Origin of the sequence: Vibrio sp. 2017_1457_13, assembly GCF_030851525.1 — a bacterium.
Classification (GTDB): domain Bacteria; phylum Pseudomonadota; class Gammaproteobacteria; order Enterobacterales; family Vibrionaceae; genus Vibrio; species Vibrio metschnikovii.
Window position 1 is genome coordinate 173,015 of sequence record NZ_VHTA01000002.1, and the last position, 57,671, is coordinate 230,685.

Annotated in this window: 49 protein-coding genes (2 of these 49 running past the window's edge); 30 read left to right on the top strand and 19 right to left on the bottom strand. The window is 44.2% G+C overall.

Features of this window, described 5'->3' with window-relative positions; genetic code table 11:
* Positions 1 to 1,481: the 3' portion of a glycerol-3-phosphate dehydrogenase gene (gene glpD, locus FKN88_RS03300; RefSeq protein ID WP_306687220.1), read on the top strand. Its footprint begins 64 nt before the window's first position; only the last 1,481 of its 1,545 coding nucleotides appear in the window; its start codon lies off the left edge, out of view; the stop codon is at positions 1,479 to 1,481.
* A 70-nt stretch (positions 1,482 to 1,551) separates the two neighbouring features.
* Here the strand turns inward: glpD and FKN88_RS03305 are convergent, their stop codons facing one another.
* The 3 genes from FKN88_RS03305 to FKN88_RS03315 all read right to left on the bottom strand — a co-directional run bounded on the left by FKN88_RS03305 (position 1,552) and on the right by FKN88_RS03315 (position 3,482).
* On the bottom strand, positions 1,552 to 2,598 hold the full coding sequence (locus FKN88_RS03305) for an AbrB family transcriptional regulator (RefSeq protein ID WP_306687221.1): 1,047 nt from the start codon (positions 2,596 to 2,598) through the stop codon (positions 1,552 to 1,554).
* A 32-nt stretch (positions 2,599 to 2,630) separates the two neighbouring features.
* Complete coding sequence (locus FKN88_RS03310; protein ID WP_154171138.1) at positions 2,631 to 2,984, bottom strand: GlpM family protein; 354 nt, start codon at positions 2,982 to 2,984, stop codon at positions 2,631 to 2,633.
* Positions 2,985 to 3,074: 90 nt separating this feature from the next.
* The gene (locus FKN88_RS03315) at positions 3,075 to 3,482 is read right to left on the bottom strand and encodes a VOC family protein (protein ID WP_004396588.1); all 408 of its coding nucleotides are present in this window, start codon (positions 3,480 to 3,482) and stop codon (positions 3,075 to 3,077) included.
* Positions 3,483 to 3,587: 105 nt separating this feature from the next.
* Here FKN88_RS03315 and FKN88_RS03320 point away from each other — a divergent pair, with 105 nt between their 5' ends.
* The 4 genes from FKN88_RS03320 (at position 3,588) to FKN88_RS03335 (ending at position 6,462) form a co-directional block, all read left to right on the top strand.
* Positions 3,588 to 4,280 carry a tRNA (adenine(22)-N(1))-methyltransferase TrmK gene (locus FKN88_RS03320; protein ID WP_154171139.1) on the top strand — a complete coding sequence of 231 codons (693 nt, stop codon included), beginning with the start codon at positions 3,588 to 3,590 and terminating at the stop codon, positions 4,278 to 4,280.
* A 192-nt stretch (positions 4,281 to 4,472) separates the two neighbouring features.
* Positions 4,473 to 4,946 carry a peroxiredoxin gene (locus FKN88_RS03325; RefSeq protein ID WP_154171140.1) on the top strand — a complete coding sequence of 158 codons (474 nt, stop codon included), beginning with the start codon at positions 4,473 to 4,475 and terminating at the stop codon, positions 4,944 to 4,946.
* Positions 4,947 to 5,126: 180 nt separating this feature from the next.
* A complete protein-coding gene (locus FKN88_RS03330) occupies positions 5,127 to 5,882 on the top strand; it encodes a hypothetical protein (protein ID WP_217522904.1) in 756 nt (251 codons plus the stop codon).
* A complete protein-coding gene (locus FKN88_RS03335; protein ID WP_040905069.1) occupies positions 5,803 to 6,462 on the top strand; it encodes a hypothetical protein in 660 nt (219 codons plus the stop codon). Before FKN88_RS03330 ends, FKN88_RS03335 begins: the two co-directional genes overlap by 80 nt.
* A gap of 3 nt (positions 6,463 to 6,465) precedes the next feature.
* Here the strand turns inward: FKN88_RS03335 and viaA are convergent, their stop codons facing one another.
* Entirely contained in the window at positions 6,466 to 7,908 is a 1,443-nt protein-coding gene (viaA, locus tag FKN88_RS03340) for an ATPase RavA stimulator ViaA (protein ID WP_161426001.1), read from the bottom strand.
* A 13-nt stretch (positions 7,909 to 7,921) separates the two neighbouring features.
* Positions 7,922 to 9,571: an ATPase RavA domain-containing protein gene (locus tag FKN88_RS03345; protein WP_154171142.1), complete on the bottom strand. Its 1,650-nt coding sequence runs from the start codon at positions 9,569 to 9,571 to the stop codon at positions 7,922 to 7,924.
* A 336-nt stretch (positions 9,572 to 9,907) separates the two neighbouring features.
* Between FKN88_RS03345 and FKN88_RS03350 the strand changes: the two genes are divergently transcribed.
* A complete protein-coding gene (locus tag FKN88_RS03350) occupies positions 9,908 to 10,423 on the top strand; it encodes an NUDIX hydrolase (protein WP_154171143.1) in 516 nt (171 codons plus the stop codon).
* A gap of 119 nt (positions 10,424 to 10,542) precedes the next feature.
* Positions 10,543 to 11,322: a TetR/AcrR family transcriptional regulator gene (locus tag FKN88_RS03355; protein ID WP_154171144.1), complete on the top strand. Its 780-nt coding sequence runs from the start codon at positions 10,543 to 10,545 to the stop codon at positions 11,320 to 11,322.
* Between the two features lie 59 nt (positions 11,323 to 11,381).
* Here the strand turns inward: FKN88_RS03355 and FKN88_RS03360 are convergent, their stop codons facing one another.
* Both FKN88_RS03360 and FKN88_RS03365 read right to left on the bottom strand, forming a co-directional pair.
* Positions 11,382 to 12,644 (bottom strand): DEAD/DEAH box helicase, encoded by a 1,263-nt coding sequence (locus FKN88_RS03360; protein ID WP_154171145.1) that lies wholly within the window; start codon positions 12,642 to 12,644, stop codon positions 11,382 to 11,384.
* A gap of 164 nt (positions 12,645 to 12,808) precedes the next feature.
* Entirely contained in the window at positions 12,809 to 12,940 is a 132-nt protein-coding gene (locus tag FKN88_RS03365; protein ID WP_261384366.1) for a hypothetical protein, read from the bottom strand.
* A gap of 310 nt (positions 12,941 to 13,250) precedes the next feature.
* On the opposite strand from FKN88_RS03365, the gene FKN88_RS03370 reads away from it, so the two are divergent.
* Together FKN88_RS03370 and FKN88_RS03375 are read left to right on the top strand one after the other, a co-directional pair.
* Positions 13,251 to 14,456 carry an aromatic amino acid transport family protein gene (locus FKN88_RS03370; protein WP_154171146.1) on the top strand — a complete coding sequence of 402 codons (1,206 nt, stop codon included), beginning with the start codon at positions 13,251 to 13,253 and terminating at the stop codon, positions 14,454 to 14,456.
* 231 nt (positions 14,457 to 14,687) lie between these two features.
* Positions 14,688 to 16,112: a methyl-accepting chemotaxis protein gene (locus FKN88_RS03375; RefSeq protein ID WP_154171147.1), complete on the top strand. Its 1,425-nt coding sequence runs from the start codon at positions 14,688 to 14,690 to the stop codon at positions 16,110 to 16,112.
* Between the two features lie 153 nt (positions 16,113 to 16,265).
* Here FKN88_RS03375 and galE read toward each other — a convergent pair whose 3' ends face one another.
* Positions 16,266 to 17,291 carry a UDP-glucose 4-epimerase GalE gene (gene galE, locus FKN88_RS03380; RefSeq protein ID WP_154171148.1) on the bottom strand — a complete coding sequence of 342 codons (1,026 nt, stop codon included), beginning with the start codon at positions 17,289 to 17,291 and terminating at the stop codon, positions 16,266 to 16,268.
* Between the two features lie 251 nt (positions 17,292 to 17,542).
* On the opposite strand from galE, the gene FKN88_RS03385 reads away from it, so the two are divergent.
* Positions 17,543 to 18,283: a 5-oxoprolinase subunit PxpA gene (locus FKN88_RS03385; RefSeq protein WP_154171149.1), complete on the top strand. Its 741-nt coding sequence runs from the start codon at positions 17,543 to 17,545 to the stop codon at positions 18,281 to 18,283.
* Here FKN88_RS03385 and FKN88_RS03390 read toward each other — a convergent pair.
* The 3 genes from FKN88_RS03390 to FKN88_RS03400 form a co-directional block, all read right to left on the bottom strand.
* Positions 18,280 to 19,749: an FAD-dependent oxidoreductase gene (locus FKN88_RS03390; protein WP_306687223.1), complete on the bottom strand. Its 1,470-nt coding sequence runs from the start codon at positions 19,747 to 19,749 to the stop codon at positions 18,280 to 18,282. The two genes, FKN88_RS03385 and FKN88_RS03390, sit on opposite strands and share 4 nt — an antisense overlap.
* A gap of 396 nt (positions 19,750 to 20,145) precedes the next feature.
* Positions 20,146 to 22,587, bottom strand: a complete 2,442-nt coding sequence (locus tag FKN88_RS03395) for an ABC transporter permease (protein ID WP_306687224.1) — start codon at positions 22,585 to 22,587, stop codon at positions 20,146 to 20,148.
* The gene (locus FKN88_RS03400; protein ID WP_004396609.1) at positions 22,584 to 23,279 is read right to left on the bottom strand and encodes an ABC transporter ATP-binding protein; all 696 of its coding nucleotides are present in this window, start codon (positions 23,277 to 23,279) and stop codon (positions 22,584 to 22,586) included. The genes FKN88_RS03395 and FKN88_RS03400 overlap by 4 nt, the downstream gene beginning before the upstream one ends.
* Between FKN88_RS03400 and tesA the strand changes: the two genes are divergently transcribed.
* The 3 genes from tesA (at position 23,278) to FKN88_RS03415 (ending at position 27,108) form a co-directional block, all read left to right on the top strand.
* Positions 23,278 to 23,895, top strand: coding sequence for a multifunctional acyl-CoA thioesterase I/protease I/lysophospholipase L1 (tesA, locus tag FKN88_RS03405; protein ID WP_154171151.1), 618 nt, complete (start codon positions 23,278 to 23,280; stop codon positions 23,893 to 23,895). The genes FKN88_RS03400 and tesA overlap by 2 nt on opposite strands.
* A gap of 154 nt (positions 23,896 to 24,049) precedes the next feature.
* Entirely contained in the window at positions 24,050 to 25,246 is a 1,197-nt protein-coding gene (fabV, locus tag FKN88_RS03410; protein WP_154171152.1) for an enoyl-ACP reductase FabV, read from the top strand.
* Between the two features lie 206 nt (positions 25,247 to 25,452).
* Positions 25,453 to 27,108 carry an ABC-ATPase domain-containing protein gene (locus tag FKN88_RS03415; RefSeq protein WP_306687225.1) on the top strand — a complete coding sequence of 552 codons (1,656 nt, stop codon included), beginning with the start codon at positions 25,453 to 25,455 and terminating at the stop codon, positions 27,106 to 27,108.
* Between the two features lie 108 nt (positions 27,109 to 27,216).
* Here FKN88_RS03415 and FKN88_RS03420 read toward each other — a convergent pair whose 3' ends face one another.
* Complete coding sequence (locus FKN88_RS03420; protein ID WP_158145436.1) at positions 27,217 to 27,840, bottom strand: DNA-J related domain-containing protein; 624 nt, start codon at positions 27,838 to 27,840, stop codon at positions 27,217 to 27,219.
* A gap of 519 nt (positions 27,841 to 28,359) precedes the next feature.
* Between FKN88_RS03420 and FKN88_RS03425 the strand changes: the two genes are divergently transcribed.
* A complete protein-coding gene (locus tag FKN88_RS03425) occupies positions 28,360 to 28,587 on the top strand; it encodes a hypothetical protein (RefSeq protein WP_306687226.1) in 228 nt (75 codons plus the stop codon).
* Between the two features lie 25 nt (positions 28,588 to 28,612).
* Here FKN88_RS03425 and FKN88_RS03430 read toward each other — a convergent pair whose 3' ends face one another.
* Positions 28,613 to 29,314, bottom strand: a complete 702-nt coding sequence (locus FKN88_RS03430; protein WP_154171154.1) for an HAD-IA family hydrolase — start codon at positions 29,312 to 29,314, stop codon at positions 28,613 to 28,615.
* A 300-nt stretch (positions 29,315 to 29,614) separates the two neighbouring features.
* Positions 29,615 to 30,148: a hypothetical protein gene (locus FKN88_RS03435; protein ID WP_238925703.1), complete on the bottom strand. Its 534-nt coding sequence runs from the start codon at positions 30,146 to 30,148 to the stop codon at positions 29,615 to 29,617.
* 171 nt (positions 30,149 to 30,319) lie between these two features.
* Between FKN88_RS03435 and FKN88_RS03440 the strand changes: the two genes are divergently transcribed.
* The 8 genes from FKN88_RS03440 (at position 30,320) to FKN88_RS03475 (ending at position 41,884) form a co-directional block, all read left to right on the top strand.
* The gene (locus FKN88_RS03440) at positions 30,320 to 30,793 is read left to right on the top strand and encodes a CreA family protein (RefSeq protein ID WP_154171155.1); all 474 of its coding nucleotides are present in this window, start codon (positions 30,320 to 30,322) and stop codon (positions 30,791 to 30,793) included.
* Positions 30,794 to 31,392: 599 nt separating this feature from the next.
* A complete protein-coding gene (locus tag FKN88_RS03445) occupies positions 31,393 to 32,034 on the top strand; it encodes a hypothetical protein (protein ID WP_154171156.1) in 642 nt (213 codons plus the stop codon).
* Between the two features lie 365 nt (positions 32,035 to 32,399).
* The gene (gene hsdR / locus FKN88_RS03450; RefSeq protein ID WP_154171157.1) at positions 32,400 to 34,844 is read left to right on the top strand and encodes an EcoAI/FtnUII family type I restriction enzme subunit R; all 2,445 of its coding nucleotides are present in this window, start codon (positions 32,400 to 32,402) and stop codon (positions 34,842 to 34,844) included.
* A gap of 125 nt (positions 34,845 to 34,969) precedes the next feature.
* The gene (locus FKN88_RS03455) at positions 34,970 to 36,187 is read left to right on the top strand and encodes a nucleotidyltransferase domain-containing protein (RefSeq protein ID WP_306687229.1); all 1,218 of its coding nucleotides are present in this window, start codon (positions 34,970 to 34,972) and stop codon (positions 36,185 to 36,187) included.
* A gap of 3 nt (positions 36,188 to 36,190) precedes the next feature.
* Positions 36,191 to 37,516, top strand: a complete 1,326-nt coding sequence (locus tag FKN88_RS03460) for an MATE family Na+-driven efflux transporter (protein ID WP_154171159.1) — start codon at positions 36,191 to 36,193, stop codon at positions 37,514 to 37,516.
* A gap of 140 nt (positions 37,517 to 37,656) precedes the next feature.
* Positions 37,657 to 39,135, top strand: a complete 1,479-nt coding sequence (locus tag FKN88_RS03465; RefSeq protein ID WP_154171160.1) for an N-6 DNA methylase — start codon at positions 37,657 to 37,659, stop codon at positions 39,133 to 39,135.
* Entirely contained in the window at positions 39,135 to 40,886 is a 1,752-nt protein-coding gene (locus FKN88_RS03470; RefSeq protein WP_154171161.1) for a restriction endonuclease subunit S, read from the top strand. Before FKN88_RS03465 ends, FKN88_RS03470 begins: the two co-directional genes overlap by 1 nt.
* Positions 40,887 to 40,888: 2 nt before the next feature.
* Positions 40,889 to 41,884 carry a hypothetical protein gene (locus tag FKN88_RS03475; RefSeq protein ID WP_154171162.1) on the top strand — a complete coding sequence of 332 codons (996 nt, stop codon included), beginning with the start codon at positions 40,889 to 40,891 and terminating at the stop codon, positions 41,882 to 41,884.
* A gap of 172 nt (positions 41,885 to 42,056) precedes the next feature.
* Here the strand turns inward: FKN88_RS03475 and FKN88_RS03480 are convergent, their stop codons facing one another.
* Positions 42,057 to 42,389 carry a hypothetical protein gene (locus FKN88_RS03480; RefSeq protein WP_154171163.1) on the bottom strand — a complete coding sequence of 111 codons (333 nt, stop codon included), beginning with the start codon at positions 42,387 to 42,389 and terminating at the stop codon, positions 42,057 to 42,059.
* Between FKN88_RS03480 and FKN88_RS03485 the strand changes: the two genes are divergently transcribed.
* Together FKN88_RS03485 and FKN88_RS03490 are read left to right on the top strand one after the other, a co-directional pair.
* Positions 42,388 to 43,692, top strand: coding sequence for an inosine/guanosine kinase (locus tag FKN88_RS03485; protein WP_158137271.1), 1,305 nt, complete (start codon positions 42,388 to 42,390; stop codon positions 43,690 to 43,692). The two genes, FKN88_RS03480 and FKN88_RS03485, sit on opposite strands and share 2 nt — an antisense overlap.
* A 266-nt stretch (positions 43,693 to 43,958) precedes the next feature.
* The gene (locus FKN88_RS03490) at positions 43,959 to 45,656 is read left to right on the top strand and encodes a GGDEF domain-containing phosphodiesterase (protein WP_306687231.1); all 1,698 of its coding nucleotides are present in this window, start codon (positions 43,959 to 43,961) and stop codon (positions 45,654 to 45,656) included.
* 5 nt (positions 45,657 to 45,661) lie between these two features.
* On the opposite strand, the gene FKN88_RS03495 is transcribed toward FKN88_RS03490, so the two are convergent.
* From FKN88_RS03495 to FKN88_RS03505, 3 genes are all read right to left on the bottom strand, one after another.
* Complete coding sequence (locus tag FKN88_RS03495; RefSeq protein ID WP_306687232.1) at positions 45,662 to 46,768, bottom strand: trypsin-like serine protease; 1,107 nt, start codon at positions 46,766 to 46,768, stop codon at positions 45,662 to 45,664.
* A 344-nt stretch (positions 46,769 to 47,112) separates the two neighbouring features.
* Entirely contained in the window at positions 47,113 to 48,246 is a 1,134-nt protein-coding gene (gene gcvT / locus FKN88_RS03500) for a glycine cleavage system aminomethyltransferase GcvT (RefSeq protein WP_306687233.1), read from the bottom strand.
* A 239-nt stretch (positions 48,247 to 48,485) separates the two neighbouring features.
* Positions 48,486 to 49,109: a helix-turn-helix domain-containing protein gene (locus FKN88_RS03505; protein ID WP_004396627.1), complete on the bottom strand. Its 624-nt coding sequence runs from the start codon at positions 49,107 to 49,109 to the stop codon at positions 48,486 to 48,488.
* 324 nt (positions 49,110 to 49,433) lie between these two features.
* Between FKN88_RS03505 and gcvH the strand changes: the two genes are divergently transcribed.
* The 6 genes from gcvH (at position 49,434) to msrB (ending at position 57,280) form a co-directional block, all read left to right on the top strand.
* Positions 49,434 to 49,814: a glycine cleavage system protein GcvH gene (gene gcvH, locus FKN88_RS03510; protein ID WP_154171168.1), complete on the top strand. Its 381-nt coding sequence runs from the start codon at positions 49,434 to 49,436 to the stop codon at positions 49,812 to 49,814.
* A gap of 189 nt (positions 49,815 to 50,003) precedes the next feature.
* Positions 50,004 to 52,868 (top strand): aminomethyl-transferring glycine dehydrogenase, encoded by a 2,865-nt coding sequence (gcvP, locus tag FKN88_RS03515; RefSeq protein ID WP_154171169.1) that lies wholly within the window; start codon positions 50,004 to 50,006, stop codon positions 52,866 to 52,868.
* A 178-nt stretch (positions 52,869 to 53,046) separates the two neighbouring features.
* Complete coding sequence (locus tag FKN88_RS03520; RefSeq protein ID WP_004396630.1) at positions 53,047 to 53,283, top strand: RNA-binding protein; 237 nt, start codon at positions 53,047 to 53,049, stop codon at positions 53,281 to 53,283.
* Between the two features lie 312 nt (positions 53,284 to 53,595).
* Positions 53,596 to 53,808, top strand: coding sequence for a cold-shock protein (locus tag FKN88_RS03525; RefSeq protein ID WP_004396631.1), 213 nt, complete (start codon positions 53,596 to 53,598; stop codon positions 53,806 to 53,808).
* Between the two features lie 391 nt (positions 53,809 to 54,199).
* On the top strand, positions 54,200 to 55,939 hold the full coding sequence (locus FKN88_RS03530; protein ID WP_154171170.1) for a formate--tetrahydrofolate ligase: 1,740 nt from the start codon (positions 54,200 to 54,202) through the stop codon (positions 55,937 to 55,939).
* A 216-nt stretch (positions 55,940 to 56,155) separates the two neighbouring features.
* A complete protein-coding gene (gene msrB / locus FKN88_RS03535) occupies positions 56,156 to 57,280 on the top strand; it encodes a peptide-methionine (R)-S-oxide reductase MsrB (RefSeq protein WP_154171171.1) in 1,125 nt (374 codons plus the stop codon).
* Positions 57,281 to 57,448: 168 nt separating this feature from the next.
* On the opposite strand, the gene folE is transcribed toward msrB, so the two are convergent.
* Positions 57,449 to 57,671 carry the final stretch of a GTP cyclohydrolase I FolE gene (gene folE, locus FKN88_RS03540; RefSeq protein WP_004396634.1) on the bottom strand. Its footprint extends 431 nt past the window's final position, so only the last 223 of its 654 coding nucleotides appear in the window; the start codon falls outside the window, past its right edge; its stop codon occupies positions 57,449 to 57,451.

Sequence of the window (57,671 nt, forward strand, 5' to 3'; positions counted from 1 at the left end):
GTGGCGGCATTAATGGTGCCGGTATCGCCGCCGACGCCGCTGGGCGTGGTTTAAAAGTCGGGCTCTATGAAGCACAAGATTTTGCCAGCGCTACCTCGTCAGCCAGCTCAAAGCTAATCCACGGTGGCCTACGTTATCTCGAACATTATGAGTTTCGTTTAGTGAGTGAAGCATTAGCCGAACGCGAAGTCTTACTTAAAAAAGCACCGCACATTGTCACACCGATGCGTTTTCGTCTTCCTCATCGCCCGTTTCTTCGCCCGGCATGGATGATTCGTGCGGGTCTATTCCTGTATGACAATTTAGGCAAACGCACTTCACTGCCGGGGAGTAAAAAAGTCGCCTTGCAGGCAGGCAGCGTAATGAAACCTGAAATGTCGGTCGGTTTTGAATATTCTGATTGTTGGGTAGACGACGCTCGATTGGTGATACTGAATGCGATGCAAGCTAAAGAGCTCGGCTCGGAAGTGATCAATTATTGCCGAGTAGAAAAAGCCACTCGTGAACATGATATCTGGTCTGTTACGCTCTTTGATGAGCGAACGCAAACCCGTTTTGTGCGTAAAAGCCATGCCTTAGTCAATGCTACCGGACCTTGGGTTAAGCAATTTTTAGATAACAATATCCAAATCGATTCGCCCTATGGCATTCGTCTTATCAAAGGCTCACACATCATTGTGCCAAAAATTCACGATGAGCCGCAGTCTTATATCTTGCAAAATGAAGATAAGCGTATCGTATTTGTTATCCCTTATTTGGGTAAGTATTCAATGATCGGCACCACAGACGTTGAGTATAAAGGCGATCCAAGACAAGTCACGATTTCAGCAGAAGAGCGTCAGTACCTGATTGATATCGTCAATAAGCATTTTGCGAAAGAGATTGCTGTCAGTGATATCGTCTCTGAGTTTAGCGGTGTGCGGCCTTTATGTGATGATGAATCAGACTCACCACAAGCGATTACTCGTGATTACACCTTATCTCTCGACCAACACGGTGATGAAGCCCCGCTACTGTCGATTTTTGGTGGTAAGCTGACCACCTATCGTAAATTGGCCGAATCAGCAATGAAGCAGCTTGCGCCCTTCTTCCCACAGATGAAACCAAGTTGGACAGCACAATCTGCTTTACCGGGGGGGGAAGCCTTTGCACGCGATAAGCTACTGGCCAAACTGCAACAACAGCTGCCATTTGTCAATCAAGCAATGTTAGAGCGCTGGGTCACTAACTATGGTACGCGCTGTAATACCATGCTTGATGGCGTGCAAAACCAAGCGGATTTAGGTATTCAATTTAGTGATGACTTGTATCAAATCGAAGTCGATTATTTGATTGAACATGAGTATGCACAGCAAGCGGATGATATCTTCTGGCGTCGTACTAAATTAGGTATCGATCACGATGTGACCTGTGTTGAACAAGTAACACAATATTTAACCGCTAAGGCAGAGGCAGACACTAGCCAACGGGCCGTTGGTTAAGCCCCTTCAATACAGACAACCATGATTGAACCACCGCCTTACGCGGTGGTTTTTTATGCGATGAATTTATTTACTGTTCCGAAGGACGCAACTGCTCTAACTGCTTCTTAAACAGTGCTGGCATGGTGTATAAAAGCAGTAAGCGAATGGCATGATTGACCATCACAAAAGCGGGTTCTAAACCGAGTAGTAACGCCACCGCGGTCATCGCTTCAACACTACCGGGCACCCAAGATAACAGTAACACTAACCAACTCATATCCAGTAGATGGGCAGCAATCCAAGATACGCCTACAGCAACCATTAAGCCAATCAGGGTGACTATCACCCCAGCTTTAGAATAAGAAGCCGCTTCACGCAATGTCGTTTCTGCCAAACGCACGCCAATTAACACTCCCAATAACGCGGTAGCAAATAGCACCAAATTGATCGGTACCGCAAAAGAAAATGTAGGGACGAAACTATTAAAGGCAGCAGCGATCAGTAATGAGGCCAACATATAGGGGGCGGGAATGCCCAGCTTTATCGAGAGTTTGCCACAAAGCATACTTAGGCCAACAATAGCCCCTAACATTAACCATTGTTCACTGCCCATCAACGGATGACTAACCGCGATACGGGTACCATTAAGGGAAATGACCCCCGCTAATAGGATTAAAATAATTAACCGAACTGAATGAGCATAAACCACTTTACTCGATGGCTTACTCCCCGACTCACTGATCACCAGTATCGCCGCCATCGCACCGGGAATGGCGCCCAATAATGCTTCAAACGGGTGCCAACCTTCCCGTTTATGTAGCCACCAAAAACCGCCGCCCGTCTGTAACAGTAGGCAGACCATTAATCCAGCCACTACCGAGACATTCAGGGTTTGCCCTAACTCAATCAGCGAAATCGTCGCCCCAACACTGATCCCCAATATCACCTGCACAAACATCAACAGACTTTTTGGTAAATTCAATGTTATCTGCGCTTGCTTACGCAATAGCACCACCACGATAGCCGCGATAAATAACTCGCTTAACGGCAAGGAAAAAAAGCTTCCCACTAACATGGAGCACAAAGCAATTAGGGTAATCACCACTAGGTTAAAGCTTATTATTCGAGTGCACATACTGACTCCCACTTCACAGATAACACCGCCTATCACACGGCCATACTTGGATGAAAACGGCTCCAGCTCACAATCAACACCCCAGCGAAAGCTAGCCAAATCAAAGTCGATAAACTCAATGTCCAAAGCAAAGAGAAGTGATAGCTAAAATAATAAATCGCTAATAGATAGGCGGCATAAGGGATCAAGGAATAGAGGCCGAATAAAGCGGTTAAACGCAGGTCAGCCATGGTGCGCTCAGCGCCAATAATATAATGCGCAATCAAAGCGAAAGTCGGAAACAGTGGTACTAAACCAGCAATGAAAAAACTTTTACTCTTCGAGAGAAGAGCAATAATCAACACCGCTACTGCGCCCAGTAAGCATTTCAAAAACAGAGCCAGCATGGCATTCCTCTCTCATTTCAACGCGTTGCTTACTATAACCAGTTGTTACAAGATGTAAAGATTAAGTTCTCAACCCGTGAAAATCGACAGTTACACTTGAAAAGCTTTTAATTCAATCACGTTGCCTTCTGGATCTTCAATATAAATCGAACGCCCAAAACCTTGTGCGCCATAACGAGTGTCAAAATCAGAATGCGGAATCTCGTGCTGATCAAGAAACGCTAATAAAGCCGCCTCTTCGAGTGGAGAGACTTGCAGGCAAATATGCTCAACATTTCGGCCATCTTGTTGTGGCGCTTTACCGCCTAATTTACCCAGCTCACTGTCAACAGTAACGATATCAATTAAAGCTGAACCAGCTCGTAGCTGAATCAATCCCACTTCATCGGGTAAAGTGCGTTCTATAGGACAACCAAGCACGGTGCCATAAAAATAGAGCATCTTATCTAACTGAGTGGTGCGTAATACCACATGATCCAAACCATGGATGGTTAACATTATCTTCTCCTTATTACTATGTGTATTGGTTTTGCATCTAGAATTATGGTTCGCGAGTTAAGTTGAGTATAATCCGCCTCCTTATTTGACTAACCGTTATTTTCCATGAAGCTAAGCCAACGCCTACAACACATTGAGCAACTGATTACCCAGCCTTATGATCATATTTGGGATTGCTGTTGTGATCATGGTTGGTTGGGACAAGCGCTATTAACGCGCCAAGCGGCGAGCTGCATTCATTTTGTTGATATTGTCCCCGAGCTGATTGACGTGTTACGCCAGCGCCTTTCTCGCCACTACCCTAATCAAACTCAGTGGAGCGCCGACTGCATCGATGTAGCAAGGTTGCCGCTTGATAAGCATCATGGTCGTCATTTAGTGATCATCGCGGGTGTCGGTGGTGATTTAACCGCGGAGTTGGTGAGCAAAATCATCACGGCTCATCCAAACCAATCGATCGATTTTATACTTTGTCCGGTTTATCATACCTATCGCTTAAGACAACAGTTACGTCAGTTGTCCTGCCAGCTCTATCATGAAAGCCTTGTCGAAGACAACCGCCGCTATTATGAAGTGCTGTATATCGCAGCCCCATCTTCTACTGATAATAACGCACCAACGATCAGTCTGGTGGGCGACTCACTCTGGCAAGTCAAGACCCTCGCCGAATATCAGCAGGCGCAAAGATATTTAACCACATTACTTGGCCATTATCAGCGTGTTGAAAAAAGTCACCCTGAAAAAGCCGCGCCAATTGTCCGTGCTTATCACTCCGTTTCAATCAGGTTAGCAGAATGAAATATCAGCCCTAAACTCGGGGCATCGATAGCATGCGGTAACAAGCATAATAACGCCATTAACTCATTATGATTTCCCTACAGTTTGTCGGTGGTTGGTCATCGTATTTAGAGTTACACTGGATGAGTAATCTCTTCCCTCAGGCGATTTGATTTTCAAACCGCAGGGACAACTCACGATTAAGGAACCAAGATGATCAAGCAAGGACAATCTTTACCTGCGGCAACACTCAGCCAACTGACCGCAGATGGTATGGTTAATCATAATGTTCAAGAATTGTTTGCGGGCAAAAAAGTGGTCTTATTTGCCGTCCCAGGCGCATTTACCCCTACCTGTTCAGAAGCCCATTTACCTGGTTACGTGGTTCATGCCGATACTTTCAAAGCGAAAGGTGTTGACCTGATTGCCTGTGTTGCGGTTAATGATGCATTTGTAATGAAAGCATGGGGCGAAGCGCAAAATGCCTCTGAACTGTTAATGCTTGCCGATGGTGATGCCAGTTTTACCAAAGCTCTGGGCCTTGAAATGGATACTGCTGGCTTTGGTGGCATTCGCTCACAACGCTATGCGATGATCATTGAAGATGGTGTGGTCACCACCCTCAATGTTGAAGAAGCGAAAACATTCGAAGCCAGTAAAGCAGAAACCTTACTTGCGCTACTGTAATCAACGCCTAAGCCACCATTGATAATACTTATGGCCCCAAAACATAATGGGGCCAATTCATTTCTTTGGCTTATCGCTATTGTGCAAATGAATTTAATTACTCTCAAGCCTACAACTCCTTATACGGCTGACATACAATAACGCTTCCTTTTAATATTACATAAAGTCGGAGCGAGATAAGTGAGCGCAAAATATACCCATCTAGCCTGGCAACTCAACTGTGCAAGCGCAGCGGAAAAACTGGTGTTATTAATGCTTGCCGATAGCACCGATGATATGGGCTATGTGACAGTTAACCTAGAACATATGGGGCCACTCTGCTGCTTATCTACCTTTGGTTTAGCCGAATGTTTACGTTCTTTGTGTGAGCAGCAACGGCTTGAAAAAATCAAAGTAGACTATCGTCATGGTCATGAACTGCATATTTTCCAGATGCGAATTAGTGATCAAGAGCACCACCCTATGACGATGAAATCACCTGCACCTGCACCTGCACCTGCACCTGCACCTGCACCTGCACCACAGGAAAACTTTCCTAATCTGCCAAAGCAAGCGTTACAATATCGCAATAACTCATCTAATTTACTGCAAGGGAACGCGATTGCGACTCATGATTTGGATGAGAGTGAAATCCCTATGTGGGCAGAGCGGGCTTTTAAATTCTCTGGCATTAATAATGATCATCTATTAGTGTGGAAAAAATTTGTTCTCTGGCACAAGTCTAAAGCCAGCGAGCTATTAACCGTCGCCCGATTAGAAAACAAACTCCAGTATTGGTTGACCAACGAGAAACTCAATGAAAGACAGCAAGCGAAAACCTCTGAACATTCAGGAAATCGAGAGCAAACTACGGGAAATGGGTATAAACCAAAGCTTAGCCCATCTGAGCGCTTCCGACAGCAGCTTATCCAAAAAGGAAAAAAGCCCACCTTCTGAGCCCATCGTGGCCGATAGTGTTCATCCTGAGGAGCCTTCCGACTGGTGCTTACATGTTTTTGGCTCGTTCTTGAGTGTTTATGAAACTCAATGGGAATATCAGTATGGCAGTTTGCCTACAGGGAAATTTGTTGATTTCGCTGAATCGATTGACCCTAATAGTCTCAACCGAGTACTTAAACATTGTCATGAACGTATTCAGTTGGGCAATAGCTGGCCACCACAAATGGGCGAGCTTTGGGTGCTGCGTGATGCCCTTACTGCCGAAGAGCTACTCGACAGCCGGATCCGCGTACTCTCTCGCGAACCGGAGAATAATATTGAAAAATGGTTAGTTCAAAACAAGCTGTATGACTTAAAACGAGTGGCGGAAGCCAAGTTAGATCAACTGTTTAAGAAATATTATTTGGAAGCGAAAAGGCTTGAAGAAAAGGGGAAATTAGTCACTGAATTGCCTAATAATTTACTGCCGTCACATTCAGTGAAAAACGTTAATGATCTCAAACGGGAAGAGTATGAGCAACAGCACGGGAAAACGCTCAACCCACGTATTCAGCAGATCCTTAACAGCAAACGTTGAAGACTACCATTTCTTCACCAGTCTACCCAATAAATTAGGATGGTAATGCCAACAGTGATCAAACATGGTCATCAGTTCGGGATTACCATGACGAGACAAGGTTAACGCATGGAAGCGGTTGCGGTTTCGTTTTAAATCCTCGACCTGCTGCAAAATCGATTCGTTCTGCTTGGGAGCAATAAAGTCTGAAATCACCATCAGATCGGCATTTTTGTATCGCTCACCTTGCATCAAGCTGATCGCTTTTTCTAACGCTGGCTGCAAATCGGTGCCACCATGAAAGGTATAACTTAAAAAATCACTCGCTTCACGCAGACCATCTTGTCGCGTGAGTTCATAGACAATCGCTTGCGTTGAAAACAGCATCACAAAACAATCACGATCTTCGGCTAACGCAATTTGCATCAAAGCGTAAGCCATCGCTTTGGCACACTGCTCAGGAAAACCTTTCATTGAGCCTGATGCATCAATGGCAATAATAAACGGCCCCTTTTCTAATTCTAACTGTGCATGCTCGGTAGATTGAGCACGAACCTTACGCAGCGTGCGTGACTTACCTTGCATACGATAGTTCATTAAGCGCTTATCTATTAGATGCTTATAGAAGATCACTTCGAGTTCTGGATGACTCAAGAAAAGAATTTCATTCGGCAGTAACTTATTGAGATCATCACTAGGGTGAATGCCCACAATATCATCGGTCGCTTGATCAGATTTCTCTTCCACCACCTCGGGATGTTCATTTAAGGTTGGATTGAGCGAAGGATCATCAATTTGACTGGCCATTCGTCCAAGTTGCTCAGCGATTTCTTGTAGCCCTTTGTGTTTTTTGAGGAAGTCAGCGTGACGCTTCATGACGCTCAGATCGGTTCGACTTAATTTAGCGGCCGCCATATCCCATAAACGTCCGACGTGATTTTCATCCCCAGCTTGAGCGACATTATCCATATTACGCAACGTTTCCATCCGCTGATACAACTCGGCATAAGCCTGTTCTTTACTCGCTTCAAGCTCAATAATCTGCGCTTGTTTAATTTCTTCGCTTAAAGCTTTATACCATTGGTCACAGAAAAAATGGGCAAACATCGGATTTTTCAGTGCGTTGTTATCTTCCATTAATTGACGAGCTTTCAGATAAAAAGGCGACACCCCTTCTAATTGCTTGACCAGTTCCGGTAGTTTACTAAAAAAGGTTTCTTCATCCCAATGAATCACTTGTTGGTAAAGTGCCATTTCAGTTTGAAAATGCTCACTCTCTGTGACTTGGGTAATCTGTTGTTTAACTTGACTATGCCACTTCGCTAAATGATTTTTTACCGAGGCACGAATACCATCATTTTCAACCATCATCATTTGTGAGCGTGCTAATAAATCATTGACGGCGGTTTCAATAATGCCAGATTCCGCGATGGCTAAAACAATATTCAAGCTGTCTGCACCGAGCATAATCCGACCTCAATTAACTAAAAAAATCGCTTAACTGTCTAAAGCGCTGAACGGTTTTCTCAAACTCACTGTGCGTCTCTTCTAATTGCTGCTGTAGCTCATGCAGTATCGACTGCATCGCCACAGGCAGTTCTGGATCAATAAAGTTATGTGGTAACGCACTATGAAAATCTGAACGCACTTGACGTAAATGATGCTCCGTCTGCTTGAGTTGTACCAACGCCTGTTCCGCTTGTTGTAACCAAAGTTGATACTGTTGCTCGTCTAACCCTTGCTTAGTCACCAAGGCTAATAACACGGAACGGTTGGCAATATCTTTGATAACTAACTTCCCTTGTCCATCCAGTTCAATCCGTAACCGGAATACATTTGGGTTGTGATTAACGTAACCGTAAATCTCTCCCTGCCCTTGTTTAATCGCCTTTTGCAGCTCAGGTTTACTAAGATAAATCCACCGGCTATCGCCTTTTTCGGCTTCAGCAACCGATAAATTGTTTTGCAGCAATACCAGTTTAACGAGATTTTTTGTTTGCCCCACTTGATAAAGTTTAGCTTGGCTGAGATCGTATTGATGAAATTGTTTTTTTCTTAAGCCATTGGTGGTTTCTAGTGACGGCTCCATGGCTAATTCACTTTCTAACGCTTGCTGAATGGACGTCAATTCAATACGACAGCGGTCAATTTGTTGCTCAACCTGAGATTGATCAAATGCATCACGTAAAGCAAACTCACGCGTCACTCGATACACCAATTCACGAGACTCGGGACTGTTCCATAAGCAATCTTGTAATAACAGTAAATCCAGCGGGCTTATCTGATCTCGTCCATTAAAAAATGCGGACGCTTTCAGTAACTTTACTGACTTTTTCCAGCGACGATCAGAAACATAGACATCATCGGCCGGTAAACCGCTCTCTTGCGCCGCTTGCTCTAATTGCGCTTTTAGCAGATAGAGCTTTTCAAACAGCGGATCGGTTAACGTCAGCTTATCTAATTCACTTAACCATTGATGATATTCTTGATCGGTAATTGCCAGTCCATCAGGGATTTTCGCTTCTTGTGGCGTCCCTACCGTTAACATCGATTTAAAATTCTGTTTGTTTTGAATACGATTGACAAAAACACGCACCAACATACGGTCGTATAAAGCATCAAGACCGCTCTCTTCATCAGGTAACTCATTGGAAGCCGAAATCAACAAACGCATTGGGACTCGTTCAATGTCACTGCCATTTTTAAACGTCTTCTCATTAACGACTGTCAGTAATGTATTTAGAATTGCCGGTCCCGCTTTCCATATTTCATCCAAAAAAACCACTTGTGCCGTCGGCAGGTAGCCATCCGTTAGGCGTAGATAGCGACCATTATCTTTTAATTCTTGAATGCTTAATGGACCAAACACCTCTTCAGGGGTAGAAAATCGAGTCATCAAGTATTCAAAATAGCTACTACTATCAAAAGCTTGGATAAGACGTTTGGCAATTAAACTTTTTGCAATCCCGGGAGGACCAAGCAGGAAAACACTTTCACCCGTCAGGGCAGCGAGCAAACAGAGCTTAATCGTACTTTCACGCTCATACACGCCATCCGCCAATGCTTTGGCTAATTTATTAATTCTTTCTGCCAGTAACGCTTTTTGTGCATGAGAAGAAGGGTTGATCATAGAGGCGCTCCGTAACTGGCTGAGGGTACAACGGGATTTATACATTCGTTATTAATTTGTTACAAGTTGTATTTTAAACTCGCACAGCCTTATACCAGATCTCAATAGTGAGAAAAGGGTTGAGATCAAAGTTTGCAGAATTACTTCTCAACTCATTGATGCGTAAATAACAAATTCATAAAAACGTCACGTCTGGACATCAATTGAGTTGGGGTATCCGATTAAATGGGGTAAGGTTAGTCGCTTAACGATAACCGCCCTCTGTTGATACCCTATTGCTTTTATTCATCGCTGACTGCCACGGCATTTCAACAGATAAAAATAGATTATTAGTCCATGATAAAAACCATACACCACTGGAAAAACATTGCACTGGTTGAAGAAACCATTATCTATCCAAACGGACAAACCTTGGTTCATACCACCATCAAACACCCGGGTGCCGCAGTCATCTTGCCCATCACGGCAGATAAGCGAATTATCGTTATTCGTCAATTCAGACCTTCGTTAAAAAAATGGTTACTCGAATTACCCGCAGGGACCATCGAAAATAATGAAACTGCACTTGAGTGTGCACAACGTGAGCTAGAGGAAGAGACTGGCTACAGTGGCGAACAATTTTTTGAATTAGGCCAAGTCACTCCGATGGCCGGATTTTGTGACGAAATACAATATCTATTTGTCGCCAAACAACTGACGAAAACACAGCGCTTTCAGTGTGATGATGATGAACTGATAGAAGTATTAAGTCTAACGATGGAAGAGCTCGAACAATACATTATTGATGGCGATATCAGCGATGCAAAAACCATCGCTTGCTTAAGTAAAGCCAAACTCTGCGGTTATGTATGAACCTTCGCATTAATTAAGGTGAGGTTTTGTGCAGTCAATCTCTCCATGCGCCAGTTATCCGTGAAACTCTGCGGTAGATCTGGTAAAACATCACAGTAATCAATCAATGAAGAAGTGCCATGACGGAAAAACGACAAGGGCGGCGCAGTGCTGAAGATGCACTGAACACTCGCTATCATATCCTCAAAGTTGCAGCACAACTGTTTTGTGATTTCGGTTATGCACGAGTCTCTTTGCGTAACATTAGTGAAAAAGCCGGAGTGTCACACAGTTTGATTCGTCATCATTTCGGTAGTAAAGAGAAAATCTGGCACAGCATTAGTGATGGCCTGCATCTGTATGTTGAGCATTATATGCGTAAGGTGATCAAAGAGATCCCAGAATCCATGCCAGCTAACGTGAAAGTCTATCTGTTTATCATGCGTTTATTGGCTCATGGATTGATTGTCAAACAACCTATCCAGCTGATTGCTGATGCCGTGCGTCAAGACGATGCGTTAATCGACTACTTTATCGATACTTCAGGTGAAATAGAACGATTAATTGAAGGGTTTGCCGAACAGTATAATCAACAATGCCCTGAAACGCCGATCAAAATTTGGGAAGTGAAATGGCAAATGATCATGTATACCCACAGTGCGGCCAGTTTAACGCCTTTTCTCAAAGAAACATGGCGAGATGAAGAAGCGGACCTCGACCAATGCTTACTCAATCACTGGCAACTGTTTAATGGGTTAATGATTCAAAAATACCGTATTACTGACGAGTACGCTTTATCTCCTCGCTCCGTCAAAGAGCTGGTTTATGATGTGCAGTATGATTGGCGAAAACAGTGCGCGCTCTCTCAGCCATCGGAAAACCTCTCCACTGACGAAGACTCATCAGCGACAACCGATTAAGCCAATATCTAACATATAACCCCCTAAAGGCTCACGTCTTCAGGGGGTTATATGTTTAACTATCTTTTGCCACGCTTGGCATGAATTTTCAGCTTAGCCTTTAATTGACGTTTCTCCGCCGAGCGGCTCAATCGCTGAGAAGGCGTATCGTCATAGCGTTCTAATGGCGATGGTTCAAAACCTTTTAACCACTCTTGTGGTAAGCGCTGATCCAGCAACCGCTCAATCGCTTGCAACAACGGCTCTTCTTGTGGACTCATTAAAGAGACCGCCAAACCGGATTGTCCTGCCCGTCCCGTACGGCCGATACGATGAACATAGTCTTCCGCTTTATAAGGCAGATCGAAATTAACCACTTGCTCTAATTGACAGATATCAATCCCGCGCGCGGCGACATCCGTGGCAATTAACGCCCGAATCTTGCCGGCTTTAAAATCATCCAACGCCTTTTGTCGCGCGCCTTGGCTTTTATCACCATTGATCGAGGCTGCTTTAATACCATCCAACTTCAGCTCTTGAGCTAAAGCATCACTGCCCTGCTTAGTCTTAGTAAAGACCAACACTTGCTGCCAGTTACGTGAACCGATCAAATACGCCAATAACTCACTTTTACGTTTTTTATCAACCGGATAAACCATTTGTGACACTGTGTCTGCCGTCGTATTCGCTGGCGTCACTTGCACCTCTATCGGTTCATGCATCATCCGATAAGCCAATGCCTTAATTTTTTGATCGAAGGTGGCAGAGAAAAATAACGTTTGTCGTGCACGATTTAATTTACGCAAGACTCTTTGGATATCAGGCATAAAGCCCATATCCAGCATTCGATCCGCTTCATCCAACACTAAGGTTTGTACGTTACCCAAATAAAGACTTTTCACATGTGCATGATCCAAAAGCCGTCCTGGCGTGGCGATGAGTACATCAGCACCACCACGCAAATGCTGTTTTTGCACACTCATACTGGTGCCGCCATACGCAACAACAATTTTTAACTCGCTGCCTTTCGCGTAAGCAGTCAGGCTCTCAAATACCTGCTGGGCAAGCTCACGTGTTGGCACCAATACCAAAGCACGAATATCCCTGCTGCTCAAATCGATACTAGTTTTTGATGCCGCCAAGCGTTGTAATATTGGCAGACCAAAGGCCGCCGTTTTACCCGTTCCGGTTTGCGCTCCAGCAAGCACATCATGTCCCGCCAAAATGGGCGGGATGGCCTGAATTTGAATTTCTGTTGGCGTCTCAATACCTAACGCATTCAGGCTCTCAACTAAAGTAGGTGCAATACCCAAGTCTAAAAAGGTTTTGAAGGGTGAAGACATGCTACTTTCCTTTTAAAAATACAAGAAACGCCCAGCGTTCGACGCTGAGCGTAAAGAAAATCTGGGCGCGGATTGTAGCAAATAGTTATGGCTTTGGCTTTGCGAAAATGAGAATCGCCACCTATAGTGATTATTTTGTACGCAAATGGAAATCATGATGCGAACTAACAGAGTAAGGTAACGTCAGCCTCGCTAGTGTCATAAGCCGTAGTATCGTAGTGACTTAATTCACAACCAATTTCCAACGCGTCTAACAGCTCTAAAGTATCATCATTAAGGTTTATCTGGTCTGTCATCTCGACCTCCTGTGTTATTACTGGAAAGGTGAATCACTTTTCCACTCCGTGTAATTTTGTGTCGTACTCAACGAGAACAATACCAACTACAGATTTAACACAGTCAGCGATGCATCACCAGTCAGACCAAACTAAAGATTCAGTGTACAAATAAAATTACACTAATGAACTTAATTTTTTACAACACCATTGACCTTATTGATTAATTTATTCAAAATAGCCAAAAACACCTAAGCAGCGGCCTAAACATCGTTTAACTGACTCCGTCGCACCCATTTAACCACTAAATACGTACAGATAAGTTTACAATATGATTAAATCAAAACTGTTAGGTAGTAGCTTAATTATTGCAGGAACGACGATTGGCGCGGGTATGCTCGCTCTGCCTTTGGCTTCCGCTGGGCTTGGATTTTCGACGGCATTAGTGATTATGCTTGGTCTATGGGCCTTAATGGCCTTCACCGCATTATTGATGGTAGAAATCCATCAATACTCAAGTCAAGACGCCACGTTGCATACCCTCGCGAAAGAGATACTCGGCACAAAAGGCAAGTGGATAGCGACCTTCGCTATGCTGTTCTTATTTTACTCGTTATGTGCTGCTTATATCGCTGGAGGTGGTGGGCAGTTTACTCAACGGATCAGTGAATTTACTGGATTCACTATATCTGCGCCAACAGGCACTTTGCTGTTTACCGTTATTGTCGCTGCGGTAGTCACCATCGGTACAGCGACGGTCGATAAAGTCAACCGCTTATTATTTGCCGGTAAAATCATTGCCATGATCATGGTGCTGACGTTTCTTGCCCCTAATGTTACTGAGTCCTACTTATTGAGTATGCCACTTGGACAGGGGCTGATCATTGCTTCTATCCCCGTGATTTTCACCTCGTTTGGTTTTCATGGCAGTATCCCCGCTATCGTCAACTATCTTGATGGACATACCCCATCACTGCGTAAAGCCATCGTCTTTGGTTCGGCTATTCCACTGATCATTTATATCCTGTGGCAATTAGCCACACTCGGTGTCGTTAGCCAAGCTGAGCTGGTTCAAAATAGTGGTTTGTCTGCCTTAATTGGCACATTGGCACGCAGTGCACATCAATCGGGCCTAGGGAGTATGATCGGTATTTTCGCGGATTTAGCGTTATTGACTTCTTTCCTCGGTGTTAGCTTAGGTTTGTTTGAGTTTATGGGTGATACGTTACGTAAAAAAGGGGCAGGTGTGAATCGGTTCGTCGCTTCTGTCGCCACCTTTACCCCACCGCTTTTGTTTGCTTTATTCTACCCACAAGGCTTTATTATGGCCTTAGGTTATGCGGCAATTGCTTTGGCGGTGTTGGCGATATTTTTACCGATTGCGATGGTCGTGCGCGTTAGAAGTCAAAGCTCCTCACCTGAGTATTACCAAGTGATTGGTGGTAAGCCAGCCTTGATGATTACAGGGGTCATTGGCTTATTAATTGTTGCCGCCCAATTAATGATCACCATTGGCGCACTTCCCGCACTCGGCTAATCACTGCCATTCAAGCGCCCTGCTTGGAATTCTTTATGACCTTTATCAAAGCCCGAATAAGAATCCTTATTCGGGCTTTGATATAAATGCTGAATATATCGATCTACCTCTCAATTCTTATATGTTGGTACATATATATTTCATAAATATATGGGATATTACACACTTTAATCGCTCAGATAGCCGTAAAATCGCTCAACCCCTACGCCATTGTGCTGCACCGGAGAAGATATGAAACAAGTTCCATTCAGGATGATTGATCGTGTATTCATCAAAATATCCATCAACGATAAGATGTGGGCCGTGTTTGCGCTCTTTTTTATCACACTAAGTGCCCTAGCTGGCGCTCGCTATATCAACACTATTACCAACTTTGAGACTCAAGCGAAACAAGCGGTAGAATATAAGCTGCAAGGGATCATCAGTCAAAATGCCATTACCCTGATCCCGGGATTAGAATCTCGCGCTGCTTTGCAAGATACGCAGTATCAACAAGGTCGAGTCATGGCGACGGCTCAAAGCAACAATGGGCAGGTCTATCGTTTAACGGAAGACTTCTCTCGTCAAGAGCAGCAAATGCGCTCTGCCGCTTTCAAGGTGCTTTTATTCAGTTACTTGTGGGTTCTTCCGTTCGGGCTTCTTTGCTATTGGATTGCGACTTTCTTAGGTGGAGCATTGTGGGATCTCTACACTACGACGCAAAAAATTGCGAAAGGCGATCTGACTTCCCGCTTAGGCTTTCATCCTGGACGTGATGAGTTTGGCACCATTGGCTGCGCACTAGATAAAGCCATGGATACCTTGACTGAATTAGTGGTCACAGTAAAAGACAACTCAGCGACACTCACCGATACCTCAAAAGTGTTTGCCGGTGAAATGAAAGAGAGTGAAAAACAAATTCATAATCAATACGCGTCGTTAGATTCTGTTGCCACCGCAATGGAACAAATGACCGCCTCCGCACAGGAAGTGTCGAGCATTTCTCGTCAAGCCACTCAACAAGCAGAACAAGATGCGAAACAAGTTGAGATTGGTCATCGTCGAGTCACTCAAGCGATCAACGAAATTGAACAATTATCACGCTTTATCGGTCAAACATCCTCATCGGTAACAACCTTAAATGAAAATGCGATCAAGATTAATGAAGTGATCACCACCATCAACGCTATCTCTGAACAAACTAATCTTCTGGCACTCAACGCAGCGATTGAAGCCGCACGAGCTGGTGAACAAGGTCGAGGATTTGCTGTGGTTGCTGACGAAGTTCGCACTCTCGCTAGCCGTACACAATCAGCCACTATTGATATTCAATCGATGATTGAAAAACTGCAAAGTGAAAGCCGTACGATAGCAAAAATGACCGAACAAACGGTAGGACAAGCGCAAAGTAGCAGCAGCTTAGTAATGGAAATTGGCCAAGATATTGAAAAAATCGCTCATTCGGCACGGATGATCAATGATATGAGTGTACAAATTTCAACGTCTGCAGAAGAGCAAAGTTCAGTCGCTAATGATATTGCATCAGAATTGAGCGATATCCGTAGTCAGTCCAATACCATTCGTCGCGTCGCAGAAAAATCCTCATCCGGGATTAATGAAATCAGTCAAGCGACGCAAAACCTCAGTCAAATATTAAGTCGCTACCAAACGAATTAATTCGCCGCTTTCTCCTCTCATTTGAGATGAAAAGTGATTTATTAAAAAGCCAGTCAACTAATGTGACTGGCTTTTTTATTGATAACCATTTGTTGATGACCAATAACGACTGACCATAGCCCAAAATAAGTGATGGCTAATAACGTCGTTTAGTTATATCGCTTCACTATCCGGATAACCTTGAGGATTTTGTGACTGCCAACGCCAAGTATCTTGCGCCATCTCTTGGAGGGTGCGTGTCGCTTGCCAATTTAGCTCTTTCTGAGCTTTCGTTGGATCGGCCCAACATTCGGCAATATCACCCGGGCGTCTTGCCACTAACTGATACGGTATTTGACACTGATTAGCGGTTTCAAAGGCTTTGACCATTTCTAACACACTGTAACCCTGACCTGTGCCTAAGTTATAGATATGTAGCCCTGACTGAATGCCGACTTTTTGTAGTGCCGCAATGTGTCCATCTGCCAAATCCATCACATGAATATAATCGCGTACACCAGTACCGTCTTTGGTGGGGTAATCACTGCCAAAAATAGACAAGCACTCTCGCCGCCCGACAGCAACTTGAGAAATGAACGGCATTAAATTATTCGGAATGCCTTGCGGATCTTCACCAAGCTCTCCCGATGGATGCGAGCCAACCGGATTGAAATAACGCAAAAGCGTGATGCTCCAATCTGGATTAGCACGTTGAAAATCATGCAAGCACTCTTCGACCATCAATTTACTACGCCCATAGGGATTCGTCGCGCTGGTCGGAAACTGTTCAGTGATTGGCACGCTAGCAGGATCGCCATACACGGTCGCAGAAGAACTGAATATTAATGATTTCACCCCCACTTCACGCATCGCGGAAACGAGCACTAGGGTACCATTGACATTATTATCGTAATATTCGAGCGGTTTTTGTACCGATTCACCAACCGCCTTCAACCCCGCAAAGTGAATCACCGATTCAATCTCATGTTCGGCCATAATGCTCATTAACCGCGCTTTGTCACGAATGTCGCCATGAATAAAAACGGGGCGACAACCTGATATTTTCTCAATTCTATCCAATACCGAGGCTTTACTATTGTATAAGTTATCAACAATAACTGGTGTCATGCCCGCTTGAATCATCTGGATACAAGTATGACTACCGATATAGCCCATTCCCCCGGTGACTAACACTTTCATACCTAGCTACCTTTGTTCGTTAATTTGTACATCTTAGTTATCTGTTTGAGTCATTGATTCGATTGCAGCACGATTGACCACGTTCATAAACCTATTCTATCGTTAAGTACTTTCAAAATACTAATAAAGAATCCAAGAAAAAACCTGTCATCGTATTGATCTTATCCTATAAGATAATGATAAATAGGCTCAAACGATGACTAATATTCAACATCAGATAAGTAAGGGATAACCAATAAGGATCACCTTCTGTGAGTACGACGCGAACGATCAAACTAAATTGTGATATGGGCCAAGGCTTTGGTGCATGGCAGATGGGGGCCGATAAAGACATCATGCCTCATATCGATATGGCTAATATCGCCTGTGGATTTCATGCTGGCGATCCACATCTCATCAGTAAAACCATTGATTTAGCACTACAAAATGACGTCATGATTGGTGCTCATCCCGGCTATCCTGATAAACAAGGCTTCGGTCAACGCTCCTTTGCCCTATCGGATGAAGAGATATGCGATATTGTGATTTATCAAGTTGGTGCGCTCAAGGCCTTGTGTGAGAGCAAAAATGCCGAGCTAAGCTATGTCAAACCCCATGGCGCGTTATATCGTGACATGATGAGAGATAAAAATATTTTCCGATCAATGGTCGATGCGGTCTCTTGTTTTAATCTTCCCCTGATGATTTTAGCCTCGCCGAATAACCAAGATTATCTCGATCTGGCGGATCGATTTGATGTGCCGCTGTTATTTGAAGCGGTTGCCGATAGAACGTATCTGGCTAACGGGCAATTAACGCCCGACACGCTACCTAATGCGATACTGCATAGCGAAGAAGCGGTATTAAACCAAGTCAAACAAATCTCTCGTTATGGAAAAGTAACCAGTGCAGACGGTTTTATTTTGGCGATTGAAGCAGACACCTTATGCGTCAACCCAGGACATCCAAAAGCGGTTGAATTGATCAACCGCATCCGTGAGCAGTTGCGTTAATGATTACTAGTGCCAACAACCTTAGCTAACGCAATCGGATAACCACGCTGCTCCGCTAACTCGATGGCTTTTTGCTCAATTTGTTGCTCGCTAAAACTTAAACACACCGGGTGCTGCTGCTCAATCGATAATCCAGAATCAACGTCGGCTAATTGCCATGTCGAAACCAGTCGTCTCGCTGCTTCCAAAGCCGATGAGCCTTTTACTACCTCAATGCGAGCATACTGGTTGGCCTCAAACGTAACATCTGCCGCGCGCAGTGATGCATCGACACCTGGGATCTGCTGAGCACCAAATAATGGGTTTCCACCAACCTCTGCACAAGCGAATTCGGGCACAAATTGACTCATGTGTTGAATTGCTCTTAAAGTCCGTTCACTTAGCGCTTGGCTTGACCAGCCTTGAGTCAGCTTTTCCTGCAGATAAGCGGGCAAACAAGGTTGTGAGGATTCCGCCGTCGAAGACACCAAGCCGTCACTGAACAACGTAATGTCTTGTGTCATACCGTGCAATTGAAAAACACCATCTGCATAAGGGGTTAGCTGAGCCATTCCTTGTGGTGTGCCTCTCGGGCCATGGAAAATTACCTCAGGCCACTCTTGATAACAACGCGGCCAGTGGGTCACAAACGCAGCTTTAAACTCAACCAGACGCTGCCGAGGATGTTGAGTTAAATCATCAATTTTACCCGTTTCATAACCGCAAGCATTAATTAAGTAGTCACACTGTAACAATTGCTGATGACCATGACGATCTTGATAGGTTAACTGCCACTGTTGATCGACGAACTGGGAGTCAACCAACGTCGCTTGGGTGATGACTTGGCAATTTGGCAACGCGTCTAAGGTTAAATGTGCGCTGGCGGCTAATCGGAAGACGCTCCAACCATATTCTTGCACAGCAACAACCGGATATTTCAGTTGAGATAAATCCGTATGCTGGGCAAAAGGGATTAACCAATCATCGAAGCTGGTTGGTACCTTCGGTTGTGACTTAAGTGCAAGACGCTCAAGCTCATCTTGCTGATAAAGACGAAAATAGTCACTGGGTTCACCGAGCATTTTATTGTGACAGTCTTCGGCGACGAGCTGCTGGTAAGCGGAACGAATGACTTCTAGCCTCGGTAACACTTCCTGTACAGATCCAGGATCACTGTGTGGAATGGCGATCACTGTGGGTCGACGATTTAAAGTGTGCGGATATAACCTTACGGTTTCTATCGATTGACGCAGTAATTCAATGCACTGCTGTTGAGAAATTTCTCGATATAAATTACCACCTGCATGAAGATGGCAAATCGGTGGTCCGTTGACGAGACCAGCACTCTTTTCCAACAAGGTCACCTTTAACCCGAGTTCACTTAGATGCACCGCGGCGGTGGCACCTGCGACACCACCACCAATAATGGCGACGCTCGGGGCTTGTATTTCTGGTTTAGTAAGTAACATTTCACTGCCGTTGGTCATTACGTTGCTGCCTATTCTAAAACGTGTAAAAGGTTATGAAAATCACATTTTTCACAAGGTCTTATCGATGTTATACCCAAATGGGCCTAGCTCGCTCGACAATGGACTCAACCGATCATCGGTGAAAGCCATGAGTCGCGAGACCTTCCCTAAATGCACACAGGATAACGGGGGTTTGATGTAACGTGGCACCGTTATCAACTGTGCAAAATTTATCAAAAAAGCCTTGACTGATTATCCGCTTATCTTCAACTGTCGCTCACTGTGAATAACGGATTATCAGTAAGCTTGAGCGGCATTGGCTTAGCATGCTGATCGCTATCTATGACCAATCAAGTTATCCCAACCTTTATCCACCGTTTTTGTGGATAAGTTCTTTACTTACTCAAGATACGATTAACTTAAAGCTCGGTTAATCGGCGTTAACAATCGCTGTAACAAGCTACTAACCACAAGGGCTAAAGTAACAAAGGTCATCACTGGTAGAGCCAACCACATCGAAAAATGCGTCACTGGGGATAAGTCAAACCCCCAATACATGATACTGCCAACAATCACATCGGCACTGATTGCCGCCACCAACCCAGCTATTAACGCCATTACCCCATATTCAGCCCATAAGGTTGCTGTTACTCGGCGGCGACTTGCACCAAGCGTACGGTAAAGCTGGATTTCTTGTTGACGTTGACTCAAACTTAAACGTAATAAGGTAAAAATCAGCAAAATACCGGCTAACATACCAAGCGCGGCCAATACCGTAATCGACCAAACGATTTGCGTCAGTAGCTGCTGAATCTTTTCTCCCATCGCTCGGATATCCATTAAGCTCACTGTCGGGTGCTGGCGAGACAACTCACTGAGCAAGGGTTGGTGATCAGATTCAATCCGAAAGCTCACCATCCAACTGCCTGATACGTTTTGCATCACATCCGGCGAAAATATAAAAAAGAAATTCGGTTTCATTTCGCGCCATTCTACGTGACGAATCGTATTAACAACCGCACTAATGGTTTGACTACTGATCATAAAGCTCAGCGTATCCCCCACTTCAATCCCTAATTCTTGAGCTAGGGATTGTTCAATTGAAACGGCCTGACTGGCTACCCATTGCCCTTCCACAATCGTGTTATAACTCGGTAATGTATCACTCCAAGTAAAATTAAGTTCACGGCGCAGCGCGTTAGGGCCATCTCCATTCTCAATTCTTTCCTGAGCGACTTGACCATTAATATGGGTTAGTCGACCACGAATAATCGGAAACGCCTCAGATCGTTCAAGACCTGCCTCATCGAGAGCTTGCAAATAAGCCTGCTTTTCATAATCAGCAATATTAATTGCAAAGGCATTCGGTGCATCGGCAGGTAATACTTTTTGCCAATCCGTCAGTAAATCGGTACGCACCAACCACATCACAGCCAATAACATTAGCGATAACGACAACGCGCCAAACTGTAGCCCCGTAGCGACACTCGAACGATTGATTCGGCTCAATGCTAAACGCATCGCCGTATTCAGCGGTAACAAACCCAATACGCGGATTAACAACAGACTGATCACGGCTAAGACAAAAAACAGCCCAAGAATGCCAAATAAGATGATCCACACCAATTGGTTTTGCCAATAAACCACCACCATAGGCACCAATGGTACAGCGAGTAATAGGGTATTCCATAAGCGACGGCGAGCGGCTTTAACGGGCTGTATGACACTGGCAGCGTTAACATTCAGTAGATAACCAAGAGGAATGCCTAATGCGGGTACGGCAATCAAAATACTCGATAACAACGCCACCGCGACAGGTTGGAAACCATAAGTCGGTAGAGGATCAGGCAATAAATCAACCAACGGTATTCTGAGTAAAAATTCCAATCCAACGCCAATCAGAGTACCGCCTATGGCAGCAAAGAGTAGCAACAGTCCAATTTGAATCGTTAACCAACGCACGATCCATTTTTTGCTCGCGCCAAGACTTTTTAACATGGCAATCGTACGTTGGCGCGTCGAAACATAGTGCTGACAGGTTAAGACTAACGTCGTCGCCGCCATCATGATCACAATCGCGACGGTTAACGACAAATATTGCTGAGTACGTTCAAAAACTTCATTACTCTGATTGGTGGTTTCTTGATCTCGCCATTCGTCACTCGGTCCGAGTTCGAGCGATGATTTTAATGGCTCAATCTGATGATCCGCGCCGAGAATGAATAACCGATATTGAACACGGCTACCCAGTTGAAGGGCCCCCGTCTTCGCCACATCTGCTTGATGAATATAAACTACCGGCATTTGTTGAAAAGGATTAAAACTTAACCCTGGCTCGTCAATAACTCGACCACTGACCTGAAAATCAGCATCCCCCAAAGTAACCGTATCACCTATCTCTACATTAAGTTGAGCAAACACGCGATCGTCCAACCATAACTGGTTGGCTTGCACACGATGAGACAGCGCAACACCATCACTTAGGGTCATTTTGCCGAGTAGCGGATAGGATGAATCCACCGCGCGAACTCCGACCAATTGCATACCATGATCACTGAACGCCATGGTCGCAAAACGCGTCATCTGCGAAGTACTTAACGACTTCTGTTCCGTGAGCGCCAATAAAGAGTCTGGAATAGGATTAGCCGACACATACACGCTGTCGGCGGTAAGCGCCTCTTTCCCCTGTTTGACGACCACTTGTTCCATGCGCTCAGCTAAAGCGCTTAATGCAAACAAACAAGCAATAATCAAGGTTAACGCCAATGAAATCGGCCACAACTGACCATGACGAATTTCACTCAAACTCCAACGTAAAAACCGCTGATTCAAAGTAAGGGCTGGGCTTGTTTTCACACGCGTTCCTCCAACTTACCCGCTTGCATGTAAAAGCGGCGCTGACAACGTGCTGCCAGTTTAGGGTCATGAGTCACCAACACTAGCGTTGTGCCATGTTGTTGATTGAGTTCAAACAGCAAATCAATCACTTTACTGGCCGTTTCTTGATCTAAATTGCCGGTGGGTTCATCGGCAAACAGCACTTGAGGTTCAACCATAAAGGCCCGAGCAAGGGCAACGCGCTGCTGCTCACCGCCAGACAGTTGATTGGGTGAATGGTGTAAACGGTGAGCAAGACCAACCGAGGTCAATAACGCCTCAGCTCGCGCTCGATTTTCAGGTTCCCCTTTTAACAGACAAGGTAGAGTGACATTATCGAGCGCCGATAAGCTTGGGATCAGTAAAAAACTCTGGAATACAAACCCAATCGATTGACTGCGGATCGCCGCTCTCGCTTCATCATCGAGTGAAGAGAGTCCCTGACCAAGTAGATACACTTCGCCTTGTGTTGGCGTATCTAAACCGGCTAATAACGTCATTAGGGTTGATTTACCTGCGCCAGAGCTGCCGACAATCGCTACGCTTTCACCAGCACCGATGGTAAGATTAATATCATGAAGAATGGTCAAGGTCTCCTGTTCAGTGGAGACCACTTTTGAAACCGACTGTACTGAAATTACAGATGGTACTGAGCTAACGGAGCTTTGCATGGCGAAACGACTTCCTTTGTTATTTTTAGGGTTTATTTTTTCTAGCATGATGCTATTTACAACGACGGCACGCAGTCAAACCTTACTAATTTTGGGTGATAGTTTGAGCGCAGGCTATCAAATGCCGATTGAGCAAGCATGGCCGACCTTACTTGAAAGCCAATTAGCATCACACCACGAGGTTACGATTATTAACGGCAGCATTTCTGGAGATACCACAGGTAACGGGTTAGCGAGACTTCCTTCACTACTTGAGCAGCATCAACCTCAAACCGTACTGATTACCCTTGGCGCGAATGATGGCTTACGTGGTTTTCCACCTCAAGTAGTAGAAAATAATCTGCGCACAATGATCGAACAAATTAAACAAGCCAATGCACAGTCTGTGTTAATGCAAATTAAAACACCGCCCAACTATGGTAAACGTTACAGTGACTCATTTGCTGACGTCTACCCTCGCTTAGCCAAAGAGTTTGACCTACCTCTGATCGATTTTTTCCTTGAGCAAGTGATCATCAACCCCGAATGGATGATGAGCGATGGGCTACACCCAAACTCAGCCGCTCAACCTTGGATCGCTCAATTTATGGCCCAAAAGCTCGCGCCGTTACTGTAAATAATCATTCATGACGGCAACACCAGCTTGACAATTTAATCACCCTAGCAACCGTAAATTGCCTAAAACTGTCTGATTTAATGGTTCAGCTCAATAAACTTTACCATGCTTTACGTTATTTTATTGGTTCATCCACTGCACACAGGCCATCTTTATGCGCATTGAACCACTCATTCAAGGCATGGTTGCTCGCTCTGCTCATCCCTATGGATGTCAGCAAGCCGTCCTTCAACAAATTAATTACGTAAAATCCGCGCCATCGATCAGTCAAGGCCCTAAGCGAGTATTGATCTTAGGCGCTTCATCCGGCTTTGGGCTCGCCGCTCGCATTGCCTTGACCTTTGGTGGTGCAGACGCCGATACCATCGGTGTTTCATTAGAACGCGGACCTTCGAATAAAGGCGTTGGCAGCGCGGGGTTTTATAATAATCATTTTTTTAAACAATACGCCGAACAAGCCGGACGAGTAGCGATTAATATTACTGGTGACGTTTTTTCGAAAAACATCAGAGACCAAGTGGTGGAAGCGATTGAAACCTATTTTGAAGGTGAAGTCGATTTAGTGATTTATAGTATTGCCAGTGGTATGCGCCGCAAAGGCGATAGCGAAGAATTTTGGCATTCAGTCATCAAGCCGATTGGTGACAGTGTTACGGGTGCCACGGTCTTATTAGAAAATGATCAGTGGCTAGACACCACCTTAGCGCCAGCTTCAGAACAAGAGATTGCAGATACGTTAAAAGTGATGGGCGGCGAAGATTGGGAAAACTGGATCGACACATTGATTAACCATGATTCTTTAGCCCAAGGATGTAAAACCATAGCGTTCTCTTACGTGGGTTCTGAACTGACTCATCCTATCTACCTTGATGGCACATTAGGCCGAGCAAAAGTCGATCTGCACCAAACCAGCCATGCCTTAAACTTGAAACTCGCTAATTACGATGGCAACGCTTACGCCGCTGTCTGTAAAGCATTAGTAACCAAAGCCAGTGTGTTTATCCCCGCGTTTACCCCCTATATGCTTGCCTTGTATCGCGTGATGAAACAAAAAGGCACCCACGAAGGGTGTATTGAGCAAATGCAACGTCTATTTAGCGATAAGCTTTATACAGATAAGCCTGTTCCCGTCGACAGTGAACGATTAGTGCGAGTCGATGAATGGGAATTAGCTCCTGATACTCAAGCACAAGTTCAAGATCTGGTTCATCAAATGAATGGCTCTAACTTCACTGAATTGGGTGACTATCAAGGCTTCAAGCAAGAATTTTTACGCTTAAACGGCTTTGGTTTTCCTGAGATTGACTACCAACAAGACGTCGACCTTTCGCCCTTTATGGACCACATTTAACATGTGATGGGTGTTCTACTCCGTCAATCAACCATCATCTCCCCATGATGTATCGATAAGTTGGCGCTTGGAGATGATGGTACTAAACCAGTAAAGCCGTAAACCTTAACAGGTAAAGGTGATGAGAAGATCGGATGATTGCTTTACTCTGTCTATAGCGGTCCCTATAATCGCGCCTTTGTCATTCTCAATAAGTGATACTCGAGATGGATCTATTAATTGCAAACCTGAAAAAACTCGAAAAACAGAACTACCGTGCCTATCAGAAAATTAAGGGCCAGTATGACTTTGGTGATTTTACCCTGTCTATCGATCACGTTCAGTCCGATCCTTACGCATCAGCCTCTCGTTTGCGAGCACAACGTGCTTGGTCACTGACTGGATTAGAGTGGTTAAAAGACTGCTCAGCCACATATCAACAAGCCGCCCGCGACTTTATCGCTCGCCGCTTTGCTGAATTAGCCAAACAAGAAAACAGCTTATCTATCTCATTGACCGGGCAAACCGTATTGGACAGCACGTCTGTTCTGTTCAATCAACAAGGTATTGAGCTTCGTTTTCGAATCAATTTACCCGCAGAAGGTCGTGATATTTTGGCCAAAAAAGCCATTAATATTTTAACGTTTCATCTGCCAAAATTTATCCGTCGAGCCACCTTAGAGCGTGAACTGGATAAACCCGCGTTGATTACCCATTGCCAAGTGATTGAAGATCAGCAAGCGCTGCGTGATCAGTTATCAGCTAATGGATTGGTTGCTTTTGTTGCTAATGGTAGTGTCTTACCTCGTGTTGCGGGTAACTGCGATCTACCGATGAAAGAAGCGGTGCCTTTTCAAGCGCCAAAAACCCTGCAGATAACACTCACGACGCCAAACCAAGGCCCGATCACCGGCATGGGAATTCCTAAAGGTATTACCTTAATCGTCGGTGGTGGTTTTCATGGTAAATCAACCTTATTAACCGCATTAGAGCGTTCGATTTACAATCACATCCCCGGAGATGGTCGAGAAGGTATCGTGACCGATCCGCAAGCCATGAAAATTCGTGCGGAAGAAGGACGTTGTGTTCACAACTTAAACTTATCAAATTACATCAATCATCTACCTATGGGTAAAAACACCCATGATTTTAGTACTCAAGATGCTTCAGGCTCAACCTCACAAGCCGCTTGGTTACAAGAGTCTATTGAAGCAGGCGCAAGCACCCTGTTGATTGATGAAGATACTTCTGCCACCAACTTTATGATCCGTGATGAAAGAATGCAGGCTTTAGTCGCGAAAGGCGATGAACCCATCACGCCATTGGTGGATAGAATTGGTCAATTAAGAGATGAACTCGGCATTTCAACCTTGATAGTCATGGGTGGCTCGGGAGATTATTTAGATATCGCAGATACTGTGATTCAAATGCATGATTATCAAGCGATCGATGTTACTGCAAAAGCACAACAAGTGATCCAACAGCATCCAACCTTACGTCGCAATGAGTGTGAAACGCCATTAACCGCTTTCCCTCCTCGCTCATTAAACCGCAGTGTTTTACAAAAAATATTGGCAGAGGGTAAATTTAGAGTATCGGCTAAAGGGACCAGTTCACTACGCTTTGGTAAAGAATTTGCTGATATCTCGGCACTGGAACAGTTAGAGTCCTCTGCAGAGATTAACGCTATCGGCTGGCTTTGTTTTCAACTTGCCCAGCAGCCTGGTTGGGCAACTCATCCGGCACGAGAGCTGGAGGCATTATTGGAAGGTGAATGGTACAGCAAGATGCCCAATCAAGGCGATTTGGCTAAACCGCGTATTTTAGATGCGATGGCCACCTTAAATCGTCTACGTAAAGCACAATTTAAAATAGCCGAATAATCCACGTCGCTTAAAGATGGTCATTTTCAATATCCTCAACACACATGATAACAAACCGTTTCTGTGAGTTGGGGATATTATACAACGACGACAAATGCTCAATCCTATCTAATGCTCATGCCTCAAGACATTCCAAGCGGCGCACAAGATTCGAAATTGAGCAGCATTACCATTATCGCGATCCGGGTGCCAACGCAACGCTAATCGACGCCAAGTCTTACGAATTTCAAAAGAAGAGGCATCAGCGGGCAATTCAAATAATCGTAAAGCTTGAGAACGATCGAGGGTTTTAATGTCGTCCCCACCCACAAAACGCTGATAACGGGTCCAAAATTCATTCAGTAACCGCTTCACTTCCCCTTCACTGACTTCATAGTGCTCCCAACGCGAATAATAATCACGCAGTGGATCATCAGGATCTATCGCATAGTGCGAATGACTAAATACTGGCAATAGCGCAATATCCATCGCTTCAACTTGTAACCAGTTTTTCGGATACAACATCTCTTGTAACTGGTATAACGCGTTCATGATCAGAAAGTTTCGCTTAAAAAGATCTTTATCAGCAGCACTATCAAGCACAGGAATTAAGCCCTGCTCGCTAAGATGAGCCGCTAAGGTATGTACCTTCCAACCTGAAGATTGCCGTTTCAAAACTTCTAGGATCGGCCATAACAAAGGGTTTTCCATATAGGTTTGAAAGGTGGTACTCAAAGCCTGTGAATTCGCCATACTCTACTCACGCTACGTTGTCTCATTCCCATTCAAAGCTAAAGCTAGGCATTTGTCGAGTTTCCATCTGCAGCTTAGCGTCAGTTTTTGAACTGGTCTGCGCTTCTCATGTAATTGTTGAATGTAAATCCTCATTTTTCCACTTATCTCACTTACTGAAAGAGAACAAAAAATCACCTCAACGGATCAATATCACAAATAAAACAGAAAACATGAAACCACTCTCAAAAATGAATCAAAGCCATCTTTATTTAATCAGTATCGTCACAAAGCCGATTATGCTTAGTGCACTATTCCTAAATACTCATGCTTAGAATGCGGAAAATTGCTAATAATAAACACCGCCATCCTTGCTGTAGCATCAGATAAGATGAATAGATTACCTAATAAAAGTAACCCCGATACTGCTTGGAATGGTCGAAATAATTTCAAGAATGGAGCGAATGGCGAAGTTTGTCGCGGCTTCAAGGTAAGAGAGGGAAGATGAGCAATTTTTTTTCATGCTGCTGAGTAACAATTATGACAACAATAACCCCAAAAATTGATATTGACGCTTGCCCATTATGTCAACATGACGAGTTTTTTATCTCTCAAAATGGCGAAAAGTTTTTTTGCGCACAATGCGGTTTTCATACCCATCAGTTGCCGCAGATCCAACAACAAGTCTTATTAAGTAAACCACCTGTCACACTGGCAGCAACTTATCTCCCCCATCAGTTGCATCCCTTAACCCCAACTCAGCATTGACACGAAAACTGGCTGCAACCAATGTTCAGGGCTTAAGAGCCTGAGCTTGCCTGCTATCGGTTAATGAGTAGTTAAGAAACGCCATTAATTGATCCAAATGATCAAGGGCAATGACATCAGCATGCGATACAGGATGAACAAGTAGCGGTGAACACAGTTGGAACGTCACAACTCCAGCACGGATCCCCGCTTCAACACCTTTCGGTGTATCATCGACGTATACGCAATCCGCTAATGAGAATCCCATACTCATGGCACAGTAGCGCACCAGATCGGGTTCAGGTTTCCAACTATTCGCCTCAAAGGCGGAATAAATGCGCCCACCAGTAAAATAGCGCTCTAGACCCGCTAATCTTAATTCAGCGACCATTTTGTCGTGTGGCGCATTTGAAGCAACACAATATTCAACATTATGCCGTTTGAGCTGCTCTAATAAATTAATCGCACCTGGCATAGGCTTAAGCTCAGTATCAAACAATGAGGTAAGCTCTTGCCGGTAACGAAGTTCTAGTTGATCAATATCAGCACTGATACCTGCAAATTGACAGGTATTAACCAGAATATCGGCAACTTTACCACCAGAAAAATGCTGTAAAACATTCTCAAGCGTTAATGAAACACCCAGCTCATTAAACACTCGCACTAGCGCGATACAGCTCAAACGCTCGCTATCAATCAACGTTCCTTCACAATCAAAAATCACACAGCGAATGGTACGGTTTTTCATGGCTGTCCTTATTATGCTTTGTGATGGCTAACGGCAGTTAAACAATCCCTATGCGATTTAACCTTATCACTCATTGCCGATCATTGATTGATAACCTATAGCGTTAATCATCAACACCAAGGCGACTTCAGGGGAAAGGGATAAGCCCCAAAGTAGTGTATACCGATGAGATAGCACTCGGATGATAGAGTTAACAAAATAAAGGAAAAGACCGACAATAATCCCGTATCTTCAAGCAACATCACGATTCTCTTCTATAGAAGCAAGATGAATGCAATAACTCAACGACGCCGAAAAGTGTTATGGCTGGGAATGCTCAATATAGATAGAACCGGAGACTAGGTTTTCTTGCTGATATTTAGCCACGACAGCAGAAACAAACTCATCACTAGAGGTAAAGATCGGGTTGTTTTGCATCACCACATCAGAGATAAGCAGTGACGAGCCATCACAGGTCACAATGGCAGCAGCTATTGGTTGAGCGTCAGCAAATCCCAAATATAAGCGACAAGGCGGCGAATAAATGATCTGCGTGAAAAACTCGACTAATAAAGCTTGTTGGGCCGCTTGCTCACAACGCGTCGCTTGTAATAACGCAAACATAATGGTTAAACGATGAAAGTCCACCAAATAAATGGCCGCTAAATGACTCTCGGCAACGTGATGCTGCGCCGTAAACGCTTCACTGGGTAAGGCTTGATTTAATGTCTGATAAACCGTAAGGCCTTGCAGACTTTCTGGCGTCGGGAACTGGACATCAACCTGGTCATACAGCCATTGATTCTTCGCATCAATCAGCGCTTGCATGTCGTTAGATGAAGATAAATGTGTCATAGTCGTTTCTTCTTTGGCGAGCAATTTTGCCCAAAGCACTTACCCATCGCAGGGTGAAGAGGCAAAGTTAGGATAGGTTCTCAATATTTTTCCTATCATAGCACAGTTATCTACACGCTTTTGTTTTGCTTACTGTTATTATCATGCTCTGTTTTGTCGAGGATCCCAGATATGCTCAAAAAATTAACCATCCTAGCCGTAAGTTCTTTATTACTATCCGGCTGTGATCGCTCTGCCGTCGGTGATGTCAGCTTAGGCTTGTTTACCATGAAAGACATTAAACTCCATCATTTAACGGATCCCATCGTTACGGGGGTCACCTGCCATATTGCCAGTATTGAAGCAGATTTGAGCCTAGCCGATCCTTCTGACTCATCAATTTCGTGCCGCCAAACCGGAGAAATTACTGCACAGATGATCGCTAACATCGACAAATCCAAATCTGGTGAGGTCGTGTTTAAAAAATCGAAGAGCATTTTCTTTAAAAGCATGAAAATCCGACGTATTTATGATCCGCAAACGCAAACCTTAATGTATGTGTCTTACTCGACCAAAGAGACTTCAGGTAGCTTTAAGCACAGTCTTTCCACTGTGCCATTGTGGGGAACCGCGGCTTATGTGGAGCCTACTTTGGTTAGCAATTAACGTTTAATCGCACCACTTGGCATTACCGATAAACAGTCAGTTAGTGAGTAATCAATTTATCTACTGTAAATTTGAATAGCCGCTAACTGCCGCTTGAAATAAACTAGGCATCGCTCTCATTGCACCCTTGAGCAAAGGCAGACCATTAAAAAATAGACCAGATCAGGAATGCGTTTACCTATGCGGTGAATATTGTCCATTTCCATCTCTTCAATGAAATGTAATTGGTTATTGGCCGGCGTTTCTCAATCGATGATTTGAATCGATAGGTTGGCTTTTTTGCCATCGATAAATTCCGTCACACTGATACAATAAGTTAAGGCATTGGAAATGTGCTCAGCAAACAAACGATGGCTTGAAACGCTGATGGTATATGCCCGCAATGGAAATGTTAACTACCTCACTTCATGAGGAAAGGCGAGAGTTTGTGGTGCTGTATGTCGTCCGTGATTGAGACAACCGCATGTTGACCGTAAATTAAAGCCATTCAAAACTATTTTTACGTTTTTAGTGATCTAGATCTTTATTTAACAATTGCTTACCAAATAATTGGGCAATAAAATGCATAGGCTTTGATTATTAAAAAGGTTATTATTTTCATGCATTACAAATCAATTGCTCTGGCTCTAATCGCATCATTAGGGCTTATGGGATGCCAAAATACGTCGCTAACTAAAACAAAAGAAACTAAGAGAAGTTACGCTGTTTTTGATTTAAAGGTAGCAGATAACATTTCGTCCACAGATATGGCTAAAGCGATAAAAACGGCATTACAGTCCAATACTTCTTCTGTAAAAATCACTGAGGATTTACCCCCTTATCCGTTACCTAAAGAGTCTCCTCGCTTTCAACTAGTCAATCCATTCGCTGGCAACTCAGCCCTATCAGCTTTAGCAGGTGGAGCGGTTAGAATGCCGACTTGTGATGGAGCACTTGTGTATGCTCAAGCAACTGACAGCTCGATGAATTCACATGGAGAAAATACTCAGTTTTATACTTGTCTATGGCAATATGAAGGTGGCTATCATGTCGATATTTATACTCAATTCGATATCGTTACTGGTGGCTTAGAAAATCTAGGTCGCGACCTCGTTCGCGGAGTGATGGGAGATTCAAGTCAGTTTATTCCTCGTACCATTGCCAGTATCAGAGATAACTTAAATGCTCTGAACGCTGAAACTACTCTTGTTACGGCTTATCCTTCAGATTTTGAAACATTGATCAAAGAGCGACAAATGTAGCAGCAAGTTGCTACTACGAATCAAACGAACCTCAAACTTAAGCCATCAATATAGCTACATCCAAACCACTTGGAGTTTCAGGTAGGCGGCAAGTGAGTGAATCCCCATGAGCATAGACAGACTATGTGATTGGGGTGAACGAAAGTAGCCAACACACCTTGTAGTGGTAAATACCGAGTCTCTAGGGTCTGTTTAACTGACTTCCCGTTATGCTCTACTGCATAACGGGATAACTATTTCCACGAATAGCCTCGGGCATCTCACCCATACCGTTACCCACTTCACTGATAAGTCAGTATCTTTTCTGCTTTTATGCATCCTTTGGTATAGTCATGAAATGCATTTGTACTGAGCGGGCTAATCGCATGGAATCGATAATAAACAAATCAAAGTTATCTGAAACCGACATCATCACGAAATTCATTCTTCCTGCTATTAAAGGTGCAGGATGGGATGATATGTCGCAGATTCGTCAAGAAGTAAAACTCCGTGATGGTAAAGTCATTGTTCGTGGTCAGGCAGCGGCGAGGAAAAAGGTTAAGTCTGCGGACATCGTCCTTTACCATAAACCGAGCATGCCTCTAGCCGTTGTCGAAGCAAAAGCGAACAAGAATGAAGTCGGCAAAGGTATGCAACAAGGACTAGATTACGCCAGCCTACTTGACGTCCCTTTTGTCTTTGCCTCAAATGGCGACGGTTTTATCTTCCACGACAAAACCAACCCAGCTCAACTCGAAACTGAAATTCGACTTGAAGACTTCCCGACACCTCAGCAACTATGGGACAAGTACTGCGTTTGGAAAGGCTACAAAACTGAGCACCTTCCCGTCATTACTCAAGATTACCATGACGATGGTAGCGGTAAGTCCCCGCGCTACTATCAGCTACAAGCGATAAACAAAACCGTGGAAGCGGTCGCAGCAGGACAAAACCGTGTACTCTTGGTTATGGCAACGGGTACGGGCAAAACTTACACTGCATTCCAGATTATTTGGCGACTATGGAAGTCCCGAGCCAAAAAACGCATCCTATTTTTGGCGGACAGAAACATTCTGGTCGATCAAACTAAGACCAACGACTTCCAGCCGTTTGGCCCCGCTATGACCAAAGTCACTGGTCGAACAGTCGATCCCGCTTACGAGATCCATCTAGCTCTATATCAAGCTCTGACTGGCCCAGAAGAGCACCAAAAGGCATTCAAACAAGTTGCCCCTGATTTCTTTGACTTGATTGTTGTTGACGAGTGTCATCGTGGTAGTGCCGCTGAAGACAGCGCATGGCGCGAGATTCTTGAGTATTTCGGCTCTGCGACTCAAATCGGGCTAACCGCGACACCGAAAGAAACCGATATCGTTTCTAACACAGAATACTTTGGTGATGCGCTTTATACCTATTCGCTTAAGCAAGGCATTGAAGACGGCTTCCTAGCTCCTTACAAAGTTGTGCGTGTGGACATCGATGTAGACTTACAAGGTTGGCGACCAACCAAAGGACAAGTCGATAAACATGGTGAAGTTATCGAAGACAGGATCTATAACCAGAAAGACTTCGACAGAACTATGGTCATTGATGAGCGAACAGAACTGGTTGCACAGACCATCACCAGTTACCTCAAACGTACCGACCCGATGGCTAAAACCATTGTGTTCTGTAATGACATTGACCACGCAGAGCGTATGCGTCGAGCACTAATCAACTGCAATCCTGAGCAAGTTGCTAAGAATGAAAAATACGTAATGAAAATTACAGGTGATGATGAAATCGGCAAAGCTCAGCTTGATAACTTCATCAACCCCAAAAAGGCTTACCCTGTTATCGCGACCACCTCAGAACTCATGACAACAGGTGTCGATGCAAAAACTTGCAAACTGGTTGTTCTTGACCAGGGCATTCAGTCGATGACCAAGTTTAAGCAGATCATCGGTCGTGGTACTCGTATTGATGATCGTTACGGAAAGCTATGGTTTACCATTCTAGACTTCAAAAAGGCGACTGAACTGTTCGCTGATGAGCGCTTTGATGGTGTCCCTGAGCGAGTTAAAGAGACAAAACCAGAAGACTTCGATACCGATGAAGGACTTGATGAAATCATCGATGGTAAAGATGAACTTGAACAAGATGATCCATTTGAAGGGGAAGATATCGACCCTGAAAGCATCCAAGAACCAGAAGCTTCATACGACTCAGGTTCATCTCCTTCTGACGGTAGCAATTCCGATGATGATTGGCAGGATGAAAACCGAGTGAGAAAGTTTCATGTCAACGGTGTAACGGTGAAAGCCATTGCCGAACGTGTTCAATACTACGATTCCGACGGTAAACTCGTCACCGAATCGTTCAAAGACTATACCCGCAAGACAATGGCAAAACAGTTCTCCTCAATGGATGACTTTGTTAAGCGCTGGCAAGATGCCGATAAAAAGCAAGCAATCATTGATGAACTGGCAGAGGAAGGCATCATCTGGGAAGCATTAGAGCTGGAAGTGGGCAAAGATCTCGACCCATTCGACATGATTTGTCATGTCGTGTATGACCAACCAGCACTCACCAGAAAAGAACGGGCAGACAACGTCAAAAAGCGCAACTACTTCACTAAGTACGGTGAAACGGCTCAGCAGGTGTTGAACAACCTACTGGACAAGTACGCAGACGAAGGCGTTCAAGAGATTGAAAATATTCATGTACTCAAAGTTAAGCCTTTTGACGAGATGGGACGCCCTGCTGAAATCGTCAAAAAATACTTTGGTGGTAAAGAGCAGTACTTAGAAGCGATTTCTGAATTGGAAGCTGAGATTTATCAATCAGCCTAATCACAATTTAAACCAAGCTAGAGTTTCTTTAGCTTGGTTAACGACCTCAAGTCATAATGCATATCTATATTTTTGGTAACCTAAATTCAGGCAAAACGACGTTAAGCCAACAAATACAAGGACGTTTGCCTGAGTTCCCTTATTTATCTTTAAATGAGTATCGAATTCGCTTTGGCGATGGAACCGAGCAAGGTGAGCAACTTGCATGTGAGCATTTCCTTGCTGTGGTTAAACAACAGGAAAACGCGATTGTTGAATTTACAGGATACGGTCAAACAGCTAGCCTTCTTGCCAATCAATTAGATAGGAAAACAGGCATATTAATCTGTTGCACTAGAGATATTGAGCAGAGCATCAATGCAATTGATGACGAGAAATACTCAGAAATCCCTTACCCATCGTCCTACAAAAAACTGCAAGCTGTTGATGAAACTATTAGATTTTTGAAAGATAAAATTATACCGACGGAACTAGAAACTCACTGGCAAAGACAAATTTGGCAGTCTTACTGTTTTGACTTCTCAGATAACTTTGATGCCTTCTGGGCGGCCTTCCCATTATCTCAACACACTTGGGTCAGTAAGCTGAATAAAGTATTGAGCACAGATACAAGCGTATCTACTGTTCTACTTTACGGAAGCTTGGGGGCTAATCAGTTAACAAAGCGCTCCGATATCGATTTATTTATTCAGTCATCGATTTCGGTTCAGAGTTGGCATGAAAGACTCCTCAGATTGTTCGGTGAACAATTGGCTCATACCGATATTTTGGGGTCGAAAATCACTCTTAGAACACAAGAGCGTTTGCTTATAGAAATCGTTATAGGCCAATCGCTGTCTGACATTTCTCTTTATTATCGCGAGTCACAAATCTACAACGTTCACTTCACTATTTTAAAGGGTGAGCTTGGCCTTGCAGAACAATTAGACGCCGTTACCAAAACACATACAAGCGAGCGAAAGCAAGCCAAAGAGTTGGCCGCTCAGGTTTACTTTTTGTTTTGCTCCTTACCGAACCTTATCGCTAACAACGACAGTTACAAGTACCACTTTCACTGCTCTATCATCCAGCACTATTGTGTTCAGCTAGAACATTTATTGCTGAGTGAGTTTAAACACAACTACCTTCCCAAACATGCCGCTACAACATTGATTGATTTCCCATGGCAAGTATTTAACTGCTCAGCAACTCATATCAGTACAGTGCAATATACTGAACTTTATCAGTACCTAATCTCACTGTTCGAACGGCTTAGAAAGAAACAACTGATTAAAAGTAATGGCTATTTCTCTGTGGAGAGTCGCTTTCTCCACGAGGTCTATAGTGAAGATAACAAGGCTTAAAAATTGAAAAATCATCAAATAAAGACAATCAACTTTCGCCTGTGGCTAACATTGGCTCTGACAAGCTTAATACCACTAATCTACTCTACTACACGAATCCATTTCTTGGGCAGCATCCCAAGTCCATGGACTTTTAGCATTGCAGCACAAGTTGCATGGCTAAATGTAGGATATGAAGTCCTCAGCGAAGCATTACTCATCCCTTTAGCATTTATTCTAGGCAGAGTGATTCATAATAATGAAGTTTTTCGCGAGCGAGCCAGTCTATCTCTTTTGGTTACCTTAGTTTGCTACTTTGTGGCGACCTTAATGGTTTTGTGGCTAGCCCCGAACTTTGTTGATGCGATGCAGCAACAGGCTGAATTATTGACACAAACGATCCAATACATTCGATTGGAATCTGCCGCTATTCTGCTCTCCAGCGTTTATGCCTTTTTGTTTTTGGTTCTCGTCCTAAAAAATGAACGGAAAGCGCTGTATGGCCTTCTAGTAGTACAAACGATCATGACTGTCCTTTGTGACAGCGTTTTCGTCAGTCAACTACCTTACTCCCTTCAGTTAGGAGTGAATGGTATTGCTTTAAGTAATATCGTGGTCAATAGTCTTCTCGCGCTGTTTGCCCTGATTTATTTATCGAAATCAGGGATCACTCTAAGCTTCAAGTTTTCTAAAGGAGATCAATCGCAATGGCTCAAAGAATGGGCAAAGATTGGATGGAAGTCAGGGCTTGAGTCTCTCGTACGAAACACTGCCTTTATTATCATGATTCTTCAGCTTATTAACCAAGTACAACAAGCGGGAACATTCTGGGTTGCTAATCAATTTATTTGGGGCTGGCTACTACTTCCCGTTTTGACATTAGGACAACTAGTTAAGCAAGATGCTGCGACAAACAATGGGTTAACATCTGAGCGAGTCAATGGCTACCTTTGGATAACGTTAGGAATTATCGCTGTTTGGATACTCACCGCACCGCTTTGGAACAGCTTTATAGCCAATGTCATGGGGATAGAGAACCCTGAGTCAATCACCAGTCTAGTTTGGCTAATGGTTGGGTTCTATGTCATTTTCAGTTTAAACAATGTCATAGACAGTTACTTTTATGGTATTGGACGAACTGATTTAATGCTGTATCAATCACTTATCGTAAACACCTTGTTTTACGGTTGTGCTTTTGTGCTTTATCAAATCGGTATCTTTGTCCCTACGCTTGAACGAATCGCCATAATGTTCGGCTTGGGCATTACTGCTGATGCACTCATCACTTGGGTGTTGTACCTTGCCTTACGGAGCAAAATGAGCATGAATCAACAACCAGTAAGCCATTAATTTATATATTTATCATAGATGTAAATGCCCACTAACCTCCACCGTTATTGGGCATCACCTCTCCCCTTTTCAGTACTCACATTGACGTAGAAATGCTATAATCAGCCCTAATTTTTTCAGTCAGTTAGTAGTAGAACTCCATGTCAATCAGTTCAGTTATCAAGTCTATTCAAGACATCATGCGTAAAGACGCGGGTGTTGATGGTGACGCGCAGCGTCTAGGCCAAATGTCGTGGCTTTTATTCCTTAAAGTGTTTGATGCACAAGAAGAAGAGCTAGAATTCGAGTTAGATGATTACCGCGAACCCATCCCAGCCAAGTACCTATGGCGTAACTGGGCGGCAGATAACCAAGGCATTACGGGTGATGAGCTGCTGGAATTCATCAATGATGACCTATTCCCGACGTTAAAAAACCTTACTGCGCCAAAAGACACCAATCCACGCGGTTTTGTGGTGAAAGAAGCTTTTAGTGATGCTTTCAACTACATGAAAAATGGCACACTGCTGCGTCAGGTGATTAACAAGCTCAACGAAATCGACTTTACTGACTCTAAAGAACGCCACCTGTTTGGTGATATCTACGAGCAAATCCTACGCGACCTACAAAGCGCAGGGAATGCGGGTGAGTTCTATACCCCTCGCGCGGTGACTCGCTTTATCGTTAATCGTCTTGACCCTAAGCTGGGTGAGCAAATTATGGATCCCGCTTGCGGCACGGGTGGATTCCTGGCTTGCTCGTTCGATCACGTTAAAGAGAACTACGTGACCAGCGCAGCCGACCACCAAATACTGCAAAAGCAAATCCATGGTGTAGAGAAGAAACAACTGCCACATTTGCTGTGTATCACCAATATGATGCTCCACGGCATCGAAGTCCCTGTGCAGATTAAGCATGGCAACACACTCAATAAGCCGCTTTCAAACTGGGACAGCAATATCAATGTGATTGCGACTAACCCACCGTTTGGCGGCACAGAAGAGGACGGGATTGAAAAGAACTTCCCTGCCGAAATGCAAACCCGCGAAACCGCCGATCTGTTCTTACAGCTTATTGTCGAAGTATTAGATAAAGAGGGTCGCGCTGGCGTGGTGTTGCCTGATGGCACCTTGTTTGGTGAAGGCGTAAAAACCAAAATCAAAAAGATGCTGACGGAAGAATGTAACCTGCACACGATTGTGCGCTTACCTAATGGCGTGTTCAACCCGTACACGGGCATTAAGACCAACATTCTGTTCTTTACCAAAGGCAAACCGACCAAAGACGTGTGGTTCTATGAGCACCCTTACCCAGAAGGCGTAAAGAACTACAGCAAAACCAAACCGATGAAGTTTGAGGAGTTCCAACAAGAGATTGATTGGTGGGGTAACGAGGCCGATGGGTTCGCTAGCCGTATCGAGACCAAGCAAGCTTGGAAAGTATCGATTGAGGATATTATCGAGCGCAATTTTAACCTTGATATTAAAAACCCGCATCAGGACGAAGTCGTCAGCCATGACCCTGAAGAGTTACTGGCGAACTATCAGCAGCAGCAACAAGACATTAAAGCACTACGTGACCAACTGAAAGGCATTCTCGGTGATGCTCTTAGCTCTGCTGTGAAAGGTGGAGAGCAATAATGGCAGTCGAAAACCTGATCACCGAGCATATTGATATTTGGACTTCGACAGTGAAGACCAAATCGACTTCTGGTCGCGGTAGCAGCAAGAAACTAGAACTTTATGGTGTTAAAAAGCTGCGTGAGCTAATTCTGGAGTTAGCGGTGCGAGGAAAGCTTGTTCCTCAAGATCCTAGTGATGAGCCTGCTTCAGTGTTGCTTGAGCGTATCGCGCAAGAAAAAGCGCAATTAGTTAAAAAAAAGAAGATTAAGAAACCAAGAAAGTATGAACCAATTGATGATAATTCTTTACCCTTTAATATTCCTTCGAGTTGGAAATGGGCAAGAATTGAGGATTTAGGTCATGATCTTGGTCAGAAAAAGCCAGATAAAACGTTCACTTACGTGGATGTTGGCTCAATTAATAAAGAGTTAGGCTATATAGACGAACCAAGCATTTTAGAACATTCTGAGGCGCCATCCCGAGCTAGGAAATTAGTCCAGAAAAATACTGTTATTTACTCAACGGTACGACCATATTTGCTAAATATTGCTGTCATTGACAGAGATTTTAATCCTGAGCCTATAGCTAGTACTGCGTTTGCAATTATCCACCCTTTGAGCGGCATTTCTAGTTCGTATATTTATAGATACCTTAGGTCTCCAAGCTTTATAGAATATGTTGAGAGTGTTCAAACTGGTATTGCTTATCCCGCAATCAATGATAAACAGTTTTTTTTCGGTCTAATTCCTGTACCACCAAGCGCAGAACAACACCGTATCATCGCCAAAGTCGATGAGCTAATGGCGCTCTGCGACCAGCTAGAGCAACAAACCGAAGCAAGTATCGAAGCGCATCAAGTGCTGGTAACGACTCTGTTGGACACACTCACCCACTCAGCCGATGCTAACGAGTTAATGCAAAACTGGGCGCGAATCAGTGAGCATTTCGATACCTTGTTCACCACTGAAGAGAGTATCGACCAGCTTAAACAAACCATCTTGCAACTGGCTGTGATGGGTAAACTAGTTCCACAAGATCCAAATGATGAGCCTGCTGCTGAGTTACTGAAAAGAATAGCGGAAGAAAAGGAACAGTTAGTCAAAGAGAAGAAAATCAAGAAGCAAAAAGCGCTACCGCCGATTTCTGAAGATGAAAAGCCGTTTGAACTGCCGAGTGGGTGGGAGTGGACTCATATGGATGAGTTATTTTATGTCAGCGGAGGCTTACAAAAAACACCAAAGAGAACTCCCGTATCAAATCATTTCCCATACTTAGCTGTTGCTAACGTTCAAAGAGGTCGTCTTGAATTAGATGAATTAAAGCGATTCGAAGTAACTCCTGAAGAGTTAGAGCAATATAAGCTGTTAGCAGGTGATTTAATGGTCGTTGAAGGTAATGGTAGTGAAAATGAAATTGGGCGATGTGCAGTTTGGTCAGAAGATGTGCCTGACTGTCTTCATCAAAACCACTTAATCCGTTGCCGACCACTGATTCCAGCGCTGAGTTTTTGGGTTTTGAACGTACTTAATTCACCACTTGGAATAAACACAATGAAATCTCTAGCTGTAACGTCAAGTGGGCTTTATAACTTAAGTGTTGGAAAAATCAGAGGTATATTCCTTCCTATGCCTCCACTGAATGAACAAAAGCGAATTGTGAATAAGGTCAAAGAGCTAACTAGTATTTGCGATCAACTCAAAGCGCACTTAAATGAGAGTCAAGCTACTCAATTACACCTCACCGATACTATTGTCGAACAAGCGGTGTAATCATGAGCCTATACAATATCGCCAACAAAAATCTCACCGCACTGACACCGACCACCTTTGCAGCCGAAGGGCTGCAAGAACGGCACGATTTACAAGAAGCGCTGAAAGGCTGTATTGATGCCATCGCACCTGATTGTTTGGTGATATCAGAAGAGTTTTCAGACTGGGAAGACAGCCGTCGCCGTATCGACCTGTTAGCCATCGACAAAAATGCTAACTTAGTGGTCATCGAGCTTAAGCGGGATGAAATCGGTGCGCATATGGAGCTACAAGCGCTACGCTATGCCGCGATGATCTCTACTATGACGTTCGACAAAGCGTGTGATTATTATGCCCAGTACTTGAAGAAAGAAGGTCAAGAGGTTAACGCCCGCGAAGCTATCCTAGAGTTTGTCGATCTGGATGAAAACAGCTTGGATGACTTTGGTAACGATGTTCGAATCGTTCTAGCCTCAGCAGACTTCGGTAAAGAACTCACCACATCTGTCTTATGGTTGCGTGATAAAGGCATCGATATCAGTTGTGTACGCCTCACGCCCTACCGTTACAAAGAAGATGTACTGATCAATGCTGAACAGATCATCCCTGTACCCGAGGTAGAAGAGTACCAGGTGAAGTTCCGAGAGAAGCGTGCTGAGCAGCGCACAAGCGTTCAAAAAGGCGAAAAAGATTACTCAGAGTACCGCTATAACGGCCATACCTATAAAAAGCGTCACCTCGCGCTCGCGTTAGTCACGGACTGGATCGAGAAGCATCAGCCACAAAGCTTGAATGATGTACTCAACGCATTTAACGAGCCAGTAAGACGACGTATCGCCATCCTAGCGGATGATATACCTCAAGGTAGAATTCGCCGTTTCCACAGCGATGAGGACGCGCTGATTACGCTGCCTAACGATGAAGTGATAGCCATCACCAACCAATGGAGCCTCAGGAGTATCACTCGATTGATTCACTTTGCAGAGCAAAGTGACATGGTTGTAGAGAAAGCAGACTGATTCAGCTACCCAAAGTCGCAAGTAACAAGCTTTGAGTAGAACATAGTTCTCCTGCGCATTTTTATTTGTTAATCAAATACGCAATTTTTACTATTTTAAGATTGTGATAAGAACATTGTTCCGAGTACAGTTCAGTGCACTATCGAGATGGTTGCTCACATCAAAACAGGTGTTACTTAAAAGCTAGCGTGAGATAAGGCAATACATACCCTTTGAGCTTAGACTCTATCTGTTCCACTGTTTTTAGTTGATCGGGTAGAACATTGTTCATAGCAGTTTCAACATCTATAACAGTGACCAATCTACTCAACCACCCGTGGCTCATACGACTCCTTAGAGATAGATAAACTTTAGCGATGGTTTTATCACCAATAAGAGCAACCATCGCAAACAAGCTTGGTTCCTCTCTCCTGAGCGAACCTCGCAATAATGTAAATATTATAAATTGTTTCATTTTTTTGTGATAATATCCGCGAAACTTTTCCTTACCAATGACTCTGGACATGAAGTTTCCCGGACAACGCAAATCGAAACACTACTTCCCTATTCACGCCCGTGATCCACTTGTAAACCAAATACAACAAACGCCTAAGCTTCGTCATCCAACTGTGGTTGGTGTTGGGCAAACGATTGTTGATATTGAAGCCAGAGTAGATGATGCTTTTTTAGCCAAATATCAATTAAGCAAAGGCCACTCGCTGGTTTTAGAAGAGAGTCAAGCCGACGCTCTTTACGAAGAACTGATCGAACGCAAACTCATTACCCATTTATACCCGGGTGATACCATTGGTAATACGCTGCACAACTATTCTGTGCTCGCCGATAGTAAATCTGTCTTACTGGGTGTCATGTCTAAAAATATCGAAGTGAGCTCTTACGCCTATCGATATTTATGTCAAACCTCTTCACGCATGAATCTAAACCATCTACAAACGGTGGATGGTCCAATCGGTCGTTGCTATACCTTGATCTCAGAAGATGGTGAACGAACGTTTGCGATTAACGAAGGGCATATGAATAAGCTGCGCGCCGAGAGTATTCCTGAAGAAGTCTTTGCTAAAGCTTCTGCATTGGTCGTCTCTTCTTATCTGATGCGTGGTAAAGCCGAAGATCCGATGCCACAAGCGGTACAACGAGCTATTGGATTAGCCAAGGCTCATCATGTACCCGTGGTATTGACCTTGGGGACAAAATACGTCATCGAAGGTAATCAAACTTGGTGGCAAGAATATCTTAAGCAACATGTCACCGTCTTAGCGATGAATGAAGAAGAAGGGGAAGCCTTAACCGGAGAGAAAGATCCGCTCTTAGCTGCCAATAAAGCCTTAGATTGGGTGGATTTAGTATTGTGCACTGCTGGCCCTGTTGGATTATACATGGCAGGTTATGTTGATGATTCAGCAAAACGTGATACTGAACTACCACTACTGCCTGGTAACATTCCTGAATTTAACCGCTATGAATTTAGCCGCGCGATGCGTAAGGAAGATTGTCAACAGCCAGTAAAAGTCTATTCGCATATTGGCCCCTATTTAGGTGGCCCATTAGAAATCAAAAATACCAATGGCGCTGGTGATGGTGCTCTGTCCGCTTTGCTGCATGATATGGCAGCGAACCGCTATCATCAAAACAATGTGCCTAACTCAGCAAAACATGCGTTACCTTATCTAACGTATTCATCTCTTTCGCAGGTTTGCCGTTATGCCAACCGAGTCAGCTATGAAGTTTTAACACAGCACTCACCTCGTCTATCGAGTTCATTACCTGAACGCGAAGACAGTTTAGAAGAAGCGTATTGGGATCGTTAATCTCTCTAACCCACCTTCGTGCATGACATAAAACAATGACTGAAGAGACGTCATCACTTTTGACCACAGCCGGGCTCAACCTAGCTGTGGTCAATTTTATCGAATCGAGCATCATCTTCTTAAACTCAAGAAAACTCATCGAGATTTCCTTAATTATCACAAATTTGACTTATAACTGACTGATAATACACATTGTTAATTGAGCGCTACTGAACGACACGTTATAGTAGGTTACGGATAACAATATTAAGATCAGGTGTACTGGCATGTTGTTGACAGAAGAAAACACTATCGAACCGCCTCATTCACTTCTCAGTCGTCACCAACAGCGTTTGATTCATATCTTCGATATCTTTAGTGAAGGTATTTTCCATATGGACCGATATGGAACCATGACTTTTTATAATCCGAGTTTTTATCAGCAGTTTGGCTTTAATTCGGCCACTATTGGTTTAGAAAATTGGATGGCGTTGGTTCACCCACTCGATAGAATAGCGCTAGAACAACGAGTGGATGGTCATCTTCATCAAGAAGGTCGCGTCACCACCGAATATCGCGCAAGAACAGTGGATGGACGTTATGTTTGGCTGCTTGGTACTGCAGTAACTAACGTTGACGATGGTGAAATGTTTATGGTCGGCAGTCATCGAGATATTTCTGAACAAAAAAAGATGACGTTTTTTCTGCAACAAGCCGCATTTTATGATGTGGTTTCTGGTATGCCGAATACCACAAAGTTATTGCGAGACATTGATGATGCTAAACGTGCTGCATCGCCAGCGACACTGATATATATTCAAATTGAAGATATTAAATCCTACCTAAATCAGTACAGCGCTGAAGTCATTCAACATATTCTTCATCATATGCATAATGCGTTAAGTAATCTGATTCATCACCACTCGACACTGTATCGCGTACGTTCCGACGATTTTGCTATTTTATTACGCGAATCCGTGTCAGACCAAGATTTACCTCTATTGTGTCAATCGATTCTTGAGCGTTACTCTCACTCTGCTCAAGAGCAAGGTCACCTATTGGGTGACCGAATGAACATTGGTGTTTTACCGCATTTTTCGGATCAACTCAGCGCGGTACAAATTCTCAATATTGCGGCACAAACCTGTCAGTACGCGGGAGAAAAAAGTCGCTCAAGAATCGAGATTTACGCAGGGAAAACTCAGCATACAGTGGATCGCTACTTTTTTATTGAACGCGGTTTAAAAGAAGCGTTATGTCATCACTCTTTGTCGGTTAAATTTCAACCCATCATTCATGCGCAAACTGGTAAAGTCGCCAGCTTTGAAGCTTTAGTTCGTTGGCGGTCGTCAGAGTTTGGTGAGATCTATCCAGATGAGTTTATTCCGGTAGCGGAAAAAAAGGGACTGATCACCGAGTTAGGCTATCAAGTCTTTGAAAAAGCTTGTCAGTTTATTCATCGTTATCATGTTCAGCATGGTTCAAGTACGCGAGTGAACGTCAATGTGTCTGTTTTGCAACTGCTCAACAGCAATTTTCCAGCCAATATCAAAATGATGGCTGATGCCGCTGGCGTCTGCCCTTCATCCATCGTGCTCGAGCTGACCGAAACCGTGATATTAGACGGCAACCGACATGCTTTAAATCAACTGAATACACTCAGTAAGATGGGGTTTCAACTGTCACTGGATGATTTTGGCGCTGGCTTAAGTTCCATTTATAGCTTCTTTGATTTGCCCCTAAATCAAATCAAAATTGATCGAACAATGGCTTTGAAGACACTGACGAATGCCGCCTCTGAAGAGTACTTACGATTTATTGTGCAGCTATGCCGCTCAAGAGGCATGGATATTGTGATTGAAGGGATAGAAAACAGCGCAATGCAGCAAAAATTTTGCCAAATGGGCGTCAACTATCTACAAGGTTACTGGTTCTCGAAACCTCTTTCTTTAGCCACAGCCAGCCGCTATACCCTACTCAATTAAACCTATCACTTCCTCTTTTGCTGATAACGTGCGTACCCTAAAAGCAATAGTACAGCGCTGATAAAGCCATCAATAGCACCACCTCCCGAAGCGTTAGGCGACGCAATACTTCCTGAGTCTGCAGCAATGGGCGCAGGAGAAACCGATGAATTACCACTCCCCGCTAAAAATGCTAAACGCGCCTCTTCTGTAACGATATAGTTGGCCGTCAGCTGTCCATTTAATACTTGATCTATCCATTGACGATAACCATAAATCTCCGTAAATACTGAGGTAACCTGTGATTGTGGAAAACCTACGCCACATTCCGCGGGGCCAAAACTTGTGATGCCCACTTGCACCAAATGACCCGCATTATTCCAGTAGATAGGACCTCCCGAATCCCCTTGACAAGTTCCATTAGCAAGACGGCTATCAGGATTAATGCCGTCCCCTTTAAAACAGAGATGATGTGGATTTAACGCTAACGCGAACGGCGTAATATCCAACTGACAACGAGCATTCGATACATACTGCATAGTGGTAAACAGTAATCGGTCATCTTCATCAAATCCTGAACGCGTATTACCGTGACCCACCGCTTCAAAAATACCGTCATTATCGTCATCATCACGACCATTAAATCCAAGTCGATAAGCTTGGCTCGTTGGTCGATTCACAAACCCTTGCCCATTTAGACCTCGCTCTAAACGGATGATCGCGATATCGTTCGCCCATAATGAGTTAACGGAATCGTCGTAATTGGGATGATAGAAAAACGCTTCGCCACGTACTGTGGTAATGCTGCTGCGTGGAAAGTCTGATTCATTATCAAATTGCCCTGCGACAGTAAACAATAACCCAGCAATATTAAGCTGCCCTTGCCCGTCAAATAAACAGTGAGCGGCGGTTAAAACATGCCGCTGGTCTAGGAGCGTCCCGCCACAAAAGCTACCCCGACTGAATAGCCCATCATACTCAATACGATCATAAAACAAGCTAACGAATGAAGGATAAGTGGTAATCGTCGTCGGTTTACCATTAACGATACGTGATGTCAGCTCAGCAAAAACCATGGGGCTCATCAATAGCGTGAGGCATAAAATAACCATCTGAATGGGTTTCTTTATCATAGACACCTCATATATTTAGCTAAGTAAGATAGTTAAAGTGTAGTTCTAGATAACCGAATCAACCCAAAAAACTTGATGCAGCAAGTGAATAGTGCATCATCAACCTCGATAAACAGAGGTCAATAATAAGATGAGAATCGGCGAACTGATCCAACCGAATTAGCGATTCAAATTGTAAGAAGGAAAGAGAAAAGAAAACCATTAGACTCGTGGTATTTTGCAAACAATTACCGAATGAGTCATTGAAAAATTAAGGCCTTTGAGCGAAGAGAAGAAGAATAAAGCAGCATGGTCGTGCTGCTCTATTCTTAACATTAACCGAGAAGAGATAAGTAAATAATTCGCTATCCTCGATAATAGCGTTGGGGGACGAATGGCATCTTCTCAATCGTCATCGGCAGCATTTTACCACGGACTTCAGCAAACAACTCATGACCAATCACTGCGAGATCCGCTCGAACATATCCCATTGAAATAGGCTGCTCCGCTGTCGGCCCGACGGTTCCACTGGTAACGATACCCACTTTATTACCATCAGAATCGAACAACTCTGTTCCTTCCCGAACAGGCGCTTTAGTTTGACCCACTAATCCCACTCGCTTACGATCAACCTGTTTGCTCTCTATCTGTTTTAGAATAATTTCAGCACCGGGAAACCCGCCAGCCCGTTCGCCACCGAGCCGGCGCACGGGTTGTATCGCCCAAAGCAGACTGGCTTCTACTGGCGTGGTGGTTTCATCCAAATCATGACCATACAAGCACAGGCCACACTCTAAACGTAGTGAATCACGAGCTCCAAGGCCTATCCACTCGACGTCGGAATGCTCCGCTAATGCTTGTGCAAACGCGACTGCTTTATCAGCAGGTACGGAGATTTCAAAGCCGTCTTCTCCTGTATACCCACTACGGCTGACAATGCATTCAATGCCGTTGATCGCTAAAGTTTGGATATCCATAAAACGCATATCTGCTACCGCAGGTTGCCACTGAGCCAATATCTGAGCCGCCTTTGGACCTTGCAGAGCAAGTAGTGCTCTGTCTTCAATGACTTCCAAGTGGACCCCAGCAGGTAAATGCGCGGTTAAATGGGCTATATCCTGTGCTTTACAGGCTGCATTAACCACTAAAAAAAGATGATCGCCTAAGTTGGCCACCATCAAATCATCTAAAATACCACCTTGTGGATTGGTGAAAATCGCATAACGCTGCTTACCAACCGGTAAATCGATGACATCAACCGGAACTAAACGCTCTAAAGCCGCGGCCGCATCAACACCATGCAAACGCAATTGTCCCATGTGTGAAACATCAAACAATCCAGCCGCTTGACGCGTATGTAAATGCTCTTTTTTAACACCGAGCGGGTATTGAACCGGCATATCATACCCAGCAAAAGGGACCATTTTTGCGCCTAATTCAACGTGCACAGCATGCAAAGGAGTAGTCAGTAGCGAATTTGAGTGGGGTTGTTGCGTCATTGTTTTCTCCATGTGGCGAGTTGCCGATCAAGCCGCCAGTTGATTGAGCGCTCTCTTGATAGCCATATCTTCACGCTCAAGTGTTTGGCTTAAGTTTCCAATAATAAACAAGAAAAACAAGCATGCGCTTATTTTGATTGCCGAACAAGTTGCAGCCAAGACACGCTGCGAGAATTAACACTTAGATCACAATTTACTTATCCGTCTTTGCAACAAAATGGCTTCAACCGACAGGTCCGTTACTTTGCCGTAACCCATAAAATCAAGGCGTCTTGCTCACTAACAGACACTAACATATGCCCCATCGTCGCATCATAATAGACACTATCGCCTTCGCTAAGAGGCACTGGCTCATAAAACTCACTATAGAACAGCACCTCACCGCTCAAAATTAGCAGGAACTCTTCACCGTCATGCCTTACCCAATCGGGATAATCGCTAAAATCTCGAGCGCGGATGGTGCTTTTGAACGGCATCATTTTTTTATTGGTCAACTGTGTTGCCAATAGCTCATGTTCATAAGTAGGCGTTGGATGTGGCTTCCCTAGTCCACTACGGGTAATATCTCGACGACCAGTAGCGATAATTTTTTTTGGTGGATCAAAGAGTTGAGGCATATCGATTTGCAATCCATGCGCGAGTTTTTGCATCGCTTGGAAGGTCGGCGAAATCTGCTCGTTCTCTATTTTACTTAAGGTAGAGCGAGCCAATCCCGTTCTCTGACTCGCCTCTTCTAGGGTAATTCCCAAATTCGCTCTAACTTGCTTAATGCGTGGCCCTAATTTAAGTGGCTCGATGTTTTCTGAGCGATCTTCTTTAGCTAATGTCATGGATGGATACTCATCATGAATGGGCTCTGTCATGCTTATTATCCTGTAGTGAACCGCTATCAATAAGTATCATTGTGCATCAAGCCTGACACAGAAAAAAGAGTCACTCGCAAGTAAAGCGTGCTTTAAGTAGCAAAAACAGCACTCTTGTTTCCTATAGGAAATTTTTAATTGATTGTTGATTTGGCAAGGGGTATGTTACCAACATGTTAGCCAAGCAATCGTTTGGTTCAATGACGTTTAATACCCTCAAAAAGAACAGATTGGCTCAATTCAGTGAGCAAGCACACAAAAGTTCTTTTTGAACTATTGCACACTCGCTCGGCGAGCGTTCGCTACCAATTTGGAGAAAAAACAATGGATAAAACACTGAAGTTTACTGATAGCCATGAATGGGTGCGTGATAACGGCGACGGTACCGTCACGATTGGAATTTCAGAACATGCCCAAGCGATGTTGGGTGATGTGGTGTTTGTCGAGTTACCCGAGCTAGAGAGTGAATTTGACGCAGGAGATAATTTTTCCTTGGTTGAATCAGTCAAAGCGGCATCTGACATTTATGCTCCCGTATCGGGCATGGTTATCGAAATTAACGAAGAACTATCCGATCGCCCAGAGCTGATCAATGAAGAGCCTTATGAATCTGGCTGGATTGTTAAAATTAAAATGTCCGATGCTTCTGAACTCGATGATCTTAAAGATGCCGATGAATATCTGACGTTGATTGAAGAAGATTAATTGATCAACAAGCTGCCACCTAATGGGCTAAAGCCACCTGATATGGTGAAGACCAAGGCAGCTTTTCATCATGATTCTTATTCACGACAACCCAGTGATACCAGTTATCCGTCAACGCTTATCGGTATAATTAGCGTTATCGAACATGATGGTAAGCCATACTACAGCTCTATATATAGGTAAGGGAAAATGACCGAGTTACTGCACCGCCTAAGCACACAAAACGAATTTATTGCACGCCATAACGGACCAAGCGTCAATGATCAACAGACCATGTTAGCCACTATTCAGGCTTCCAGTCTTGATGCGCTAATTAACGAAACCGTCCCCGCTAATATTCGCTTAGAAGCCGCCCTTGATATTGGTGAGCCGCAAAGTGAAACCAACATGCTCGCGACGCTGAAAGCCTTTGCTCAACAAAACCAGATTAAGCGTACTTTTATTGGTCAAGGTTACTACAACACGTTTACACCTCACGTTATTTTACGCAATGTACTCGAAAATCCTGGTTGGTACACGGCTTATACTCCTTACCAGCCTGAAATCTCTCAAGGTCGCTTAGAGTCGCTGCTTAACTATCAACAAATGATCATCGACTTAACGGGTATGGAGATCGCCAACGCGTCATTATTAGATGAAGCGACAGCGGCCGCAGAAGCCATGGCGTTATGCCATCGCGCTGGTAAAAGCAAAAGTAACGTCTTTTTTGTCGCGGACGATGTCCATCCTCAGACGATTGAAGTCATCAAAACCCGAGCTGGATTCCTTGGCTTTGAAGTGAATGTCGCGCCTATCGAGAGTTTGGCGGAGCAAGATGTGTTTGGCGCATTACTGCAATACCCAAATACTCGCGGGGAAGTGCGCGATTTAACTGCCATCATCGAACAAGCGCATCATAATAAAACTTTGGTCACCGTTGCCACCGATTTGCTGGCCAGTGTGCTGCTTAAACCGGCCGGAGAGATGGGTGCGGATGTTGTGATTGGCTCAGCACAACGTTTTGGTGTGCCAATGGGCTACGGTGGTCCTCATGCCGCGTTTATGGCCACTCGTGACGCCCATAAGCGCACGATGCCTGGTCGTGTGATTGGGGTGTCTATCGATGCCAAAGGCAATCAAGCGCTGCGCATGGCAATGCAAACTCGTGAACAGCATATTCGCCGAGAAAAAGCCACCTCCAACATTTGTACTGCACAAGCGCTACTGGCGAATATGGCAGCCTTTTACGCGGTGTACCATGGCCCTGAAGGTTTAAAAACCATCGCGCGTAGAACCCATCATTTCACCGCGATTCTTGCCGCTGGGCTAACCAAAGCGGGCTATGAGTTAGATCATCATAGCTTTTTTGATACGTTAACCATCAACACTGGTTCGGCAACAGAAAAGCTTTATCAGCAAGCTCAGCTAGCCGGAATGAATCTACGTAAATCGGCGCAGCAAATTGGTATTAGCTTGGATGAAACGACGACGGTTGAAGATATCAAAGCCCTATTTGACGTTTTTGCTGTTAACGAAGCGATTGACGATTTATCGACCACCATTGCTGACAATGAATTAGCTGCGATTCCTGAATCTTGCCGCCGCCAATCCAGCTTCCTTACTCATCCTGTGTTCAACACCCATCATAGCGAAACGCAAATGCTGCGCTATATGAAGAAACTGGAAAATAAAGATTTCTCTTTAGCTCACGGTATGATCCCACTTGGCAGCTGCACCATGAAGCTCAATGCCACCGCTGAAATGATCCCGGTCACTTGGCCAGAATTTGGCGCGTTACATCCGTTTGCACCAAAACAGCAAGCGCAAGGTTACGCCGCACTGGCTAACGACCTTAAACAGAAATTATGCCAAATTACCGGTTACGACGCTTTTTCACTGCAACCAAACTCTGGCGCTTCTGGTGAATATGCGGGTCTGATTGCTATTCAGCGTTATCACCAAAGCCGTGGTGAAGGACACCGCGATGTGTGTTTAATCCCAAGTTCGGCTCACGGTACTAACCCAGCGACCGCTTCCATGTTATCGATGAAAGTGGTGGTCGTGAAATGCGATAATAATGGTAACGTTGATCTGACTGATCTGGCTGCAAAAATCGACAAACATCGTGCAAATCTTTCCGCGATCATGATCACCTATCCTTCCACTCATGGCGTCTATGAAGAACAAGTACGCCAAGTGTGTGAAATGGTGCACCAAGCTGGCGGCCAAGTGTATCTCGACGGTGCCAATATGAACGCACAAGTTGGTCTCACCTCTCCCGGTTTTATTGGTTCGGATGTGTCGCACCTTAACCTGCATAAAACCTTCTGTATTCCACATGGTGGTGGTGGTCCAGGCATGGGACCGATTGGGGTTAAATCTCATTTAGCGCCTTTCTTACCCGGACATATTGAAGGTGGTGTGGAAGGCACGGAATACGCTGTTTCTGCCGCGGATTTAGGCAGTGCGTCCATTTTGCCTATTTCTTGGGCTTATATCACCATGATGGGCTCAAGCGGATTAGAACAAGCAACCAAATTGGCGATTCTTAATGCCAACTACATTATGGAGCGCCTGCGTCCACACTACTCCATTTTATATCGTGGTCATAATGGTCGTGTCGCGCACGAATGTATTATTGATATTCGCCCATTAAAAGAGCAAAGCGGGATCAGTGAAGAAGACATCGCCAAGCGCTTAATGGATTATGGCTTCCATGCGCCAACCATGTCATTCCCTGTTGCGGGTACACTGATGGTTGAGCCAACCGAATCCGAAAGCTTAGCTGAGCTCGATCGTTTCTGTGAGGCTATGATCGCTATTCGCCAAGAGATAGATAAAGTGCAAACTGGCGAGTGGCCATTAGAAGATAACCCACTAGTCAATGCGCCGCACACGCAAGTCGATTTAACCGTTGAGCAATGGTCACATCCTTATTCTCGCGAAATCGCTTGTTTCCCATCAGAGCACAGCAAAAACACCAAGTACTGGCCAACCGTCAATCGCGTCGACAACGTCTATGGCGATCGTAATCTGGTCTGTACCTGTCCAAGCATTGATAATTACGAAGAGTAATAAACCGCGACGATCACTCGTCCCTAGTTCTGTGCTAATTTGAAAAATCAATGGCGAGCTTAATGGCTCGCCTTTTATCCTCTCTTATCAAGGCAAACACTGTTAACACAAAGATTTCCTTGGTTTCACCTTGAGAAACTGAGACAATACAGCGTCAATTCCTACAAGATTATTATTCATGAAACTGTTAGTTAGAAATTTATCCCGTACTACCACCGAACAAGACATCCGCGTTTTATTCTCCGCTTTTGGTGAAGTAAAAGCGTGTAATCTAGTACTGGACCAAATCACAGGTCACTCAAAAGGCTTTGCATTTGTCGAAATGCCAAATCTCGAAGAAGCCAAACAAGCCATCGCGAATCTCAATTTAAGTGATGTCCATAAAAGCAAGATTCGTGTTAAAAAAGCCGATTAAGCGTTTTTTACACAGCGTATACACAAGATATTAGGCGTTAAGCATACACCCTAACTCTTTGTTATTCATACATAAGCTCCCTAAAAACAATCAAACATGAAAAATAGTTCTCGCTATTTAGGATTCTGTGTGTATAGTTAAAGTTGGCTCTTACAGAAGAGTTGTTAATGTAAATTCAGTGTAAGTTTTGTTTTATACAAGTCGCGAAACCTTTCGTTAAACCTGTGTCAACTTCACCTAGATAGACCATTCAATAGCTTGCGTTATCAGCCAAAATTCATTCTATTAAATTTAAGATATTTAGAGGTAACTATGTCTGGTAAAACGACTGGTACAGTAAAATGGTTCAACGAAACTAAAGGTTTCGGTTTCATTTCTCAAGACAACGGCGGTAAAGACGTGTTTGTTCACTTCAACTCCATTGTCTCTGATGGCTTCAAAACATTAGCTGAAGGTCAAAAAGTAAGCTTTAATGTTGAAGAAGGCAAAAAAGGTCCACAAGCGACTGAAGTAACGCCTCTGTAAGCTAAATTTCAAAACGCAGTGCTCTGCACTGCGTTTTACTTCCCCCCCTGCACTCTCGTTTATTCTCCGCTTATTGCAGTCTCACTTTATTAGGAAATCTATGTCTAGAAGATCAACCAGACAACGTCAATGGTACAAATTGTCTCGCAAGAAAGAAGCTTTTTATAGCAACAAATAACTCTCCTTTGTCTTAATCTATTGCCTGTTATCCATGGCTCTGCTTAACCATCATACCTCCGATTAGCCTGCTGACATCATTAGTTCGTCAGCATGTAACGGAAGGCTGAGATGTCTCTTTTTACTATCATTCTCCTTTACAAGCATTTTTTACACGTTACTATCGCAGCAAAATGGTCTTCTTCACCCTATTTAGCCTTACTACGAGGGTTTTATGCTGTCAGATAGTGAGATTTGCCGTACAACTCCCCTACAAAACATTGAGCTCATCGCTAAAAAAGCTGGCTTATTGACTGATGAATTTCATAGCCAAGGCTCTTATAAAGCCAAAGTTTCATTACATTGCTTACAACGCCTTAAAAATGTCTCTTCAGGAAAATTAATCTTAGTTACGGCCATTACTCCTACGCCACTTGGCGAAGGTAAAACGGTGAACACGATAGGCTTAGCACAAGGTCTTGCGCACTTAAATAAATCCGTTATCGCGTGTATCCGTCAACCCTCCATGGGACCGATTTTTGGTGTCAAAGGCGGAGCGGCAGGTGGTGGCTATTCACAAGTTGCACCGATGGAAGAGCTCAACTTACATCTTACCGGTGATATTCATGCCGTCACTTCGGCGCATAACTTAGCCGCAGCAGCGATTGATGCCCGTCTATACCACGAAACTCGTCTTGGTTACCAAAATTTCTCCACACAGACAGGGTTACCTGCACTGCGAATCGATCCTAAACGTATTGTTTGGAAACGAGTGGTCGATCATAACGATCGCGCCCTGCGTTACATCACTGTCGGTCGTAATCCTGAAGGCCAAACAACGAACGGCATTGAACGAGAAGACGGCTTTGATATTTCCGCCGCTTCTGAATTGATGGCGATTTTAGCGCTGGCGAAAAACTTAGCCGATTTACGTCGCCGACTTGGTCAGATTATTCTCGCTTATGATCTCGATGGACAAGCGATCACCGCCGAAGATCTCAAGGTCGCGGGGGCTATGGCGGTTTGTATGAAAGACACGATAATGCCAACGTTAATGCAAACCTTGGAAGGCGTTCCAACCCTCATTCACGCGGGTCCCTTTGCCAACATTGCCCATGGTAATTCATCGATTATTGCTGATGAGATTGCCAGTAAGCTAGCGGATTACACCGTGACAGAGGCTGGTTTTGGCTCTGATATGGGCTTTGAAAAAGCGTGTAATATTAAAGCCAATGTAGCTAATAGAGCCCCAGATTGTGCCGTTATCGTCGCAACTTTACGTGGAATTAAAGCCAATTCAGGGCTATTTGAATTCAAGCCGATAGACAGTCAGTTACTTTTTCAACCCGACAACGCGGCACTGACCGCCGGCTTCACCAACTTACAATGGCATATCGATAATGTGAATCGCTATGGTATTCCAGCCGTGGTGGCCATCAATCGTTTTCCACAAGATAGCGAAGAGGAGCTTCAGCAACTAGTTAGTCTGATTAAACGTCTACCTAATGATGTCAAAGTCACTGTTTCAGATGCCTATTCTCAAGGAGGGCATGGCGCACTAGACCTTGCCCAGCAAGTCATCGCTCAATGCCAAAAAGCCACACATTTTAAACCTCTTTATCAAGCGCAAGATTCACTGCTCGATAAACTCACTGCGGTTGCGAAAAGTTATGGCGCAACGACCATCGAGCTCAGTGCACTGGCTAAGCAACAACTGGCCGAATTAGAAACGCTATCTTATCAGCATTTCTCCGTTTGTTTGGCTAAAAATCCGATGTCTCTCACCGGAGATCCAGCCATTAAGGGTGCGCCCAAAGCCTTTACTCTCATCATTAGAGAGTTAAAACCATGTGCTGGTGCGGAATTCATTTATGCCCTATGTGGCAACGTGCTTACCATGCCCGGACTTCCAGCAAAACCCAGTTTTATGGCGATTGATCTCGATGATGATGGCAACATTATTGGTTTGAGTTAACCAATAACATGATCAGCAAGAGCAATTTCTTCACTTTGTTGCTCTTTCTTGCTCTATTTTACGTATAGATAACAGAGTCTTGATATTGTCGATAAGACACTACTGCTTAGCGTGCTTAAACAATGGTAATACACTCCGCTTTTTAGCACGACGGCCGTTTTAAATAGGCAATAATCACCATCACTGGTCATCTAAATAAAATAGGTAAAGGGCAAGATGAAGCGTTTTACAATATGGTTTTCCTCCAGCGTGCTAACGCTATTAGTTCTATTCTCTATCACTATTCGAGCGAATAATCCGTCTTTATCCGCAGCAGAGTCGTCTTATGCAATCGCGACTTTAGCGGGAGGATGCTTCTGGTGTACAGAGGCCGATTTAGAAAAACTCGAGGGCGTCGTCAATGTTGTCTCTGGTTACGCAGGTGGTACATTAGCAAACCCAACCTATCAGCAAGTATCATCTGGAAAATCGGGACATATTGAGGTCATTCAAGTCACTTTTGATGAGCATCTGGTCAGTTATGAACAAGTGTTGGATTATTTCTTACGCCACATCGACCCAACAGACGCAAAAGGTTCGTTTGTAGATCGCGGGCTACAATATCGACCAGCGATTTTCTACCATGATTCAACCCAAAAGCAGATCGCTCAACAGTTAATAAAACAAGTGGATGCTTTAGGTATTTATCAAAAGCCCCTGAATACTGAATTGATTGAGTACACCGAATTTTGGTCTGCGGAAGAGTACCATCAAGATTTTTATAAAAAGAATCCGATTCGTTATAAATACTATCGTCATGCTTCAGGACGAGATCAATATTTAGACCAAATTTTTGGTCGTGAGCGTAATAAGAACCCCATCACATTACGTCAATTGATTGACAAATCGCTTGCAGAACAAAACATCAAAACCTACCACAAGCCATCGCCTGAAGAGATTCGTGCCAAGCTAACTGATGTACAATATTATGTCACTCAGCAAGAAGGCACGGAAAGGGCTTTCAATAATGAATACTGGGATAATGATCAACGCGGTATTTATGTAGACATCGTCACTGGGGAACCACTCTTTTCGTCGCAAGATAAATTTCGCTCAGAAACAGGCTGGCCAAGCTTCACCAAGCCGATTAATTCAGCGTACATTATTACCAAAAGCGATTTTCGTCTTTTCTATACCAGAACTGAAGTACGCAGTCGGTTCGGCGACTCACACCTTGGTCATGTCTTTAAGGACGGTCCGGCACCTACTGGCCTGCGTTACTGTATGAACTCTGCGGCAATGCGTTTTATTCCAGAAGAGAAAATGGCAGCGGAAGGATATGGCGATTATTTGCCCTTGTAGCATGAATTGGGCTGATATTGGACGAATAAGGTTGTTGCTCTACAACCCGAGAGATTGAGCTTAACTCGATAACGTCGTGCAATCTCATCACTCGCGCCAGCGGCAAATATAAAGCCCCTCATTATCTCTGATGAGAGGCTTTTTATCTATTAACACCACAACGAGGTATTAACGTAATCCATGCAAAAATTCGGCGCGGGTGGCAGGGTTAGATTTAAATATCCCCCCTAAAGCGGTCGTGGTGGTTACGCTTGTCGCGTCCATGACGCCTCGAGACTTTACACAATAGTGGGTAGCATCAATGGTCACCGCAACATCATCCGACTCAAGTAACGTCTGCAACGCAACTAAAATCTGTTGCGTTAAACGCTCTTGCACCTGAGGGCGCTGA

What these genes read in the sequence shown, in the direction of transcription:
- FKN88_RS03305 (WP_306687221.1), bottom strand. Translation starts at nt 2,598, where the DNA reads ATGTGCACTCGAATAATAAGCTTTAACCTAGTGGTGATTACCCTAATT.
- FKN88_RS03310 (WP_154171138.1), bottom strand. Translation starts at nt 2,984, where the DNA reads ATGCTGGCTCTGTTTTTGAAATGCTTACTGGGCGCAGTAGCGGTGTTG.
- FKN88_RS03315 (WP_004396588.1), bottom strand. Translation starts at nt 3,482, where the DNA reads ATGTTAACCATCCATGGTTTGGATCATGTGGTATTACGCACCACTCAG.
- FKN88_RS03320 (WP_154171139.1), top strand. Translation starts at nt 3,588, where the DNA reads ATGAAGCTAAGCCAACGCCTACAACACATTGAGCAACTGATTACCCAG.
- FKN88_RS03325 (WP_154171140.1), top strand. Translation starts at nt 4,473, where the DNA reads ATGATCAAGCAAGGACAATCTTTACCTGCGGCAACACTCAGCCAACTG.
- FKN88_RS03335 (WP_040905069.1), top strand. Translation starts at nt 5,803, where the DNA reads ATGGGTATAAACCAAAGCTTAGCCCATCTGAGCGCTTCCGACAGCAGC.
- viaA (WP_161426001.1), bottom strand. Translation starts at nt 7,908, where the DNA reads ATGCTCGGTGCAGACAGCTTGAATATTGTTTTAGCCATCGCGGAATCT.
- FKN88_RS03345 (WP_154171142.1), bottom strand. Translation starts at nt 9,571, where the DNA reads ATGATCAACCCTTCTTCTCATGCACAAAAAGCGTTACTGGCAGAAAGA.
- FKN88_RS03350 (WP_154171143.1), top strand. Translation starts at nt 9,908, where the DNA reads ATGATAAAAACCATACACCACTGGAAAAACATTGCACTGGTTGAAGAA.
- FKN88_RS03355 (WP_154171144.1), top strand. Translation starts at nt 10,543, where the DNA reads ATGACGGAAAAACGACAAGGGCGGCGCAGTGCTGAAGATGCACTGAAC.
- FKN88_RS03360 (WP_154171145.1), bottom strand. Translation starts at nt 12,644, where the DNA reads ATGTCTTCACCCTTCAAAACCTTTTTAGACTTGGGTATTGCACCTACT.
- FKN88_RS03365 (WP_261384366.1), bottom strand. Translation starts at nt 12,940, where the DNA reads ATGACAGACCAGATAAACCTTAATGATGATACTTTAGAGCTGTTAGAC.
- FKN88_RS03370 (WP_154171146.1), top strand. Translation starts at nt 13,251, where the DNA reads ATGATTAAATCAAAACTGTTAGGTAGTAGCTTAATTATTGCAGGAACG.
- FKN88_RS03375 (WP_154171147.1), top strand. Translation starts at nt 14,688, where the DNA reads ATGAAACAAGTTCCATTCAGGATGATTGATCGTGTATTCATCAAAATA.
- galE (WP_154171148.1), bottom strand. Translation starts at nt 17,291, where the DNA reads ATGAAAGTGTTAGTCACCGGGGGAATGGGCTATATCGGTAGTCATACT.
- FKN88_RS03390 (WP_306687223.1), bottom strand. Translation starts at nt 19,749, where the DNA reads ATGACCAACGGCAGTGAAATGTTACTTACTAAACCAGAAATACAAGCC.
- tesA (WP_154171151.1), top strand. Translation starts at nt 23,278, where the DNA reads ATGGCGAAACGACTTCCTTTGTTATTTTTAGGGTTTATTTTTTCTAGC.
- FKN88_RS03400 (WP_004396609.1), bottom strand. Translation starts at nt 23,279, where the DNA reads ATGCAAAGCTCCGTTAGCTCAGTACCATCTGTAATTTCAGTACAGTCG.
- fabV (WP_154171152.1), top strand. Translation starts at nt 24,050, where the DNA reads ATGCGCATTGAACCACTCATTCAAGGCATGGTTGCTCGCTCTGCTCAT.
- FKN88_RS03415 (WP_306687225.1), top strand. Translation starts at nt 25,453, where the DNA reads ATGGATCTATTAATTGCAAACCTGAAAAAACTCGAAAAACAGAACTAC.
- FKN88_RS03420 (WP_158145436.1), bottom strand. Translation starts at nt 27,840, where the DNA reads ATGGCGAATTCACAGGCTTTGAGTACCACCTTTCAAACCTATATGGAA.
- FKN88_RS03425 (WP_306687226.1), top strand. Translation starts at nt 28,360, where the DNA reads ATGACAACAATAACCCCAAAAATTGATATTGACGCTTGCCCATTATGT.
- FKN88_RS03430 (WP_154171154.1), bottom strand. Translation starts at nt 29,314, where the DNA reads ATGAAAAACCGTACCATTCGCTGTGTGATTTTTGATTGTGAAGGAACG.
- FKN88_RS03435 (WP_238925703.1), bottom strand. Translation starts at nt 30,148, where the DNA reads ATGACACATTTATCTTCATCTAACGACATGCAAGCGCTGATTGATGCG.
- FKN88_RS03440 (WP_154171155.1), top strand. Translation starts at nt 30,320, where the DNA reads ATGCTCAAAAAATTAACCATCCTAGCCGTAAGTTCTTTATTACTATCC.
- FKN88_RS03445 (WP_154171156.1), top strand. Translation starts at nt 31,393, where the DNA reads ATGCATTACAAATCAATTGCTCTGGCTCTAATCGCATCATTAGGGCTT.
- hsdR (WP_154171157.1), top strand. Translation starts at nt 32,400, where the DNA reads ATGGAATCGATAATAAACAAATCAAAGTTATCTGAAACCGACATCATC.
- FKN88_RS03465 (WP_154171160.1), top strand. Translation starts at nt 37,657, where the DNA reads ATGTCAATCAGTTCAGTTATCAAGTCTATTCAAGACATCATGCGTAAA.
- FKN88_RS03470 (WP_154171161.1), top strand. Translation starts at nt 39,135, where the DNA reads ATGGCAGTCGAAAACCTGATCACCGAGCATATTGATATTTGGACTTCG.
- FKN88_RS03475 (WP_154171162.1), top strand. Translation starts at nt 40,889, where the DNA reads ATGAGCCTATACAATATCGCCAACAAAAATCTCACCGCACTGACACCG.
- FKN88_RS03485 (WP_158137271.1), top strand. Translation starts at nt 42,388, where the DNA reads ATGAAGTTTCCCGGACAACGCAAATCGAAACACTACTTCCCTATTCAC.
- FKN88_RS03480 (WP_154171163.1), bottom strand. Translation starts at nt 42,389, where the DNA reads ATGTCCAGAGTCATTGGTAAGGAAAAGTTTCGCGGATATTATCACAAA.
- FKN88_RS03490 (WP_306687231.1), top strand. Translation starts at nt 43,959, where the DNA reads ATGTTGTTGACAGAAGAAAACACTATCGAACCGCCTCATTCACTTCTC.
- FKN88_RS03495 (WP_306687232.1), bottom strand. Translation starts at nt 46,768, where the DNA reads ATGATAAAGAAACCCATTCAGATGGTTATTTTATGCCTCACGCTATTG.
- gcvT (WP_306687233.1), bottom strand. Translation starts at nt 48,246, where the DNA reads ATGACGCAACAACCCCACTCAAATTCGCTACTGACTACTCCTTTGCAT.
- FKN88_RS03505 (WP_004396627.1), bottom strand. Translation starts at nt 49,109, where the DNA reads ATGACAGAGCCCATTCATGATGAGTATCCATCCATGACATTAGCTAAA.
- gcvH (WP_154171168.1), top strand. Translation starts at nt 49,434, where the DNA reads ATGGATAAAACACTGAAGTTTACTGATAGCCATGAATGGGTGCGTGAT.
- gcvP (WP_154171169.1), top strand. Translation starts at nt 50,004, where the DNA reads ATGACCGAGTTACTGCACCGCCTAAGCACACAAAACGAATTTATTGCA.
- FKN88_RS03520 (WP_004396630.1), top strand. Translation starts at nt 53,047, where the DNA reads ATGAAACTGTTAGTTAGAAATTTATCCCGTACTACCACCGAACAAGAC.
- FKN88_RS03525 (WP_004396631.1), top strand. Translation starts at nt 53,596, where the DNA reads ATGTCTGGTAAAACGACTGGTACAGTAAAATGGTTCAACGAAACTAAA.
- FKN88_RS03530 (WP_154171170.1), top strand. Translation starts at nt 54,200, where the DNA reads ATGCTGTCAGATAGTGAGATTTGCCGTACAACTCCCCTACAAAACATT.
- msrB (WP_154171171.1), top strand. Translation starts at nt 56,156, where the DNA reads ATGAAGCGTTTTACAATATGGTTTTCCTCCAGCGTGCTAACGCTATTA.